Source organism: Gelidibacter pelagius (assembly GCF_017581925.1).
Taxonomy (GTDB): Bacteria; Bacteroidota; Bacteroidia; order Flavobacteriales; family Flavobacteriaceae; genus Gelidibacter; species Gelidibacter pelagius.
Map to the genome: position 1 here is coordinate 57,672 of NZ_JAGEVG010000016.1, position 57,671 is coordinate 115,342.

At 37.2% G+C, this 57,671-nt stretch carries 49 protein-coding genes and 1 other RNA gene (2 of these 50 cut by a window edge); 31 read left to right on the forward strand and 19 right to left on the reverse strand.

Annotation, left to right across the window (positions count from 1 at the left end):
• On the reverse strand, positions 1–274 hold the beginning of the coding sequence (gene pheT / locus J4051_RS13780; protein ID WP_208234460.1) for a phenylalanine--tRNA ligase subunit beta. Its footprint begins 2,153 nt before the window's first position; 274 of the gene's 2,427 nt are visible here — the first part of the coding sequence; the start codon lies at positions 272–274; the stop codon falls past the left edge of the window.
• A 203-nt stretch (positions 275–477) separates the two neighbouring features.
• On the opposite strand from pheT, the gene J4051_RS13785 reads away from it, so the two are divergent.
• A complete protein-coding gene (locus J4051_RS13785) occupies positions 478–1,689 on the forward strand; it encodes a peroxiredoxin family protein (RefSeq protein WP_208234461.1) in 1,212 nt (403 codons plus the stop codon).
• A 75-nt stretch (positions 1,690–1,764) separates the two neighbouring features.
• Here the strand turns inward: J4051_RS13785 and J4051_RS13790 are convergent, their stop codons facing one another.
• The 5 genes from J4051_RS13790 to recG form a co-directional block, all read right to left on the reverse strand.
• Positions 1,765–2,772, reverse strand: coding sequence for a TolB family protein (locus J4051_RS13790; RefSeq protein WP_208234462.1), 1,008 nt, complete (start codon positions 2,770–2,772; stop codon positions 1,765–1,767).
• Positions 2,773–2,963: 191 nt separating this feature from the next.
• A complete protein-coding gene (gene miaE, locus J4051_RS13795) occupies positions 2,964–3,545 on the reverse strand; it encodes a tRNA-(ms[2]io[6]A)-hydroxylase (RefSeq protein WP_208234463.1) in 582 nt (193 codons plus the stop codon).
• Positions 3,546–3,864: 319 nt separating this feature from the next.
• A complete protein-coding gene (locus J4051_RS13800; RefSeq protein ID WP_208234464.1) occupies positions 3,865–4,773 on the reverse strand; it encodes a serine hydrolase in 909 nt (302 codons plus the stop codon).
• Positions 4,774–4,840: 67 nt separating this feature from the next.
• The gene (locus J4051_RS13805) at positions 4,841–5,962 is read right to left on the reverse strand and encodes a serine hydrolase domain-containing protein (protein WP_208234465.1); all 1,122 of its coding nucleotides are present in this window, start codon (positions 5,960–5,962) and stop codon (positions 4,841–4,843) included.
• Positions 5,963–6,388: 426 nt separating this feature from the next.
• Entirely contained in the window at positions 6,389–8,491 is a 2,103-nt protein-coding gene (gene recG, locus J4051_RS13810) for an ATP-dependent DNA helicase RecG (RefSeq protein ID WP_208234466.1), read from the reverse strand.
• Between the two features lie 203 nt (positions 8,492–8,694).
• On the opposite strand from recG, the gene J4051_RS13815 reads away from it, so the two are divergent.
• From J4051_RS13815 to J4051_RS13825, 3 genes are read left to right on the forward strand one after another with little or no spacing between them, the layout of a single operon-like run.
• On the forward strand, positions 8,695–10,695 hold the full coding sequence (locus tag J4051_RS13815) for a M1 family metallopeptidase (protein WP_208234467.1): 2,001 nt from the start codon (positions 8,695–8,697) through the stop codon (positions 10,693–10,695).
• A gap of 10 nt (positions 10,696–10,705) precedes the next feature.
• A complete protein-coding gene (locus J4051_RS13820) occupies positions 10,706–11,620 on the forward strand; it encodes a patatin-like phospholipase family protein (RefSeq protein WP_208234468.1) in 915 nt (304 codons plus the stop codon).
• Positions 11,621–12,532 (forward strand): patatin-like phospholipase family protein, encoded by a 912-nt coding sequence (locus J4051_RS13825; protein ID WP_208234469.1) that lies wholly within the window; start codon positions 11,621–11,623, stop codon positions 12,530–12,532.
• Positions 12,533–12,535: 3 nt separating this feature from the next.
• On the opposite strand, the gene J4051_RS13830 is transcribed toward J4051_RS13825, so the two are convergent.
• A complete protein-coding gene (locus J4051_RS13830; RefSeq protein WP_208234470.1) occupies positions 12,536–13,060 on the reverse strand; it encodes a DUF7935 family protein in 525 nt (174 codons plus the stop codon).
• A 135-nt stretch (positions 13,061–13,195) separates the two neighbouring features.
• Between J4051_RS13830 and J4051_RS13835 the strand changes: the two genes are divergently transcribed.
• From J4051_RS13835 to cmk, 4 genes are all read left to right on the forward strand, one after another.
• Positions 13,196–14,770 (forward strand): AsmA family protein, encoded by a 1,575-nt coding sequence (locus J4051_RS13835; RefSeq protein WP_208234471.1) that lies wholly within the window; start codon positions 13,196–13,198, stop codon positions 14,768–14,770.
• Between the two features lie 349 nt (positions 14,771–15,119).
• Positions 15,120–17,570: an endopeptidase La gene (gene lon, locus J4051_RS13840; RefSeq protein ID WP_208234472.1), complete on the forward strand. Its 2,451-nt coding sequence runs from the start codon at positions 15,120–15,122 to the stop codon at positions 17,568–17,570.
• Between the two features lie 93 nt (positions 17,571–17,663).
• Positions 17,664–18,683: a type IX secretion system protein PorQ gene (gene porQ / locus J4051_RS13845; RefSeq protein WP_208234473.1), complete on the forward strand. Its 1,020-nt coding sequence runs from the start codon at positions 17,664–17,666 to the stop codon at positions 18,681–18,683.
• A gap of 34 nt (positions 18,684–18,717) precedes the next feature.
• Positions 18,718–19,410 carry a (d)CMP kinase gene (gene cmk / locus J4051_RS13850; protein ID WP_208234474.1) on the forward strand — a complete coding sequence of 231 codons (693 nt, stop codon included), beginning with the start codon at positions 18,718–18,720 and terminating at the stop codon, positions 19,408–19,410.
• Between the two features lie 369 nt (positions 19,411–19,779).
• Here cmk and J4051_RS13855 read toward each other — a convergent pair whose 3' ends face one another.
• Complete coding sequence (locus tag J4051_RS13855) at positions 19,780–20,157, reverse strand: LysM peptidoglycan-binding domain-containing protein (protein WP_208234475.1); 378 nt, start codon at positions 20,155–20,157, stop codon at positions 19,780–19,782.
• Between the two features lie 286 nt (positions 20,158–20,443).
• Between J4051_RS13855 and rpsA the strand changes: the two genes are divergently transcribed.
• From rpsA to J4051_RS13890, 7 genes are all read left to right on the forward strand, one after another.
• Positions 20,444–22,306 (forward strand): 30S ribosomal protein S1, encoded by a 1,863-nt coding sequence (gene rpsA, locus J4051_RS13860; RefSeq protein ID WP_208234476.1) that lies wholly within the window; start codon positions 20,444–20,446, stop codon positions 22,304–22,306.
• A 526-nt stretch (positions 22,307–22,832) separates the two neighbouring features.
• Positions 22,833–23,588, forward strand: a complete 756-nt coding sequence (locus J4051_RS13865) for a T9SS type A sorting domain-containing protein (RefSeq protein ID WP_208234477.1) — start codon at positions 22,833–22,835, stop codon at positions 23,586–23,588.
• Between the two features lie 126 nt (positions 23,589–23,714).
• Entirely contained in the window at positions 23,715–24,254 is a 540-nt protein-coding gene (pyrR, locus tag J4051_RS13870) for a bifunctional pyr operon transcriptional regulator/uracil phosphoribosyltransferase PyrR (protein ID WP_208234478.1), read from the forward strand.
• A gap of 23 nt (positions 24,255–24,277) precedes the next feature.
• Entirely contained in the window at positions 24,278–24,607 is a 330-nt protein-coding gene (locus J4051_RS13875) for a hypothetical protein (protein WP_208234479.1), read from the forward strand.
• A 129-nt stretch (positions 24,608–24,736) separates the two neighbouring features.
• Positions 24,737–25,666, forward strand: coding sequence for an aspartate carbamoyltransferase catalytic subunit (locus J4051_RS13880; protein WP_208234480.1), 930 nt, complete (start codon positions 24,737–24,739; stop codon positions 25,664–25,666).
• A gap of 10 nt (positions 25,667–25,676) precedes the next feature.
• Positions 25,677–26,009 carry a ribonuclease Z gene (locus tag J4051_RS13885; RefSeq protein ID WP_208234481.1) on the forward strand — a complete coding sequence of 111 codons (333 nt, stop codon included), beginning with the start codon at positions 25,677–25,679 and terminating at the stop codon, positions 26,007–26,009.
• Between the two features lie 114 nt (positions 26,010–26,123).
• Positions 26,124–27,032, forward strand: coding sequence for a ribonuclease Z (locus tag J4051_RS13890; RefSeq protein WP_208234482.1), 909 nt, complete (start codon positions 26,124–26,126; stop codon positions 27,030–27,032).
• Here J4051_RS13890 and J4051_RS13895 read toward each other — a convergent pair.
• Positions 27,019–27,438 carry a hypothetical protein gene (locus tag J4051_RS13895; protein WP_208234483.1) on the reverse strand — a complete coding sequence of 140 codons (420 nt, stop codon included), beginning with the start codon at positions 27,436–27,438 and terminating at the stop codon, positions 27,019–27,021. The genes J4051_RS13890 and J4051_RS13895 overlap by 14 nt on opposite strands.
• Before the next feature lie 82 nt (positions 27,439–27,520).
• Here J4051_RS13895 and pdxH point away from each other — a divergent pair, with 82 nt between their 5' ends.
• Both pdxH and J4051_RS13905 read left to right on the forward strand, forming a co-directional pair.
• Positions 27,521–28,168: a pyridoxamine 5'-phosphate oxidase gene (pdxH, locus tag J4051_RS13900; protein ID WP_208234484.1), complete on the forward strand. Its 648-nt coding sequence runs from the start codon at positions 27,521–27,523 to the stop codon at positions 28,166–28,168.
• A gap of 515 nt (positions 28,169–28,683) precedes the next feature.
• On the forward strand, positions 28,684–29,178 hold the full coding sequence (locus J4051_RS13905) for a CAP domain-containing protein (protein WP_208234485.1): 495 nt from the start codon (positions 28,684–28,686) through the stop codon (positions 29,176–29,178).
• Between the two features lie 761 nt (positions 29,179–29,939).
• On the opposite strand, the gene J4051_RS13910 is transcribed toward J4051_RS13905, so the two are convergent.
• From J4051_RS13910 to J4051_RS13925, 4 genes are read right to left on the reverse strand one after another with little or no spacing between them, the layout of a single operon-like run.
• On the reverse strand, positions 29,940–31,850 hold the full coding sequence (locus tag J4051_RS13910; RefSeq protein WP_208234486.1) for an OmpA family protein: 1,911 nt from the start codon (positions 31,848–31,850) through the stop codon (positions 29,940–29,942).
• Positions 31,851–31,861: 11 nt separating this feature from the next.
• Positions 31,862–32,779, reverse strand: a complete 918-nt coding sequence (locus J4051_RS13915; protein ID WP_208234487.1) for a PorP/SprF family type IX secretion system membrane protein — start codon at positions 32,777–32,779, stop codon at positions 31,862–31,864.
• Between the two features lie 10 nt (positions 32,780–32,789).
• Positions 32,790–38,543: a T9SS type B sorting domain-containing protein gene (locus J4051_RS13920; protein ID WP_208234488.1), complete on the reverse strand. Its 5,754-nt coding sequence runs from the start codon at positions 38,541–38,543 to the stop codon at positions 32,790–32,792.
• Positions 38,544–38,573: 30 nt separating this feature from the next.
• The gene (locus J4051_RS13925; RefSeq protein WP_208234489.1) at positions 38,574–39,059 is read right to left on the reverse strand and encodes a hypothetical protein; all 486 of its coding nucleotides are present in this window, start codon (positions 39,057–39,059) and stop codon (positions 38,574–38,576) included.
• 370 nt (positions 39,060–39,429) lie between these two features.
• On the opposite strand from J4051_RS13925, the gene J4051_RS13930 reads away from it, so the two are divergent.
• The 4 genes from J4051_RS13930 to J4051_RS13945 all read left to right on the forward strand — a co-directional run bounded on the left by J4051_RS13930 (position 39,430) and on the right by J4051_RS13945 (position 43,674).
• Positions 39,430–39,915: a SixA phosphatase family protein gene (locus tag J4051_RS13930; protein ID WP_208234490.1), complete on the forward strand. Its 486-nt coding sequence runs from the start codon at positions 39,430–39,432 to the stop codon at positions 39,913–39,915.
• A gap of 165 nt (positions 39,916–40,080) precedes the next feature.
• The gene (gene ppk1, locus J4051_RS13935; RefSeq protein ID WP_208234491.1) at positions 40,081–42,141 is read left to right on the forward strand and encodes a polyphosphate kinase 1; all 2,061 of its coding nucleotides are present in this window, start codon (positions 40,081–40,083) and stop codon (positions 42,139–42,141) included.
• A gap of 3 nt (positions 42,142–42,144) precedes the next feature.
• Positions 42,145–43,053, forward strand: coding sequence for a Ppx/GppA phosphatase family protein (locus J4051_RS13940; RefSeq protein WP_208234492.1), 909 nt, complete (start codon positions 42,145–42,147; stop codon positions 43,051–43,053).
• Between the two features lie 93 nt (positions 43,054–43,146).
• Positions 43,147–43,674: a porin family protein gene (locus J4051_RS13945; protein WP_208234493.1), complete on the forward strand. Its 528-nt coding sequence runs from the start codon at positions 43,147–43,149 to the stop codon at positions 43,672–43,674.
• A 218-nt stretch (positions 43,675–43,892) separates the two neighbouring features.
• Here the strand turns inward: J4051_RS13945 and miaE (J4051_RS13950) are convergent, their stop codons facing one another.
• From miaE (J4051_RS13950) to dnaX, 3 genes are all read right to left on the reverse strand, one after another.
• Positions 43,893–44,474, reverse strand: a complete 582-nt coding sequence (miaE, locus tag J4051_RS13950; protein WP_208234494.1) for a tRNA-(ms[2]io[6]A)-hydroxylase — start codon at positions 44,472–44,474, stop codon at positions 43,893–43,895.
• A gap of 70 nt (positions 44,475–44,544) precedes the next feature.
• Entirely contained in the window at positions 44,545–45,105 is a 561-nt protein-coding gene (locus J4051_RS13955) for a hypothetical protein (protein ID WP_208234495.1), read from the reverse strand.
• Between the two features lie 99 nt (positions 45,106–45,204).
• Positions 45,205–46,935 (reverse strand): DNA polymerase III subunit gamma/tau, encoded by a 1,731-nt coding sequence (gene dnaX / locus J4051_RS13960; RefSeq protein ID WP_208234496.1) that lies wholly within the window; start codon positions 46,933–46,935, stop codon positions 45,205–45,207.
• Between the two features lie 325 nt (positions 46,936–47,260).
• Here dnaX and rnpB point away from each other — a divergent pair.
• Positions 47,261–47,622: RNase P RNA component class A (gene rnpB, locus J4051_RS13965), an RNA gene on the forward strand.
• A gap of 325 nt (positions 47,623–47,947) precedes the next feature.
• On the opposite strand, the gene rsmD is transcribed toward rnpB, so the two are convergent.
• Genes rsmD through J4051_RS13980 form a run of 3 tightly spaced genes read right to left on the reverse strand, consistent with a single transcriptional unit; the run spans position 47,948 to position 50,029 of the window.
• Positions 47,948–48,490: a 16S rRNA (guanine(966)-N(2))-methyltransferase RsmD gene (gene rsmD, locus J4051_RS13970; RefSeq protein ID WP_208234497.1), complete on the reverse strand. Its 543-nt coding sequence runs from the start codon at positions 48,488–48,490 to the stop codon at positions 47,948–47,950.
• Complete coding sequence (locus J4051_RS13975; RefSeq protein WP_236027448.1) at positions 48,490–49,353, reverse strand: DUF3822 family protein; 864 nt, start codon at positions 49,351–49,353, stop codon at positions 48,490–48,492. The genes rsmD and J4051_RS13975 overlap by 1 nt, the downstream gene beginning before the upstream one ends.
• A complete protein-coding gene (locus tag J4051_RS13980) occupies positions 49,301–50,029 on the reverse strand; it encodes a hypothetical protein (RefSeq protein WP_208234498.1) in 729 nt (242 codons plus the stop codon). Before J4051_RS13980 ends, J4051_RS13975 begins: the two co-directional genes overlap by 53 nt.
• Positions 50,030–50,233: 204 nt before the next feature.
• On the opposite strand from J4051_RS13980, the gene J4051_RS13985 reads away from it, so the two are divergent.
• The 9 genes from J4051_RS13985 to tnpC form a co-directional block, all read left to right on the forward strand.
• The gene (locus J4051_RS13985; protein WP_208234518.1) at positions 50,234–51,658 is read left to right on the forward strand and encodes an ATP-dependent DNA helicase; all 1,425 of its coding nucleotides are present in this window, start codon (positions 50,234–50,236) and stop codon (positions 51,656–51,658) included.
• A gap of 133 nt (positions 51,659–51,791) precedes the next feature.
• Positions 51,792–52,358, forward strand: coding sequence for a DUF4126 domain-containing protein (locus J4051_RS13990; protein ID WP_208234519.1), 567 nt, complete (start codon positions 51,792–51,794; stop codon positions 52,356–52,358).
• A 45-nt stretch (positions 52,359–52,403) separates the two neighbouring features.
• Positions 52,404–53,132: a 3-deoxy-manno-octulosonate cytidylyltransferase gene (gene kdsB / locus J4051_RS13995; protein ID WP_208234499.1), complete on the forward strand. Its 729-nt coding sequence runs from the start codon at positions 52,404–52,406 to the stop codon at positions 53,130–53,132.
• Positions 53,123–53,869 carry an HAD family hydrolase gene (locus J4051_RS14000; RefSeq protein ID WP_208234500.1) on the forward strand — a complete coding sequence of 249 codons (747 nt, stop codon included), beginning with the start codon at positions 53,123–53,125 and terminating at the stop codon, positions 53,867–53,869. The genes kdsB and J4051_RS14000 overlap by 10 nt, the downstream gene beginning before the upstream one ends.
• Positions 53,859–54,941 carry an iron-containing alcohol dehydrogenase family protein gene (locus tag J4051_RS14005; RefSeq protein ID WP_236027450.1) on the forward strand — a complete coding sequence of 361 codons (1,083 nt, stop codon included), beginning with the start codon at positions 53,859–53,861 and terminating at the stop codon, positions 54,939–54,941. Before J4051_RS14000 ends, J4051_RS14005 begins: the two co-directional genes overlap by 11 nt.
• Before the next feature lies 1 nt (position 54,942).
• Positions 54,943–55,491, forward strand: coding sequence for a 1-acyl-sn-glycerol-3-phosphate acyltransferase (locus J4051_RS14010; RefSeq protein ID WP_208234501.1), 549 nt, complete (start codon positions 54,943–54,945; stop codon positions 55,489–55,491).
• Between the two features lie 966 nt (positions 55,492–56,457).
• A complete protein-coding gene (gene tnpA / locus J4051_RS14015; protein ID WP_236027451.1) occupies positions 56,458–56,655 on the forward strand; it encodes an IS66 family insertion sequence element accessory protein TnpA in 198 nt (65 codons plus the stop codon).
• Between the two features lie 80 nt (positions 56,656–56,735).
• On the forward strand, positions 56,736–57,071 hold the full coding sequence (gene tnpB, locus J4051_RS14020) for an IS66 family insertion sequence element accessory protein TnpB (RefSeq protein WP_262897802.1): 336 nt from the start codon (positions 56,736–56,738) through the stop codon (positions 57,069–57,071).
• Positions 57,072–57,124: 53 nt separating this feature from the next.
• Positions 57,125–57,671, forward strand: partial view of an IS66 family transposase gene (gene tnpC / locus J4051_RS14025; RefSeq protein ID WP_208234503.1) — the 5' portion only. It continues 1,007 nt past the right edge of the window; 547 of the gene's 1,554 nt are visible here — the first part of the coding sequence; the start codon lies at positions 57,125–57,127; the stop codon falls past the right edge of the window.

Consider the following 57,671-nt stretch of genomic DNA (forward strand, 5'->3'; position numbering starts at 1 on the left):
TTTGGCCGGCTGCTACGTTAGGTGCGCCACAGACAATTTGTAGAGGTGTTCCTGAACCAATGTTTACCGTGGTCACTTTAAGACGATCAGCATTCGGATGTTGTACACAGGTGAGTACTTCGCCAACCACGATACCTTCCAATGCACCTTTGATAGATTGAAATGGCTGTATGCCTTCAACTTCAAGACCCAAGTCAGTAAGGAGCTCGCCTGTTTGCTCAGGAGTCCAATCAATATTAACAAATTGCTTTAACCAATTATATGAAATCTTCATTTTATGAGTGTTATGCTACAGGGTGATGTTTCGTATTCCTTTTTCTTGAGATTGAAATAATCTACATGCATCCCAATGTTCCGTCTTATTTTCAAATTCGGGGTAAAGATAATAATAGTATATAGTTATAGAAATTGTAAATAATTTTATTTTGAATGATTTTAGTTTTATTTTAACCCTCAATTAAAAGTCCCAATTATATTATGAAGATTGTTCTCTTTATTTTGTCTGTTTTCACTCTGTTTTCCTGTAATAAGGATTATTCAACAAAAATGCAACGTGGGCACTGGTTGGGTGAGCTACAGGTCAATGACACTGAAAACCTGCCTTTCAATTTTGAGGTTACTGCAGATAACAGTTTGAAGATTCTCAATGGAGAAGAAGTCATCTTAGTGGATGATGTGACCTATAAAAACGATTCTATCTTTATTAAGATGCCAGTTTTTGAAGGGTATTTTGCTGTAAAACTTACAAAAGAAGGCATGGAAGGCAATTTTATCAATGAGGATATGAATATGAATCTGCCTTTTAAAGCCATTTATAATTCTAAAGAGCGATTTGAGGTTAAAGAAGCACCCACAAACGATGTTTCAGGAAATTGGGAAGTGGTTTTTAGTCCTGATTCTGATCAAGAAAATTACTTTGCCAAAGGCATCTTTCATCAAAATGGGCATAGGGTGACTGGGACTTTTAGAACTAAAATAGGCGATTACAGATATTTGGAAGGTGTTTTGGATGGGAATGAGTTGAAGATGTCTGCGTTTGATGGCTCCCATGCATTTTTGTTCGTGGCTACCATAAAGGACAGCGTATTCAACGGTGTGTTTTATTCGGGGAATACTTGGAGTGCAGCTTTTGAGGGAAAACGAAATGAGAATTTTGAATTGCCGGATGCCAATACACTGACCACTATGCGTAATGACGCTGAAAATTTTGACTTCAGTTTTCCAGATGAAAGTGGCCAAAAGGTCTCTTTGACTGATGAGCAGTTTCAAGATAAAGTGGTGGTGGTACAGCTTATGGGAACTTGGTGTCCTAATTGTTTGGACGAAAGCATATTTTTTTCCGAATATGCGAAACTAAATTCTGAAAAAGATATAGAATTCGTAGCACTTGCTTTTGAAAATGCCAAGACAGATTCGCTGGCATTTGAGGGTATAAAACGTTTAAAGGATAGATTGGGTATTGATTACCCGATTTTGTTGGCACAGTATGGATCCACAGATAAGGTTGAGGCTCAGAAGAAATTGCCAATGTTGACGCAGGTGGTCTCTTATCCAACGACTATTTTTATTGGTAAAAAGGGAAAAGTGCGAAAGATTCACACAGGTTTTAATGGTCCGGCAACTGGAGCAAAGTACGTAGAATTTAAAAATGAATTCCGGACTTATGTGGAAGAGCTTTTGGAAGAATAAGGATGAGTCAAGATTAAAGGTTGCTGCTGAACTAATAAATTTTAAAATTCATATTCACTGTTTTAAATAAACCAATCATTTTTCTATTGCCGATGGCGTCGTTCTATAGACGCCATCGGTGCTTAAAATAACTTTTTTATCATTGCCATTAGCGTTGCAACTATACAAGCTAAACGGTGGTGGCCCGTTCTTTCCAAGTACATGGAAAATCAAGCGTTCGCCATTTGGGGTCCATGTGGGCACGCCATTGAGCTTGCCATCTTGTAATACCAACACGTCTTCAGAACCATCAGGCCTGCATTTGTAAATATCGTGGTTCATATGCAAATACAGATTGATAAAAGTGCCTTTGCTGTAAGCAATCCACTTACCGTCCGGCGACCACGCGGGATCGTAACAGTAGACATCGTCAAAAGTTAGTCTAATGGGATTTTCTAAAGCCATTGTGGTATAATTGAGTGTTGCTTGATAGATTTCAGCTTTTTCTGGGTTTGTTGGAAAATTTAAATCCGAAGGTCCCACGTAGGTGACTTGACGTCCGTCAGGCGACCAAGCGGGATCTGCAATGTCGTGCTTGAATTTTGAGATAATATAAGGATTGCTGCCATCTGCATCAAAGACTACCATTCGCCCTCGTGACACCATATCGTTGATGGATGGGTCTGGGCATTTTGCTGTTGCCAATATTTTTGTGCCATCTGGAGACCATTTGGCATGCGCCTGAATTTCCCAGCCGTAAGAATGGAGCGGTACAATCACTCGACCATTACTGCCATCAATATCAAAAACCATTAACTCACAAACGGGATATGAATTATGCCCGGCATTTTTCGGAGAGCGATAGCATAAGAATTTCGTTTTATCAGGACTTACCTTAATCCACCAATAATCATAGGAATTATCATTGACTAAATTGGTTTCTTGAATGCCGTCATAAGAGTAAACTTGAAGATTGCCATTTTCTTTACGATCGTAATAATAGATTAGAGAGTGGTCATCGTCTGGCGGAATAGTCGTGGCATCTTCGGTCGTGCAAGAAATAATACCAAAAAATACAAATAAGAAAAAAAGGAAACTTTTCATAAGACTATTGTTTTTGATAATCCATTGTGAAACAGTCTAATCCAAATAGTAAGCGAACATCTAATTTAGTCATTTTTATTAAAACAGGAAAGTGGTCTATTAGAAAGTTATGTATCCATTTTTTAGATACATTGAGTTATAAACTGGGAGACAGCCCTATTCACTCCGTCCATCCCGCTTGCCACTTCAGTCTACCCATGAATACTCTCGCTCTTTCCGTATTCCTTAATCAATTCACCTTCAAAATCCACGAGTTCTTTCCAACGCTTATCGACATCAATATCTTTACCGTATTTTCGTGCATAAGTGATGAAAAGTGTGTAGTGTCCAGCTTCACTGACCATTAATTCGTAATAAAATTTTGAAAGTTCTGGGTCCTGAACGTGTTTTGATAGCATTTTAAAGCGTTCGCAGCTTCTTGCTTCAATCATGGCTGAAAACAATAATCGGTCCACCATACTCTGCAACTGGCTGCCACCCTTGTTCATGAATTTATAGAGTTTGTTGACGTAGCAGTCTTTACGTTCTCTTCCTAAAGTGTAGCCTCTCTTTTTAATAATTTCGTGCACCATCTGAAAATGTTCCAACTCTTCCCTGGCCAATTCGAGTAAATCTGTCACCAAATCTTCGTATTGTGGATTGAGGGTAATGATGGTGATGGCGTTTGTGGCGGCTTTTTGCTCGCACCAGGCATGGTCCGTTAAGATTTCTTCTATGTTTTCTTCGGCAATGGCAGCCCAACGCGGATCTGTTTCTAATTTTAGGTGTAACATCTGATATCAATGAAAGATTAAACTTCTGAAATAGGCTTCGAAGATAGTCATATTTTCATACCGACTATGATTTTACAAATCGCATAAATGCTCTTAAAATCTATAGCGTTATGGCATCTTAAGGCGATAGACACAACATTAAAAAATTAAATTGGTATCAGAGATGTGGTTAAAGAACAATAAGCCTGGAAATAATCGAGTTTTTAACCCAATATAGGTTGTGCTGGCTCTGAAAACATCATGACATTGGAATAGCCCAAACCAGTCTAGTTGATTTGTAGTTGATTCGAAATAGTCTTTTAGCATAAATAACGTTCGTTTAGTTGCTAAGTACATAATCATAAAGGCTTTTTGATATTTTAGCCAATTGATCGGTTCCTTTGTCAAAATCCTTTAGGTTTTTAGAAAGTAAAACCAAAATATAGGCACGGCCATCAGGGAGGTAGATAATTCCCGCATCGTGGTGTACTCCAGTTATAGAACCCGTTTTGTGAGCCACTTTGACCTCTTTGGGTAAATACAATGGAATTATATCATTGTGTTGTTGATCTTTTAAAATAGCAATCATCGCGTCACAATCTTCCTGCTTACTAGCAGTATTATTGGCAATGGCTTCCATGATTATCATTAAATCTCGGGCGGTTGTGGAATTACTGAGACCTTTATCATACGCCTTTTGATCTTCTACGCCTCTCAAAACTTCGATGTTTTTTGCGCCTAAACGCCGCATTGTTGCAGTTGTTTTTTTAGCGTCAACCAATTCGAGAAGTATATTGGTTGCTAAATTGCTGCTTACGGTAACCATGCTGTGCATCAAGTCACTGAGCGCTACTTTAGTGCCGATATGACTGTAAATAATATCATCGCTATCATCGTTAATATCCATGCTGTACAAACTGCCGTCCACAATGCTTTTAAATTCATTTTTCAATAAGATAGAATCCTTCAAATCTAATTTTCCTTCAGAAGCTTGTTTGAACAGTTCGATCATCACAGGTACTTTCATGGTGCTGGCCGCATGAAATTTTTCGTCGACATTAATTAATAAACTGTCCTTGGGTTTGGATAAGCTATAAAACGCCACAGCGACTGTACCTTCTATGGAGTCAATTTTGGCTTGGATGGTTTTCTCTAAGTTTTCTTTTTTAGAAATTTTATCTTGACAGGAAGAAGCAAAAAGTAATAAAGAACCCAATATAATTGAAAAAGTAGTTTTTAAGGATTTCATAGTTTTTAATCAGTATTTTAATATTATTTGAGGAGTGGATTGCAGTGTTTTAGTTTTTGCGTGCAGTTTACAGCCATTTATTTTTGATCAACCATTTCGTGATATATTCTGTAAATCCATCAACATCTCTTGGTGTGTTGCAGAGAATAATAAATGTAATATTCTTTTCGGGTACAGTGACATAATTACATAAAAAACCACCTTGGCTCCCGGTGTGGCCCACCGTTTTTAAACCGTCTGTTGTTTTTCCAATAAACCAAGACCAACCTATGAATGGTGGTGTGGCGTCTTGCCAATTTGGCCATGGTTTGATCGCTCTTGAGTCTATCAAAATAGAATCAGAAATAAATTTGTGTTCTTGTAATGCCAATTCATATTTAGCCAATTCGTTTACTGAACTCCAAACTCCTCCGTTACCTGCAGCCGCAAATGTGGGTTCCTCGCCATAGTCTTTTTCTATCCATTTTCCGTTGTTTTGTATATAGCCATGAGATACACCTGATTCTGGGTGTGGTCCATCCGTAATGGTGCTTGTTTTCATGCCTGAAGGCTCAAAAATGTTGTCTGCAATATATTTTTGCCATTTCATATCGGTCACTTCTTCAATTATTAAAGCCAATGCATTGTACGCGGGATTTGAATACTCGTAACGGGTGCCAGGTTCAAAGTTTAGATTTTCGGCCTGCGTTGTTGGGTACCAGTTTTCAACATCTTTAGCAGTCAGATAAAATAGAGAATCCGTTTTCGTCTCCCTATTGTCTTGTAAGCCTGAAGTGTGTGTGATTAAATGTTTGATTTTTACCTTTTCGGCTATGGCCTTATTTTTAAAATTAGGAAAGTATTTGGCCATATTGTCTTCAATGGAAAGTTTGCCTTCATCTTGTAACATAAGAATGGCGTTGGAAACGAATGTTTTAGAAATGCTGCCAACGTTGAATAAGGTATGGTCATCTATCTTGGTGTTAAGTTCAAGATCGGCAAGGCCATATCCTTTGCTGAAAATGATGCTGTCGCCTTTCATGATTAAAATGGCACCACCTGGCTCATCAGCTGGCATATTGTTGGAGAAATAGGCGTCTAATTGACTGGTGTATAGTGTGTCTGTCGGCTGTGTTGTTCCTTTATTGTCTTTACAGCTGAGCATTAGCACAACCACGGTAAGTGGTAAAAATAAATTGAATTTTCCCATCTCATTTAGTTTGAATTAAATCTCCACTTGAAAGGTCAGTTAATATGGAATTTGTTGCATTCCACTCAAATTTAGGAAAAATGTGACACGAATTTCTTGTTTTGGACAGAAAACACCTCAGAATTGACGTTTTAATGCCCTGACTACTGAAAGCTTAAAGTTTAAAGCTGCAAACTTCCTTCAGAAAACTCTTCCATAGTCCGTCAGTCGAGCAAATTTTCGCTGATCATTTTAGATGGTGTTCTCAGGCACAAAATTTATTTTATAGATTTTTTGGATGGGGATCGATACTTCTTATTTTGTTAACTGTACACTATAGTCTGAGGACTGCCTACTGAGGACTGCCTACTGAGGACTGCCTACTGAGGACTGCCTACTGAGGACTGCCTACTGATCATTGCATACTGATCATTGCATACTGAGGACTTATGAAATATAATTCCAAATATTCTTATACTTGGTCAACTGTCCGTAAGTGTACCGTAGCACCCTGTGCTCGGGCAACGACAATGAAGGATCGGCTTTTAAAATAGCCTTGGCGTAGTGGCGTGCATGTTGTAAAATATCTTTGTCCTTGATGACATCAGCGATTTTAAGGTTCAGGACACCGCTCTGTTGGGTGCCCATCAAATCTCCTGGCCCCCGAAGTCTCAAATCTACTTCGGCTATTTCAAAGCCATCATTGGTGCTGACCATGGTTTGTAGTCTGGTTTTACTGTCTTCACTGAGTTTGTGGCTGGTCATTAAAATGCAATAGCTTTGTTCTGCGCCACGTCCAACGCGCCCTCTCAACTGATGCAGTTGTGACAATCCGAAACGTTCGGCGCTTTCAATGATCATTACGGATGCATTCGGGACATTGACGCCCACTTCAATAACTGTCGTGGCGACCATGATTTGCGTCTCGCCCTTAACAAAACGTTGCATTTCAAAATCCTTATCGGCTGGTTTCATTTTTCCGTGGACAATAGAAATTTGGTAATCCGGCATAGGGAATTCCCTAATGATACTTTCATAGCCATCCATCAAATCTTTATAGTCCATAGTTTCACTTTCTTGGATCAACGGATAGACGATATAGATTTGTCTGCCTTTTGCGATTTCATCTCGGATAAACTTAAATACTTTCAGCCTGTTTTTATCGTAACGATGTACCGTTTTGATGTTCTTCCTTCCAGGTGGTAATTCGTCAATTACAGACACATCCAAATCGCCATAAACCGACATTGCCAATGTTCTCGGAATTGGCGTTGCAGTCATAATTAAAATGTGTGGAGGTGAGGTGTTTTTGTGCCACAATTTGCTGCGTTGCGCGACTCCAAAACGGTGCTGTTCATCAATCACTGCAAGTCCCAAATTCTTGAATTTCACCTTATCTTCGAGGAGGGCATGAGTGCCAATTAAGATGTCCAACTCACCATTTTCGAGGGCTTCGTGAATTTTTCGTCTATCTGAAGTTTTGGTTGAGCCAGTGAGTAGTTCTATTCTGATGTTCAGTTTATTACATAGCTCTTCTAATCCGTGATAGTGTTGGACTGACAAAATAGCAGTCGGCGCCATTAAGCAAGCTTGAAAACCGTTGTCAAGTGCCATTAACATTGACATGAGCGCTACTATAGTCTTCCCAGAACCAACATCACCTTGCAATAGGCGATTCATTTGGGCGTTGCTTCCTAAATCGGACCTGATTTCTTTCAATACCCGTTTTTGGGCATTGGTTAAATCGAAGGGTAAATGCTCTTGATAAAAACTATTAAAATAGTGTCCTACATGTTCAAAATTATAGCCTTTTATTTTTGATTTATGGATCAGATTTTTGATGATCAATTGCAGCTGAATATAAAATAACTCTTCGAATTTAAGTCGGAATTGGGCTTGTGATAATAGCTCTTGATTTTCGGGAAAATGGATGTTGAAAAGTGCTTTGCTTTTCGAAATTAATTTGAGTTCGGAAAGTAAATTTTCAGAAAGCGTTTCTTCGAATCGTCCCTTGGTTTCCAAAAATAATTGCTGCATTATTTTGTTCAAAACGCGATTCGAAATGCCTTTATTCGCCAGTTTTTCAGTGGACGGATAAATGGGTTGCATTGCAGAGCGCAGATTTCTTTCATGCTCTTCAAGCAGTTCCATCTCAGGATGTGGCATATTAAAAACACCGTTAAACCAATTGGTTTTCCCAAAGATGACATATTTTTTTCCAAATTTGATGCTGTCTCTAATCCATTTATGACCCCTAAACCATACGAGCTCTATGATGCCAGTGTCGTCTTTAAAGGTGGCGACCAGGCGTTTTCCGCGTCCTGTGCCAAGGTCTTTTAGATTTGTGACCTCTCCAATTATTTGAACATCAGCATTGTTTCGTTGCAATTGGTTGATTTTGTAGTATTGTGTTTTGTCAATATAACGGTTGGGAAAGAGGTTAATCAAGTCTTGATAGGTGTGAACACCAAGCTCGCTACGGAGCAAATTTGCGCGATTTGGGCCGACACCTTTGAGATAGTCTATGGGTGTTTGAAGGTTGATGTTCATGTTGTTTTACGAGGCACAGAAGGCAATTTAACGACTTCAAAATTAATCATTTAAATTTTCACTCCTCCTTTATACAGTGCTTGGTGTGTTAGCTATATCGCAAAGTTACACAAAGAAAAAGAAGTTTCACAAAGCGTTATTGGCATTGTGGCATTATCGTTTTTATTTTCTTATTTTGGTCATATCTTAACTAAAACCCGTAAATGAAGAGTTTCTTTTCGCTTTTATCCGTTTTTATTTTTGGAATTGTTTCTGCGCAACAAGTTGATATTGTTGATTTTGAGCGAATTAAGGCTGAGCTGAATATAGAAAACAAGAATATAGTCTCTGGGACTGTCGCTGTTTACTTCAAAACCATGAAAGCTGTAGATTCTGTTTATCTTGACGCCTTGAACATGGAGTTTAGGGGTTTGAAATTGATAGATCTGAGCAAAAATGAGGTCGAAGCTTTTGATTTTCAAATTGATGTAGATAAAGTTGTGATCTTGAATAGATTTAAGGAAAATACAGACTATTTATTGCAATTCTGGTATGCGGCTGAACCTAAAAAAGCATTATATTTTGTAGATGATCAAATTTGGACACAGGGCCAAGGGAAATACACCAGCAATTGGTTGCCAAGTATTGATGATACAAATGATAAGATTGAATTTGATTTGTCTGTTTCCTATGATGATAGCTATGAGGTGTTGGCCAATGGTCAGCTTATTTCAAAAGAAACTATCTCTCAAAATCGAACGACATGGCATTATGATATGACTAAGTCTATGAGCAGCTATCTTGTTGCCTTGGTCATTGGCAAATACAATAAAAATACGGAGACTTCAGAAAGTGGCACGCCCTTGGAATATTACTATTATCCTGAAGATTCTGCCAAAGTAGAATCGACCTATCGCTATAGCAAGCACATGTTTGATTTTTTGGAAGAGGAGATTGGAGTGCCGTACCCTTGGGGCGTCTATAGGCAGGTGCCGGTCAAGGACTTCCTGTATTCTGGGATGGAAAATACAACTTTGACTATTTTTTCAGATGCTTTGGTAGTGGATGCCATCGGATTTAATGACCGCAATTATGTGAACGTCAATGCACACGAGCTTGCACATCAGTGGTTTGGTAATCTCGTGACAGCAACAAGTGGTGAGCATCATTGGCTGCAAGAGGGTTTTGCCACGTATTATGCACTCTTGGCCGAGCGCGATGTGTTTGGAGAAGACTATTACTATTGGCGATTGCATGAGTACGCGCAGCAGCTTTTAGAGCAGGAAAATGCAGGAGAAAATACTGCTTTACTCGATCCTAAATCAAGTAGCGTCACTTTTTATCAAAAAGGTTGTTGGGCTTTGCATGCACTGCGCGAGCAGGTTGGAGAAGATGCTTTTACATCGGCAGTGAGAAATTATCTCCTAAAACATCAATACAAAAATGTTCAAACTTCTGATTTTATTGAGGAAGTTGAGATGACGAGCGGTCAGGATTTGTCGGAATTTGTGAGCCTATGGTTGGAAGATAGTGTGTTGCCACAAGATGCGATGGTGCAAAGTTTGAAGAATTCAGAGTTTATTAAGGAATACATGGATGTCAGTTGTGAAACCTATCCTGCAAAATGTAGAGATTATTTGGTTTCTGATATTTCGGATAAAGCGAAAATCAAGATTCTTTCTCAGCCCAGCTACGAGGTGGAATTGGAGGATTTTAACAATAATCTTGAGGTCCGACAGGCTATCGCCCAAAAGCTGACCACTATTTCTTTGGAATTTAAAAGATCGTATGAAACACTTTTAAACGATGCCTCCTATGTGACTATTGAGAGTGCTTTGTATAATTTATGGGTCAATTTCCCCGCAGATCGTGCCAAATATCTGCATCAAACCAAAGATATTTATGGATTTAACGATTATAATGTAAAATTGCTTTGGTTGGCCTTACATTTAAATACCATCGAATATCAACCGGATAAACAACAAGCCGTGTTCGAAGAGTTAAGAGGTTATACCGATCCAAAGTTTAGTTTTGATTTGCGGATGAATGCGTTTAATTATCTGAAACTGATCAACGGATTCGACAAGGTGTCCCTGGCCAATTTGGTTCAAGCAACCTCCCATCACAATTGGCGTTTTCAACAGTTTGCGAAACGACTTATGGTAGAACTTAAGGGAATTGATGCTTATAGACAAATTTTAAATGGGATAATTAATAAAGAATAAAGAATAACGAATGAGGGCATTGGTCATATCAGGTGGAGGTAGCAAAGGTGCATTTGCAGGCGGCGTGGCGCAATACCTTATTGAAAACAAAAAATTGGATTACGACTTATTCATTGGTACTTCTACGGGTAGCTTGTTGGTGTCTCATTTGGCATTGAAGAAAGTAAACGAAATAAAGGAAATTTATACCAGTGTCACTCAGAGTGATATTTTTAATGTCTGTCCATTTAATATTAAACGGAAAAGTGGTATCGAAACCATTAGCATCAACCATTTTAACGTGCTCCGAAATCTTTTAAGTGGAAGCAAAACCTTCGGCGAAAGCCATAATTTGAAAAAACTCATTAAATCACATGTTACAGAACAGGGGTTTAATGCTTTGAAAGCTCTTAAGACCGATGTGGTTGTTACCGTTTCAAACTTGTCACTTAATCAGGTGGAGTACAAGTCTATCAAGGATTTTGATTATGAAGACTTTATCGATTGGGTTTGGATTTCCTGTAACTACACGCCTTTTATGTCTTTAGCTAAAAAGGACGGCTGCGAGTATGCTGATGGTGGTTTAGGCTCGATGGTTCCTATAGAAGAGGCGATTAGACGAGGTGCGACCGTTGTGGATGCCGTGATTTTGCAGACCGAAGTCACCCAGTATAACAGAATGCCTTCATTAAACGCGTTTTCTTTATTGACCAATATGTTTTCGTTTATGTTGGATAGGATTGAATTTCAGAATATTAGAATTGGGAAATTTGTTGCCAACAACCAGGATGCCATTATTAATTTTTATTATACACCAACGGTTTTGACCACCAATTCGTTGGTTTTCAACAAGGACAAGATGACCTTATGGTGGCAAAGTGGATTTGATTTTGCAAAACACAAAAATCAAGAAACAAGTCCAGTGGAGCCCGAGAAAACAGAATAGATGAAAAGAGCATTAGTGATTTCAGGAGGAGGGAGTAAAGGGGCTTATGCTGGAGGTGTGGCGCAATATTTAATGGAGGATCAGGGTAAGTCATATGACATGTTCCTGGGAACCTCAACTGGGAGTTTACTGATTCCGTATTTGGCAATTAATGATATAGGGAAATTGTATGATATTTTTACTAATGTAAAGCAGAGAGACGTTTTTAGTATTAGTCCGTTTGTGCAACATAAGAAGGACGGAAGGGAATTTGTTTCTATAAATTACTTCAATTCTTTAATACAATTTGTCAAGCGTAAGAGAACTTTTGGTGAGAGCGGAGCATTAAGAAAGAATATCAAACGCAATTTTACCGAATATGAATTCAATATAATTAGAAAATCAGGGATTGATGTTGTTGTAACCGTTGCCAATCTCACTAAAAGTACCGTAGAGTATAAGTCGATCAAAGATTTTAGGTACGAAGAGTTTTGCGATTGGATTTGGATCTCCTGCAACTATATTCCCTTTATGTCATTGGCTGTAAAAAATGATTGCGAATATGCGGATGGCGGCTTGGGCTGTGTAGTGCCTATTAGAGAGGCTATTTTGAGAGGGGCTACTGAAATTGACGCTATTATCTTGGAGTCTGAAAATATGGAAGGCAATAAGGTTTTAGGGAAGAATCCTTTCTCTCTAATGATTAACTTATTCTCTTATTTAATGGATCAGGTTGAAAAAAGCGATGTGACCATTGGTCAATTGGCTGCGATCAATAAAAACGTGACGCTCAATCTGTATTATACACCCACGAAGCTAACTGAAAACTCTTTGATTTTTAGTAAAAAGTTGATGACGAAATGGTGGGAGCAGGGCTATACATATGCTAAAACAAAACATGACAACGCAATGTCTGATGAAGGTGGCATTTAATACTTACCACATTTCGCTTACTTCTTGTTTAATATAAGAAAGTGCCGCGTCACTAGGAGCGCGTTTCTCCATCATTTCAGTTAAAACGACTTCTCTCAATTTGTTTGCTGTATCGGTTTTTTCCAGAAGACTGGCTTTTCTGATAAGTTGAATCGTAGCATTTTTCGCGGCGCAAATAATGTTCCAGCAGTCATCGCTGATGTAGATTTGTTGCGACAAATTATGTTCGAATTCCTGTTCAATACTTGCTATAAGTAAACTTTCATAACTTTCTTTATCAGAAGATGTTGGCTTGACCCTAATGATCAATTTCGAAGGCGTTATCCGTTCTAAGAAAAGTACCATTCGTTCATAAGCTTGTAAGCGTAATGGCATGGCGTTAACCTGCAAGTCTTTGTTAAGGAGGAACCGCCTTCTCCCATCTTCATTTTTGGTGTGTTCTTTAAAAAAATAATAAGCTACAAGTCCAGTGATTATTGCAGGAATTGCGTAAAGTAAAGCGTCAATTAGTTTTAATCCTAAATCCATAATAGGTTGTTAAGTTTTATCAAACATAAGATGTTTTTATTTAAATTTCGCAAAGAAATTAAAAAAACGGAAATTTAAGGATGTTATACAGATGTACCTTGAAACCTTCTATTTTTATTAGTATATCTTTAAATTATGACAAAACCGTTAAAAATCACCCTGATCACATTGTGCGCATTGTTAGTTCTATCTATCGTGGGATATTTTGTAGCTAATGCCATTGTTTCTTCAAAAGTTGAGAATTTCCTTAAAACAGAGCTTCCTGAAAATCTTAGCGTGGACTATGAATCCTTGGATGTCAGTATATGGAGTGGCAATGTACTGATGGTTCAGCCTAAAATATTAAATAAGGGCAGTCATACTTCAAAAACCAATATAGAGGTTGAGCTAGATACCATTTTGGTTGACGGATTTGGGCTGTGGAGCTATCTCATTAATGATAAAATTAATGTGAAAACTGTGCAGTTGAGAAGTCCGAAATTAATATATAACCACAATAGTGCAATTCCGAAAGATGAATATAAGAGTTCATCTAAAGAGGAGTTGAAGCAAGATATCAAGGTGGACAGATTTAATATTCAGGACGCAGAAATTATCATTAAAGATGTTGAAACAGATTCTCTGTTATTTCAGGCAGAAAGACTGACTATAAATGTTATGGCCGTCGCCATAGACAATGCTTCGGTTAAAAAGCGCATTCCGTTTAATTATGATGGCTACAATATCTCATATAGTGACTTGTTCTATAGTATGGGCGAGTATGAAAATTTGAAAATTGCTTCGGCGAATATAACCCAAGATGAAGCCGTTTTTAAGGAGATGAAAATATATACGAAATATTCCAAACAGAAATTTGATAATATGATCGCTATTGAACGCGATCATTTTGATGTCTCAATTACGTCATTGGTTTTGGAAGGTCAAAAATTTGGATATGAAAAGGATTCTATTTTTTATTTTAAAAGTCCAAAAATCACGCTTGAAAATCCTGAAATGCATATTTACAGAAACAAATTAATAGCTGATGATTTAACTCGTAAAAAACTATACAGTAGAATGTTAAGAGAGCTTAAGTTTGATTTGACTTTAAGCGCTATTAATCTTAAGAATGCAACTATTGTGTATTCAGAAAAAGTGAATGCAGATATGGGAGCGGGCCAACTTTCTTTTACAAAAATGAATGCCGACATAAAGAATATTAGCAACACTTATGGCGAATCAGAAAAAACTACTTTAGATATTGATGCCATTTTTATGGTTCAAACGCCTCTAAAAGTAAAATGGGAATTTGTTGTTAACAATGTCAATGATGCCTTTGTATTTAGAGTTGATCTTGGCAAGTTGCCAGCTGCCGATTTGAATGCGTTCTCACAACCCAATTTAAAGGTGAATCTGGAAGGCGAACTCCTACAGACCTACGCCACGGTTTCAGGGGATGCAAACACTTCAAGGGTAGATATGAAGGCAAATTACGAGGATTTCAAAGTGGAAATATTGGATGGAGAAGGAGAAAAGAAAAATACGATCTTATCAGCTATTGCAAACTTGTTCATAGCGAAAAATAGTGACAGAGCTTCGGATGGGTTTAGGGAAGGTAATAAAGAGGGAATTGAGCGTGATCACACCAAGTCAATCTTCAATTTCCTATGGCTTAGCATCAAGTCAGGGTTGGCGAGTGTATTGACTGGCGATGGGAAAATAAACAAATAGCGGTTAGAATTGGATGGTATTCTGAGCATGAATAAATTATATAAAGCTAACCAAAGACATCTATACTCGAGTGTATTGAATGTCATTTATTGAATAGATTGAATTTTTCATTTTCTTTAAAAACAAGAAACAGATCTGCATAACCTACCTCATCGGCAACTCGGCCAATAGAACTCGTAAAGAAACCATCTACCATAAACCGACTATGGCATAACTATTGAAATCATATCAGTTCAATCCCGACACCTTATGTGTTAACCTACTGATAGTCAGTGATTGATTTAAAGTTTTTACTAATAAAATAAATATAGTTATGTCACAATTATGACATAATGACCTTAAGCATAATATGAAAGAATCTAAATTTTTAAGTCTTGACAGTTTGTCATTTCAGGAGTTTGACGAAAATTCAGAGTTAATTCCGTTAATGACGCCAGAAGACGAAGAACAAATAAACAATGAAGAACTACCCGCTACATTGCCGATTTTGCCATTGCGGAATACGGTATTGTTTCCAGGTGTGGTCATCCCAATCACCGCCGGAAGGGATAAATCCATTAGGCTGATCAATGACTCCAATAAGGGAAGTAAGGTTATCGGTGTGGTTTCTCAAAAAGACGGTAGTATTGAAGATCCAGAAGGAAAGGACATTTATAAAACAGGTACCGTAGCGCGTATACTTCGTGTCCTTAAAATGCCTGATGGAAATACCACCATTATTATTCAGGGAAAAAAGCGATTTGAAGTGAATCAGGTCATCACGGAGGAGCCTTATATTACGGCAACAGTTAAAGATGTTGCAGAGGCTAAGCCTGCTGAAGATAATGAGGAGTTCTCTGCTATTATAGAATCTATCAAAGATTTGGCCCTTCAAATAATAAAAGAAAGTCCAAACATTCCTTCAGAGGCGAGTTTTGCTATTAAGAATATTGAAAGCAATTCGTTTTTGGTGAATTTTGTGTCTTCTAACATGAATCTTTCTATTGAGGAGAAGCAAAAGCTGCTTGAAATTAATGATTTGAAAGAGCGTGCATTGGCGACATTAAAGTTCATGAATGTCGAATTCCAGAAACTGGAACTTAAAAACGATATTCAATCGAAGGTTCAGAGTGATATGAACCAGCAGCAACGTGAATATTTCTTGCATCAACAAATGAAAACCATCCAAGAAGAATTAGGTGGTGTATCTTATGATGAAGAGATTGACGAAATGAAGGTGTTGGCAAAATCCAAGAAATGGGATGAGAAAGTTGGTACACATTTTCAAAAGGAATTGATGAAATTGCAACGAATGAACCCGCAGGTTGCAGAATATTCCATTCAAAGAAATTATTTGGAATTGTTTTTGGAATTGCCTTGGAATGAGTTCAGCAAGGATAAATTCGATTTAAAACGTGCCAAACGTATTTTGGATCGTGACCATTATGGAATGGATGATGTTAAGAGACGAATTATCGAGTATTTAGCCGTTTTAAAGTTGCGGAACGATATGAAATCACCAATCCTTTGTTTATATGGGCCTCCTGGAGTAGGGAAGACCTCTTTGGGTAAATCTGTTGCAGAAGCTTTAGGACGCGAATATGTAAGGATGTCTTTGGGCGGATTACGTGATGAAGCCGAAATTCGCGGCCATAGAAAAACATATATTGGTGCCATGCCAGGCCGAATTCTCCAAAGCTTGAAAAAGGCCGGGACTTCTAATCCTGTGTTCGTACTGGATGAAATAGACAAACTTTCCAATAGTCATCAAGGAGATCCGTCTTCTGCCATGTTGGAGGTTTTGGATCCTGAGCAAAATAGTGAGTTCCACGACAACTTTTTGGAGATGGGCTTCGACCTTTCAAAAGTCATGTTTATTGCAACAGCAAATAGTTTGAGCAACATTCAGCCAGCATTGTTGGACCGTATGGAAATCATTGATGTTACTGGGTACACCATTGAAGAAAAGGTGGAAATTGCCAAACGTCATCTTTTGCCAAAGCAAATTAAGGAGCATGGGTTAACTGAGGAGCATTTGAAAATTGCGAAACCACAGTTAGAAAAAATTGTTGAAGGTTATACACGAGAATCTGGAGTAAGGGGACTTGAAAAACAATTGGCAAAAATGGTTCGCTTTGCGGCTAAAAACATTGCCATGGAAGAGACTTACAATATTAAGGTGACCAATGAAGATGTTTTGGAAGTCTTGGGATCTCCAAGAATGCAGCGCGACAAATATGAAAGCAATAATGTGGCAGGTGTGGTGACTGGATTGGCTTGGACAAGGGTAGGAGGTGATATATTATTTATCGAATCCATTCTATCTAAAGGTAAAGGCACGTTGACCATCACTGGTAATTTAGGAACGGTCATGAAAGAGTCCTCCACCATCGCCATGGAGTTCATAAAGTCCAATGCAGAGGAATTCGGCATTGATCCAGAGGTTTTTGAAAAATATAATGTCCACATCCACGTTCCAGAAGGCGCAACACCAAAAGACGGACCAAGTGCTGGGGTGACGATGCTGACATCGTTAGTGTCTTTGTTTACACAGCGTAAAGTCAAGAACAGTCTCGCCATGACTGGAGAAATTACATTAAGAGGAAAAGTATTGCCGGTTGGTGGAATCAAAGAGAAGATTTTAGCAGCCAAACGCGCACGCATCAAAGAGATTTTACTTTGTGAGGACAATAGACGTGATATTGAAGAAATAAAACCTGAGTATTTGAAAGGTCTAACCTTTCATTATGTAACAGATATGAGGGATGTTTTAAAAGTAGCACTTACCGACGAGAAAGTCAAAAACGCAAAAATCTTATAATCTGAACGGCAACAATTTGTTGCCGTTTTTTTGATTTAAAAATAAATCAAACATATCAGCGTTTTAAGTAAGAAATACTACTTTTGTCGTTCTATGATTAAGAGGATTACTGTTTTATTCTTTATTGTTTCGAACATCTCAGTTTTCGCACAACTTGGTGGTGAATCCACTTATCAATTCTTGAACTTGGTATCCTCACCGCGGCAGGCTGCATTAGGCGGAAAAGTCATCACGAATTTTGATTATGACGTGACGAGCGGATTGTACAATCCTGCCACTATAAATCCTGAAATGGACAATCAGTTAGCATTAAATTATTCCAGTTACTTAGGTGGTATCAGCTATGGCACGGGGGCTTATGCCTATACTTGGGATAGACACGTACAGACATTTCATGTTGGTATGACTTATATTAATTACGGCAAATTTGACGGTTACGACCAAAGCGGGGTCTCTACCGGAACTTTTACAGGTAGCGAGGCATCGTTATCATTTGGATATGCGTTCAGAATTCCCTTTTCTGATTTTTATGTGGGTGCCAGTGGAAAATTGATCACGTCACAATTGGAGCAATACAATTCTATTGGGGGCGCCATTGATGCTGGAATTATGTATATCAATGAAGATCTTGATTTTCATGCCGCATTATCTGTAAGAAATTTTGGTACACAGTTTACAACTTATGCTGATCTGCATGAAAAACTACCTTTGGAAGTTAATTTAGGGCTCTCGCAAACTCTCCAGCATGTGCCGTTGAGATGGCATCTTACTTTCGAGAATTTACAGCAATGGCCCATCGGCGTTTCAAATCCTGCAAGGGCAACCACCGATTTAGATGGTAATCAAACCCAAGAAAAGGTAGGTTTTTTAAACGAAGTGATGCGTCACACCATCATTGGTGCTGAGCTTTTTCCTGAGCGAGGTTTCAATCTCCGATTTGGTTATAATTTCAGACGTGCTGAAGAACTCCGTATTGTCGATCAGCGGAATTTCTCAGGACTTTCTTTCGGGATTGGTATCAAGCTCAATAAAATACGATTTAGCTATACACATGCACGTTATACAGGTGCTTCAAATACGAGTTTTTTCGGATTGCAGATAGATTTAAGATAAACTAAAAAAATTTCCGTTTCTGCGGAAAATAGATATGAAGAAGATTACTATTGCCATTGACGGTTTTTCATCAACAGGAAAAAGTACGGTAGCCAAACAATTGGCCAAAGCTTTAGGTTATGTGTATGTAGATTCGGGTGCCATGTACAGAGCGATAACGCTATATGCTATGCAAAATGATATCATTTCTAAAGATCATTTTGATATTGAAAAATTGATTAATGATTTAGACAGTTTGAAAATTAGCTTTAAGTATAATGATGTTTTAGGTTTTGCTGAAATGTATTTGAATGGTGTGAATGTGGAACATGACATCCGGACTTTGGAAGTCTCACAGTGGGTCAGTCAAGTAGCGGAGATTTCAGAAGTCCGCAGAATGTTGGTTTTACAGCAACAAATAATGGGCAAGGAGAAAGGCGTGGTTATGGATGGTCGCGATATTGGAACGGTTGTTTTTCCTGATGCCGAATTAAAATTTTTCATGACTGCTTCCGCAGATACAAGAGCTAAAAGACGTTACAAGGAACTTCTTGAGCGCAACGAAAGTGTGAGTTATGTGGACGTCTTAAAGAATGTAGAGTCCCGAGATTTAATTGATTCTACAAGAGAAGATTCCCCTTTGATGAAAGCGGAAGATGCCATAGAAATCGACAACTCCAACCTATCCTTGGAGGCGCAGTTTGAACAGCTATATGCTTTGGCACGAGAGGCAATTGAGAAGAAATAGGCTGGCGCAAATTCCAAATTCCAAATTCCGAATTCCGAATTCCAAATTCCGAATTCCAAATTCCAGATTTTGAGTTTCAAGTTTCAAGTTTCAAGTTTCTTGTTTCAAAATTCAAATGCTCTCGCAGAACTTCCTATCGGCAGTCAGGGGCGCAGGAGGCGCAAAGTATATCAATACAATTTTTGGTGCCTTAACTTCTCCATTGATCTAAATAAAATTTATTCCCCTGAAATCAGTGCAAATCTACAAAAACCAGCGCTTCCTGCCCGATCGGCGAGGCGGGTCAGCGTACCATTCACAGAGAACCATTGTCCATAAAAAAAACGACCCAGAAGATCGTTTTTTTATCGATTTAAAGTATAACGGAAATTATATATTTGGAATGATAAGTTCCTGATTTGGATGGATTAAATCTGGATTCTTTAAGATATCAGAATTCGCAGCGAAGATTTTTTGGTACTTGGAAGGGTCACCATAATATTGTTTCGCTATTTTACCAAGAGTCTCTCCTGATTTCACAGTATGTCTCGCAAAAACAGAAGTGTCAGCCACTTTAATGTCTGCTTTTATATCAGTAGGATTTTCTCCGCCGATAGCTTTTATTTTATCCCACAAAAGATTCTTTTCGTATTGATTCTTTGCAGTTCCTTTAATTTTTAATACGCCATTTTCTTCTGAAACATCGCCATTTTCTATGTTTAGTTCCTGTCCTAGATCCAAAACACTTTGATACTTAGATTTTACCATGATAATTATTTTTTAAATTAATGTAAACGTAAATATATTGAATTAATACCCAAAACAATAGCGCTATCAGAACTAATCTTTAACCGATTCAATCCTGAATGTAAATTTCTTATTTCAAGTTCCTTAAATAATTTGTAAATGAGAGAATTATATTGTATTTTTGCACTCCTTTTAGCGATACCCGTGGAAGATAAGAGGAATAAAACAAAAAAGCAAATAACACTTCTGTGTGTTGATCGCGTAAAACTTCCAAGAGCACTCAGAATACAAATATAGTATTCAGCAAATGTCTGAAAAAGAAACAAATCAAGCAGAGGTAGAAACTACCGAAGCAACAGAAACAGCAGTAGAAACTCAAACTACTGAAAAAGCAGCTCCTAAAGTATCAGAAGCGCAAGCAAATCCTGAAAAGTTTTTAGAAGAATTCAACTGGCACAACTACGAAGAAGGTATTGAGCAAGTAGACGACAAAAAACTTCAGGAATTTGAAAAATTAGTATCGGAAAATTTCGTGGATACCTTAGATGATGAAGTTGTTGAAGGTTTGGTCATCCATATTACTGATCGTGATGCTATTATTGATATCAACGCAAAATCTGAAGGTGTAATTTCTCTTAATGAGTTCCGTTACAATCCAAATTTAAAAGTTGGTGATAAAGTAGAGGTATTAATTGATGTGCGTGAAGATGCTAACGGACAGTTGGTATTATCACATCGTAAGGCTAGAGTAATCAAAGCGTGGGATCGTGTAAACAATGCGCACGACACTGGCGAAATCGTAAATGGTTTCGTAAAATGTCGTACTAAAGGTGGTATGATCGTTGACGTATTTGGTATTGAAGCTTTCTTGCCAGGTTCTCAAATTGATGTGAAACCTATTAGAGATTACGATCAGTACGTTAATAAAACAATGGAATTTAAAGTTGTGAAAATCAACCACGAATTCAAAAACATTGTTGTTTCTCATAAAGCGCTTATTGAAGCGGATATTGAAGAGCAGAAAAAAGAAATCATTAGCCAGTTAGAAAAAGGACAAGTATTGGAAGGTGTTGTTAAAAACATTACTTCTTATGGTGTCTTTATCGATCTTGGTGGTGTAGATGGATTGGTTCACATTACTGACCTTTCTTGGTCACGTATCAACCATCCAAACGAAATTGTTGAATTGGATCAAAAACTTAACGTTGTTATCCTTGATTTTGACGAAGATAAATCAAGAATCCAGTTAGGTCTGAAACAATTGAGCAAGCATCCTTGGGAAGCTTTGGGCGACACTATTAAAGTTGGCGATAAAGTAAAAGGAAAAGTTGTTGTGATTGCTGACTACGGTGCATTTATCGAAGTAGAAGAAGGTGTGGAAGGCTTGGTTCACGTAAGTGAAATGTCTTGGTCAACACATTTACGTTCTGCTCAAGATTTCGTAAAGGTAGGTGATGAGATTGAAGCGGTTATTTTAACTCTTGATAGAGAAGACCGTAAAATGTCATTAGGTATCAAACAATTGACTCCAGACCCATGGACTGATATTACTACAAAATATCCAGTAGGCTCTAAGCACACAGGTATTGTACGTAACTTCACAAACTTTGGTGTGTTTGTAGAATTGGAAGAAGGTATTGACGGATTGATTTATATCTCTGATCTATCTTGGACTAAGAAAATCAAACATCCAAGTGAGTTCTGTAATGTAGGTGACAATTTAGATGTCTTGGTATTGGAATTGGATGTTGAAGGACGTAAATTGAGTTTAGGTCATAAACAAACAACTGACAACCCTTGGGACAAATACGAAACTGAATTTGCATTAGGTACTACACATAAAGCAGAAATTTCTGAAATGGTAGATAAAGGTGCAACAGTTGAATTTAACGAAGATATCGTTGCTTTCGTACCTTCACGACATTTAGAAATGGAAGATGGTAAGAAATTGAAAAAAGGTGACACAGCTGAATTTAAAATTATTGAGTTCAATAAAGAGTTCAAACGTGTTGTTGCTTCTCATACAGCTATCTTTAAAGAAGAGGAAATGGCTAACGTAAAAGCAGCTGTTGCTAAAGCAGAAGCTTCTGCAGCTGAAGCAAAACCAACTCTTGGTGATGCTAACGATGCCTTACAAGCTCTTAAAGATAAAATGGACGGAAAAAAATAAGAACTAATTCCTGCCAAGGTAGGAATCTTATAGGTTTTTCAGTTCTATTAGTAAAAAGGCCTTCAATGTAAATTGGAGGCTTTTTCTATTCCAAACATTTCGCCACTGGAGATGGCGCTCATCTATTAGATTATCTCTGCCTTATTAGAAATCCACTTTATTTCCATTAGTGGGTTTTAATGCTCCGAAGTTCTTGATTGAAAACACACATCCAGAAAATATATAATTTGATTTGATACTATGTGCTTAAGCATATAGCTACCAGCCTAATGGCTTGTGTTTTTATAGACGAGCTTTTGGATGAAATGCCAATCCAATATCGATATGTTAAAATTTTTAGTAGTTGAAAGAGTAACCTGTAATAAATTTTTTTATGTAGGAATATTTTGATAAGTTTTGACCAAAACTCGAATTCTTGCTTATGATATATACCAACATTTCAGACTATGATTTTTAATATTAACGAGAACTAAAAACCAATTTTTCCAAAAAACGATTCATTTGCTAACCTTTAAACTACTATTCTATGAGAAAAATTACTTTTATTTTTACAATGGCTGCTATGTTTGCCATATTTTCATCTTATTCACAGGATGGAAACACAATTAATGATCCCATCGATTTAGATGGTTCAACCACCACTCCGGATTTATTGAATTTGGGACCGGCAACCAACTCTGGTCTTGAACCAATGTGTAGCACGGCACCGGATATTTTCTTTAAACATATTATTTCAGCAGGAGATAATAAGTTCATTTTTGAAATTAGGACCATAGCGGTTGCAGTAAGCTCCACTTCCTCCTTTCAATTGTTAAAAGCAACGAATGGCGATCTAAATACTTTACAAGAATCATATTGCGCTAATTATAACGTAGAGAGCGGCGTCGGTGGAGTTTCTCAAGGTATTATAGAAAACGTAATCCAAGGAGATGTTTATTACTTGAGAGTATTTAAGCCTACAGGTTTAACAGATGCTCAATTAAGAGCATTAGCTGATGCCTCAACTATTTCCATGGTGTCTTCTTATGACAGCACACTCTCATTTGAAAGTCCTGAGCAAAATGCGTTTAAGCTTATTGTTAAACGTAATTCTATAGAATTTCACAATAATGTAGATTACAAGAACTTCAGTGTTTATGCAATTGATGGAAAACAGGTCATGTCTCAAAAAACTAATGAAAGTCTAAAATCTATTGATATATCAATGTTAGATAGAGGCATATTTATATTGAGGGTTGAAAATGACGGCGCATCCCAAGCACATAAGTTCGTTAAGAATTAGTGTGGTATTTACCAATAAAGAAAGGAGCTTTTTTTGGTAAAAGCTCCTTTCTGTTTTTTATACACTACAGGGGCATCAATTCAAATTTTGCATTATCTTTGTTAACCAAACCTGTTTGGATAGTTTATGAGTCAAAAATTGTTACTTAATGCCAAAGAAATCAACATCATTCTTCATCGATTGGCTTGTCAACTCATTGAAAAACACGACGATTTTTCCAATACAGTACTTATAGGAATCCAACCGAGAGGTAAATTTTTGGCCAATCGATTAGCTCAAATTTTGAAGAGCGAATACCATATAAAACATATACAATTAGGACTTTTAGACATCACTTTTTTTAGAGATGATTTCCGACGTGGTGAAAAACCATTAGAAGCGAACACCACAGAGATCAATTTCCTTGTGGAAGATAAAAATATTGTCTTTATCGATGATGTGCTCTATACCGGAAGAAGTATTCGTGCGGCTTTAACCGCAATCCAATCTTTTGGCAGGCCTAATGAAATTGAGTTACTCACTTTAATTGACCGACGATTTAGCCGTCATTTACCCATTCAGCCAGATTATAGAGGTAGACAAGTGGATGCCATCAATAAAGAAAAGGTAAAAGTGAATTGGTTAGAACATGGCGGAGAAGATGCCGTATATCTAGTTAATAGTTAAATATGAATAGTGAAGAATTATTTATGCTCGATAAAAAAATCTCAGAAAATGGAGATGAAGTTATCGTTTCTTTTGGTCCCTTTGATGGCTTGGATGAAATTCATCGTATGGACGCCATGATGTTCGAAAATATTCCTGAAGACATTGGCAGATATGATGGTCATGAAGTGAATATGGATGATACTGATGGTCGACTATTTGCTTATGGAAGAAATGCCGAAGAATTATTTAAGTTGATGCAGCCGATGTTGTTACAGTTCGATTTTTTAAATAAAGCAATGGTATATCTTAGATTCAATAAAGAAGATGGTACTTATAGTGAACTTGAGTTTAACCTAAGCCAAGTTAAGTGATATAAGTTGAGATTTCAAAATTGGGACTTGGAACCTTGAACTTTAAACTTTGAATTTGGACACCTTGGATCAAAAGAATGAGTACGAATAGACAATAGGAATTAATAATAGGAATAAATAATACAGACAATGAGCGAATTAAGTGTCAATCACTTATTGGGAATTAAAGATCTGAATTCACAGGACATTCAACTTATTTTCGAAACAGCCGATCATTTTAAGGAGGTCATCAATAGACCCATCAAGAAAGTGCCTTCACTTAGGGATATAACCATTGCCAACTTATTCTTTGAGAATTCCACCCGTACCAAACTATCTTTTGAATTGGCTGAAAAACGGCTCTCTGCCGATGTCATCAACTTTTCAGCATCACAATCATCCGTTAAAAAAGGGGAAACCTTAATTGACACCGTCAACAATATTCTGTCGATGAAAGTGGATATGGTGGTCATGCGCCATCCAAACCCAGGAGCCAGTGTGTTCTTGTCACAACATGTTAGCGCCAGTATAATTAACGCAGGAGATGGTGCACATGAGCACCCTACACAAGCATTGCTGGACAGTTACTCTATTAGGGAGCGGTTAGGCAAAGTTCAAGGAAAAAACGTGGTTATTGTGGGCGATATTTTGCACAGTCGCGTTGCGCTTTCAAATATTTTCGCCCTTCAATTGCAAGGCGCAAACGTGATGGTTTGCGGACCAAAAACCTTATTGCCAAAGTATATCGATAAACTGGGTGTGAAAGTGGAGACTAATTTAAAGAAAGCGCTCCAATGGTGTGACGTTGCGAATATGCTTCGTGTACAGAATGAGCGTATGGATATGACGTATTTTCCGTCAACAAGAGAATATACGCAACAATACGGGGTTAATAAAGCATTGCTTAATTCTCTGGACAAGGAGATTACCATTATGCACCCAGGTCCTATAAATCGCGGGGTGGAAATCACAAGTGATGTGGCAGATTCCAAACAGGCCATTATTTTAGATCAAGTTCAAAATGGCGTGGCAATTAGGATGGCAGTTATTTATTTATTAGCTTCAAAAATTAAACATTAAATCGACTTTTATGATTTTTGACAAAGAAAACAATACAACTCTGATAACCCAAGAGAAAAGTACCATTATAGAACTAGTAAAAAAACTTCAGGTGACCTATCCCAAATTTGAGAATGATAACGTCATCATAAATTTATCGGTCTTAAATAAAGTCAGTTTACAAGACATTATTGAGTTTTTAGAGATATCCAATAGGCATCGTCGGGCCAAACATTCTTTCGTTATTGTAACGGATCAAACTAATTTAGATGAAATGCCCGATGAAATTATGGTCGTACCTACACTTAAGGAAGCTTATGACGTGATTGAAATGGAGGAGATGGAACGTGATTTGGGAATTTAAGAATAAGTTTATAAGTTGAGGAGATTGAAGTTTAGATGTATTCAGTTTAAAAGTCCTCAAAAGCTCTGTTGGACATTTACAACTCCTAAACTCATAACTTTCCAAACCCTTACTATGAAACTAACCATTCTTGGTTGCTTCAGTGCAACCCCACGTAGAGATACCAATCCGACGGCCCAGGTTTTAGAGATTAACAACCATCTTTTTTTAATTGATTGCGGCGAGGGAACTCAGGTGGAATTGCGTCGGAATAAAATCAAGTTCGCCCGGATCAAGCATATCTTTATTTCACATCTACACGGCGACCACTTTTTTGGGTTGGTGGGATTGATTTCCACATTCCGATTGTTGACCAGGGAAACTGAACTGCATATCTATTGTCCAAAGGGATTAAAGGAGGTGATTACTCTACAGATGAAATTAGCCGACTCATGGACCAATTATCCACTTTTTTTCCATGAATTGACTTCCGATACCTCAGATCTTATTTTTGAAGATGATAAAGTAGAGGTGTGGACCATTCCTTTAGACCATCGTATTTATACCAACGGATTTTTATTTAAGGAAAAGGAAGGTGAGCGCCATTTGCACATGCCGTCGGTTATTGAAGCCAATATTGATATGGCCTATTACAATAAGCTGAAACAAGGCTACGATGTAGTTAATAATGATGGCGTACTCATAGATCATAAAAAAGTAACATTGCCACCAAAACCACCCAAAAGCTATGCCTTTTGTAGTGATACGGCTTATAGGGAAGATATTGTGCCAATAATTAAAGATGTCGATGTGTTATATCACGAGTCTACGTTTTTAGAAAAACATGCGCATTTAGCACCAAAAACAAAGCACTCTACGGCAAAGGAAGCGGCGCTTATTGCAAAGAAGGCAAATGCGAAAACACTTATTTTAGGTCATTATTCCACACGTTATGATGACTTGAATGAATTCAAATTGGAAGCCCAGACCATTTTCAGATCGGTTAAATTAGCAAAAGATGGCAAGCGGTTTATTTTTGACTGAATTCCTTAAGATGTCTTATCCAACTAAATGCTGCATCTAAATCATCACACCTTTTAAGGCTGATATTTGCGAATTGCTTTTCAATGGAAGCATTGATATACGCAAAATCATTGTAAGCGACTGTGGCAATGGCAACAATAAAATCGAATTCTTTATGAAATCTATACCATAACTGTGGCTCAATAGAATAGGGTTCGACCCTATTGGAGATATAGGCAATTTCTATTCCTTCACCGTAATAATCGAGCATTGCGCCAATTACTTCTAGGATTTTGTCCCAGTCGAAGTGGATGCCTTCATGGAGTTCAGAGAGGACAAAATTCTCACAAAAATAAAAATTTCCAAATGTAAATTCTATTTTTGAATGTGGTAGTAGACTAAAATATTTACTTTCTTCAAATCGCATTTTAGGGAAATAATAGTTAAATTTATAAGAATTTGATGAGTAAAAAAATAAATACAATATTTTAACTTTTAAGTAATTTATAATGAATGCAGACTTAGGGAGTTACAGAAAATCCTACGAAAAACAAGCTTTATTGGAGGCTAACATAAGTGATAATCCTATGGAAGTTTTTCAGAAATGGTTCTATGAAGTGGACACTAATTTTGATGAGTCTGAGACCAATGCCATGACCATATCGACTATTGGATTGGATGGATTTCCTAAGAGTAGGGTAGTGCTTCTTAAGAAATATACTCATGAAGGTTTTATTTTCTATACCAATTATAAAAGTGACAAAGCAAAGGCCATTATGTCCAACCCAAATGTTTGTCTGTCATTTTTTTGGCCAAAGGCAGAACGTCAAGTGATTATTAAGGGAAGTGCAGAAAAAGTATCGCCGAATATGAGTGACGGTTATTTTGAATCGCGACCTCGCGGAAGTCAATTGGGGGCATTGGTATCCCACCAAAGTGAAGTGGTAAAGAATAGGGAAGTACTTGAAGAGGAACTGCATCAGCTTGAAGCAAAATTTGAAGGTAAGGAAATTCCCAGGCCAGAACATTGGGGAGGTTTTATTGTCAAGCCCATCTCAATTGAATTTTGGCAAGGACGGCCTAATAGATTGCACGATAGGATCAGGTTTACATTGAAAGAGGAATTTGATTGGGTTATGGAGCGTCTTTCACCATAATAGAGCTGCGATATGGATAAATTTCCAAAACCAATTGAGAGATGATTAACATTCTGAAAATATGGATGATCACACGGATATAACTTAAACATTCTTTGGTGTTGTACACCTATATCAGCTATTTTGATGGTTTTCTCAATGCTGGTAGTGTGACACGCTACGCTGCAGACGCTATACTCTTTTCCCAGCAGTTTTAATACACAGAGGCTTGTCTCGATCGTAAATATAATTCCGTATTCATACCTTGTGGACTTGTCGGCCAGTGCCGGTCGGACAGCCCCGAGGTTCTTGATTAATTAATAAAACAACTTAAAAACTGGACATCTAACTTTTATCGATAAAACGCAAGATTTCATCGCCGTAAGTCCAGTGTTTGTTTCAAAAAGATGTATTTCATCGATGATTTACAAATAAAACCGACTAAGTGTGTGCTTTTCATCGATTTTAACATTTCATTAACAGTTAGTTCATTTTAGTCTTCTAATTTAGCTGAACCAAATCGAATTAACCTACTTATGAAAATTTCTACCTACCTGCCAATGATGGCTTTACTGGCCATGTTTACCTTCTCTTGTTCTACGGATGAATTTCAAGAAGACAAGATCGATCATGTTCAATTGAAAAATGCTCCAGCACCTAAAGCCATTGAATTAGAAATTTTGGAGTTGATCAATAACTACCGAATCGAAATGGATTTAGCTCCATTAAACAACCTGAGCATCATTAAGTCGGTTGCATTTACACATACCGATTATATGGTATCTGTAAATCAGATTAACCATGACAATTTTTTCCAACGTAAATCCAGTTTGGTACAAAATGCTGCCGCAATGAAAGTTTCAGAAAATTTAGCTTATGCCTATAATTCTGCTGAATCTGTCGTAAATGGATGGTTGAAAAGTCCGGGGCATAAAGCAACTATAGAAGGAGATTTTACTGATTTTGATATTTCTGCAGAGAAGAATTCAGAAGGTAAATGGTATTTTACAAATATATTTATTAAGCGTTAGTCTATTAATTGAGTTTTAAGAAAGTTAGTTATTGTGAAAAGGACCGCTCCATATGAGCGGTTTTTTTATTGATAATTGGAGCATAATGCTCATTTAGTAATGATTGCCAATCATTATAAAGTTAGCTATTATTCTGGTTTTTAAAATGCCTTATACGCATTCCAAAGAAGTTTATTTTCAGGTTGAAAGGTCAAATCCTTGCTTCCAATTGCTATCGGGAGTCATTGCAGACAGTTTAGTTTCTATAAATTTTTTGGTCGGGTCGCCACTATCGGGAATACGAATAACTCTGTTTTTTTTATATTGTTTATTCGCTATTTCACGAAGCAGACTCTCAGTCTACCAATATAAAACTATGAACTTAAAATCCATAGCGGTTTATTTTACAGATAGTGTTCAACATTATACTAAGTAGTTAGTTGTGATCATTTCATGATAAAAGGTTCCTATCGACGAGACAAGATATAGCTGTTATAACTTTTCAACTTAATATATTAAACCTGTCTTTCTTAACAGTGCTGTCTTATTAGTTTCCTTCAACATACATCAACATGCATCAATATACTATAGAGATACAAAAACTAACCTTGTATAAATAGGAGTTTTATTTCCATCTGTCGGTCGAACGCGTCTATTTTCGATTCAGCCAACCGTCAATATGATCACCATGATTTAAAATCCACATACCTCGCCGTTTAGTAGAAAAACGGCATAAAAAAAGCAGACTCATGGTCTGCTTTTTTATAAAAACTTAGAAGAAATTAATCCTTCAATATATAGAAATACGATCTTCTGTTTAACTGGTGCTCTTCTGAGGTACATTTAACCCCGTTAGAACATCTGTTGAGCAATTGGGTTTCGCCATATCCGATAGCGCTCTCAATACGATCTGGAGCAATACCTCGGGATAGAATATAATCCCTTGTGGATTTGGCTCTTCTGTCGGATAATTTCATGTTATAATTGTCACTTCCTCTACTGTCTGTATGAGATTCAATTTTGATGACCATGTTTGGATGTTCTCTCATTACATCAACAATGTGCTCCAGCTCATATTCAGCATCTGTTCTGATATTCCATTTATCAAAATCGAAGAAGATAGGGTTGATCACAATTTGGTTGTCATCAATTAATGGTGTCAAATAGAGGTCGGCATTATTGACTTTACCATCCTCTAAACTTGTAGTCACTTCTTTTCTTCCATCTTTATAATCTTTCTTACTTCCAAGAACAGTATAGGTTTTGTCGCAATCTGCATCTAAAGTAAAGGCTCCAGTTTCCGATGTCATGACCGTTGCAATGATTTTACCAGTATTATTGATTAATTTTACTTCAACATTTGCAAGAACTTCACTGGTCTTTATGTTTCTGGCAATACCCTCAATAATCTGTTTGCAAGCTTCAGCACTAAATCCGTAAATATCATCACCACCTTTTCCACCAGGTCGGTTGGAAGAGAAATAGCCAGTCTTGTTATCATCATTCATAAAGAACGCGAAATCATCATAACCACTATTATAAGGAGCACCAATATTTTCAGGTTCTGCATTTTCCTTCTTTAGAATTTCAGACTTATAGATATCCAATAATCCCAAGTTCAAATAGCCATCAGAAGAAAAGTAAAGTGTATTATTCTTGGCAACAAAAGGGAACATCTCACGGCCTTCCGTATTCACTTTTGGCCCTAAATTTCTTGGTTCACCATAATTTCCATCCTCTAAAATATTGACGACGTAAATATCTGTTTGTCCAAAACCACCTTCACGATCTGATACGAAATACAATTTCGTATTATCCGGACTTAAAGCTGGATGTCCATTGGAGTAATAATCATCATTAAATGGCAGTTCAACAATATTGTTCCAAGCACCATTATCTAAAGTTGCCTTGTACAACTTTAAGTGTGAAGTTCCTTTGCGGTCATAGCCCAACTTATTTCTACGGTTGACGTTGTCTCTTGTGAAATACATGGTTTGACCGTCATTGGTAATGGCTATAGAGGCCTGATGATATGGGCTGTTTATTTTTGACGAATTAATGAAATCGGCACTTGAATATTCTTTATTGCCATCTTCATCCTTTGATACAGTCACATAATAGATGTCTAAAAATGGTTCAGCATTCCAGCCGTATCTTTTCCTCACGTCAGTATTTCTTGCGGAGGCAAAATAGAGCATATCATTCGCTATATAGGCACCAAAATCAGAGAACTCAGTATTGAAAGGCATGTTTTCGATTTTTACGATAACATCTTCAGTAGAAGCTAAATCTTCATAGAGATCAAGGTTGTTGGCATCAAAGTCCTTTACACGACTGTCGTTGCCTTGAATGTCCTTAAATTTCACCAGCCATTTGTCAGCTTCTTCATAATTTTTGATACTTCTTAAACTCTGAATGTATTTAAAAATGTACTCAGGATTGACCTTGTTATATTTGTTGACCGCTTTCCCATACCATAAGGCTGCTTCTTTTGATCTGGAATTGTTGTAGTAACAATCTCCCAAACGGGTTAGTACATGTTCACTGCTATCACCTTTTTTTACCGCTTCCTCATAAAGTTCGGTTGCTTTTACGTAGGCAAAGTTTTCAAAAAACTTATCTGCCAATTTTCTTTGAGCAACCATGAACGTGCTGCTAAGCGCAAAAAAGAATATAAATAATTTTGTTTTCATAGTCATAGGTTTTAGAAGTATCGAGGCGATTTAATACGTTTGCTTTTAAAGATCTCAAACATTAGCAAGACTTCATGGGTGCCACTTGTGTAAGGTCTTAGGTCAGAAAATGGATATTCATAGGCATAACCAATTCGCAGTTGTTTGGACACTTGGAAGTCGGCAATTCCCCCCAATGCAGATGTTCTTTCATTCATTCTATACGATCCACCAATCCAAAACACATCATTGAATAGAAAATTAGCGGTTAAATCTAAAGATAGAGGTGCACCATTGGTAGCTTTCACTAAAAATGCTGGTTTGAATTTGGTTGTTGCGCCCAAATCAAATACATAACCTCCAGTAAAATAGTAGCTAAGACGCTCTAAGGCTTCAAATTCTTGCTCCCCAGTATAGTCCGTATTCAATAATCTTGGCGCAGAAAGCCCTAAATACCATCTTTCAGAATGCCAGTATGCTCCGGCACCGACATTGGGTTTCCATCGGTTTTCATAACCATAGATCACGGGATCATCAAACTCTGCAGCTCTGAAATCAGGATCTAAACTAAATCCGGTAAAACCAGCTTTTAATCCAAACGCCAACTTGGTGTTCTGACCAGTTTGAATGGTGTATGAAAAATCGGCATATAGATATTGGAAGTTTTGGTATCCCAATTCATCATTTATAAACGACATTCCCAATCCGATCTTTTCATTTCGGAGCGGTGTGTGAATGGATAGCGTTTGAGTAGTTGGCGCTCCTTCGAGTCCAACCCATTGGCTTCTGTGCAATCCCACAATACTTAATGTTTCTCTACTGCCCGCATAGGCCGGGTTGATAGAAATGGTATTGTACATATACTGTGTAAACTGTGGTAGTTGTTGTGCAACTCCCACCCAGCTTGTGAACAGTATGAAAACGATAATATTAAGCTTTACAAATTTCATAGGTTAAAATTTATTTGGTTGCAACGTAGATTGGGCCTGCAAAAGGTTTTAATCCACTATTTTTTAGATTAACTACATAATAATATGTTCCTGTTGGTACAAAGTTAGAACTTCCAACAGAAGCTTTAGATGATGTACCATTCCAATCATTTTGGTAGTCATTGGACTTATAGATCATGGCACCCCAACGGTTGAATATTTGAACTTCTACTGTAAAGTTACAGCCTTCAACACCTGTGATGGTAAAGAAATCATTTTTACCGTCAGCATATGTGGTTACCGCTTTAGAAATAATAACATCTTCAGCACCACATGGCAGTACTACACAATCATCATTCAATGTAATATCTACAAGAGTTTCGGTAGGGCAGTACTCATCAGCCACGGCATACATGAAGGTGTAAGTGCCCAACTCTAATCCATAAGGATTGAATATGCTACCATCTAAGGTTGCAGTACCGGTAACTACACTCCAAGTGCCGGTGGTGTCATAAGATCCACTCAACAAATCAAAAAGATTAAAATTCAAGTCGTCACCGTTACATAGTTCAGTGCCTGTGGCGACTATGATGTTAACTGTGCTGTCAACATTAATAGTTTGGGTGTACACAGCTTCATTTCCGCAAGTGTCAGAGACTGTCCAAGTTCTTGTTACAACATATTGTAGACTATCTTCAGTTGCGGTTGATGTTTCATTAAATTCAACCTGGATATCCTCAGAACATGCATCTTCAAAAACCAATTCTGGAACTGAAGGAATATTATCACACGTAATGTTGATTTCCTTTTCGTATTCAGTTACCAAGTTTGGCGCTGTTTGATCCATAACGTTTATGGTTTGTGTCGCCGTTGAAACATTACCACATGCATCCGTTGCCGTCCAAGTTCTTGTTACTGAATAATCACTTCCACAAGTACCAAGAGTTGTAACATCATCAAAAGTTAATGTGATGTCGTCACCACTGCATGCGTCTGCTGCAGTCGCTTGGGCGAATTCAGGTGTTTCATTACAGTCGATTGTTGATTCAGCTGGTAATGACGAAATTATTGGTCCTACAGTATCGACAATAGTGAATACAGCAGTCGTGCTCGAGGTGTTTCCACAGCCATCAGTAGCCGTAAAGGTTACGGTAGCAGATCCGGTAGCACCACAGTCATCAGAAAGACCATTGAAATCATTTGACCAAGTTACTGATGAACATTCGTCAACAGCTGAGGCGCCAGCGTTTCCGTCTAACCAATTTTGCAATTCATTTACATTTCCTGAACCATCACATTCTACAGTTAAATCAGTAGCCTGTGTTATGATTTCTGGAGCAGTCACATCTTGTATCGTATAAGTTGCTGAAGTTGATGTAGTATTGCCACATCCATCATCAACTGTAAAGATGACTTCTATAGAGGAAGAACAATCTGTAGTTGAACCACTATAGTTATTTGTCCAGATTAAATTAGTTGAACAATTATCTGTTGCGGTTGCACCTCCATTTGAGTTCAACCAATCTTCCAATGCACTATTATTAATATCACAATCAATTGTAATGTCAGATGCTGGTGTGTCAATTACAGGAGCAGTCGTATCGACCACAGAAATGGTTTGAATTTCCGTAGCAGTATTACCACATTCGTCGATTGCCGTCCATGTTCTTGTAATAGTTTTCATATTATCACAACTTCCATCTACAACTACATCGCTAAACGTAAGATCAACACCTCCACACTCATCAGAAGCCGAAGCATCGCCAGTAATTGAAGGGTCTGTAGACTCTGAACACTCAATAGTGATATCTTCCGGTACAGTAATAGATGGTGGTGTAGTGTCAACAATTGAAATGGTCTGAACACCGGATACTGAATTTCCACATTCGTCTGTAGCAGTCCATGTTCTTGAAATCACTTGTGTATTTCCACAACCTTCTACGGCTGAGTCTTCAAAAGATATACTCACATTGCCGCAAGTATCAGTAGCGGTAGCTTCACCAAATGGATCCCCAGTGCCTCTTGCAAGACCTGTACATTCCATGGTCACGTCGGCAGGTAATGTCAATACCGGTGGCGTCGTATCCACTACAGTAATGATTTGATCACCAGAAGCCGTGTTTCCAGCTTCATCAGTGGCAGTCCAAGTTCTTGTAATAACTTCTGTGTTTCCACAACCTTCTACGCTATTATCAGTAAACGTTAGTGTTGCCGTACTACAAGCATCTGTTGCACTTGCATTTCCTGTCGCTGAAGGTTCAGTTGATGTCGAGCATTCAACAGAAACATCTGCAGGAACTGTTAAAATAGGAGCGACCGTATCAATCACAGTAATGGTTTGCGTATCTTCTGTAGTGTTACCACAATCATCAGTGGCAATCCAAGTTCTGGTTATCACTTGTGCACCTTCTATACCTACGCTTGCATCTGTATATGTTACCGTCACATCGCCACAGGTGTCTATTGCTGTTGCATTCCCTGTCGCTGAAGGATCAGTTGACTCATTACATTCAACAGTAATATCATCTGGTACTGTTAACGATGGAGGTGTGGTATCTACAATGGTAATCGTCTGGACATCAGAAACCGTATTACCACATTCATCCATAGCAGTCCAAGTTCTTGTAATTACTTGTGTATTTCCACAACCTTGAACGGCTGTATCTTCAAAATTAAGACTAACCCTTCCACATCCATCGGTAGCCGTAGCTTCGCCGATTAAGTCTCCAGGACCTCTTGCATAACCAGTACACTCCAGTGTGACGTCGTCTGGCATTGTTAAAACAGGTGGTGTTGTGTCAACTACAGTAATTGTTTGAATTCCCGTGGCTACATTTCCACATGTATCGGTTGCAGTCCAAGTTCTTGATATAGTTTCGGTACTGCCACACTCAGCAACAGATACATCTTCATAGGTGATGTCAACATTTCCACAAGCTTCAGTAACTAAAGCAGTTCCAGTAGCAGTAGGGTCAGTTGAGTTTCCACACTCTACAGTTTCACTTTGAGGTATAACAAAGTTGGCTTGCAAATCAATATCAATAGTAATGATTTGAGTGCTTGTATCGGTTTGGTCACAACCATCTGTAACTGTAAATGTTCTTGTAACAACTAATGGGCATGTACCTGTAGAAGCATCGCTATAGGTAACACTTAAAATATTATCACCAATAAAAGTTCCGCCTTCAGCTAAAAATTCAGCATTACTTATCGTTACTAAGGCTTCACTATATGGCAATGAAGTTAATCCACCATTAGAAATGTCACCTGTTGTGCAACCACTAACAGAAATATCAGCTGGTGCATTAATCTCAACAGCTCCAGTGTTTTCAGTAGTAATTATAAAAGTTGCCGTAGCCGTACAGGTATTAGTGTCTGCTTCTGAAACGGTAACCGTATAAGTGCCATCAGGTAAATTTGTTAAATCTTCAGTAGTAGGACCAGGTACGCCATCAACATCCCATTGAAAGATGTAGCTACCTGAGCCACCATCAACCGAAATATCGATACTTCCATTAGTGGTGTTTGCACAAGAATTGTTTACCTGTTCTACTAAAGAAATTGTTAAAGCATCATAAACTGACACGGTTATTGGCGTTCTTGGACCGACGCAGTTAGTAGCAGGCCCTTCGGATACGTAATAAGTAAATTCTCCTACCACACTGGTGTCTGGAATTAATGAAGTTTGCCCAATTGTACTTGGATCATTATCCGTATAGTACAGCAGTAAATAATCTGGACTGGTTGCTTGGGCAGATAATTCACCAGCAGTTTCGTTTAAGCAATACGTAGCATCAGTAACTGTAGGTGAGGTTGTAATCTCTGTAACTTCAATAGTGAATATATAATTACATGCCGAGTTTCCAGGAGGAATAGCATAATAAGTGCTTATTCCTTCAGCAGCTGGAAAAGGGTTGGAGGCATTGTACTCAATAGTGCTACCGGTAATAGGGTATGAGTCATAAAACAATGATCCTTGTGGGAATTGAGCCTGAACTTCAGAAACAGGAATCGTGCTGCTCTCTAAATTACAGTAGTAGAATGCTCTTTCAGCGGTTACATCACTACAATTGTCAAGAATATATTGCTCTGAATTGATGCTTACGGTAAGAGGATCGGTATTTGGTTCACCTTCACAAACACCATCTTGCTGATAACCTTGTATTAACGGTAAGGAGTAATCGATTTTAGAAGTTGCTCCTGTTCCTGCAATATAGCCACCTAAGATGACCACCTCGGAAGAACAATTGTTGTTGACTAAAATAGTACAATCTTCAGTAGTTTTTAATTTGAAGCGAATGTCGGCAAGTAACTTCGTTAAATCCGTATCCAAAGGCAAATAAGCAATATCCCAAACAATGGAACCAGTTGCACCTTCGCTTGGATCGAAATATGGTGCAGTCGCATTAAATAAACTGTCATATTCATTAAAACTGATACTTCCAGGAACAAATTCAGAAGTAAACGGAATCGGAATGACTAATTTTGCGTTTTCAATAGGCTCTGTACCTTTATTTCTGATTTCCAAACCATATTCTATTTCATCACCTGGAAGGGCAACGTAAGGTGCATTGACCGAGTTGCCGGCAATGCTTTCTATGGATAGCAATCCTTCAGATTCAGGAATATAGGCATCTACAGCAAACGTAATATTGAAAATAATATAGGAATCCTGTGTCGATCCATATTGGAAACGTGTAGAGGTTTGATTGTTGCCTATAATGGAATTATTAAAATTATCAAGGTCGAACATGGCGATGTCCAATCCCGTATTATTCAATAAATTAGGGTTTCTTGCACCTTCAGTTCGAATGGTAGAATTAAAGAAGTTGGTCATACTATTCCCGTCGTGCTTCAAGGGTTGGTATGAATTATCACTTTGTTTTTGAATTTTAAAATAATCGCCACCAATGGATCTGTCTCCTTCACCGGCCATAAGACCTAACCTTAAATTCACAGGACCACTTTGTGTGGAATTGAATCCTACAACATCTAAAGTATGGTTTAATGTTGCGTGACCTTTAATATAAGCATGACCGTCAAAAACGGTAATGTCTCTCCATTTCATTTTTGAGTTTTCATAAACGACAACCATTCCCCAGCCACCATAATAACCGATATCATCGCCATCGCCTTCAACGAGTGCCATGTCAGCAACATGATAGACGCCGTCTTGACCATTATTTTTGACGTAATCTGTAACGTCCACATATGCAGAATACATATTATCATCAGTTCCTGATGGATAATAAATGTCATTGGCATTTGCAGTTAATTGGGTATAGCTTGTTGCATTAGGTCCCTTAATGGATACCTTTCTTTTATCGAAGGTTTTAGTAACCTGAACAATTTGGTTGTTTACCTCAACATCTTTAGTTACGGTAAATGTATCGTCAGCTCCGGCTCTTCCTGACCAGTATAATCCTGCGTAAACAATATTGGAACAGTCTGGAATAGCGCCAAACTCATCCGAAAACGTAAGGGTTGCTGAAGACGAATTTAAAGTGTTGGGATCATTGTCCACATCCACATATTTCATGTCGTCAGCGTTGTTGCCATCGTCAGAATAATTTACCAAGGTGAGGTTGGTATTACCAATCATGGTAAAATCACCTTTAACATTGTAAATCGTTTTTCCTGGCGTAAATACTGAGGAACGAGGTGTAAAAGGAACTTTCACCTGACCATAAGTAAAGTAAGCTGGGGACAATGCTAAAACCATAACCAACACGAATTGAAGTATTGGTTTTAAGTTATTTGATTTTGCGTAGTATAATTTTTTCATAGTGATAACTTTTAAAGAAGTCAGTAGGTATTATGAACGTTTATATGAACTGTAAAAGAAAATGATCTTAGGATCTGCATTCTGAAGGAATGACCTAATCTGATTTTCGGAAATAGGAAACTCACATTTTAAAAATATGTATTTTAAATTGCCAAATCCTCTAATACCATCCACATTAAACGAATTTCTCAAATCATTTACTGAACTTAAATTGATGGTAATGAGTTCAACTTGATTATAGAGAGAGTTTCCTGTAGAAACAAAATTAAACGATTGTGTATCCAGAAATTTTAAGACTGCTGGAGAGCCAACACCTTCAACATTTAAAACACCATTATTTTTAATATAAACGGTAGCATTTAAATCATATAATAGGTCATAAGGAAATGGTGAGGTTTCCGCAGAACTTCTTAGTCCATTCATTTGTGTAACTGTCTGTTCGCGATCGGACAAGTTATGGATTACATTTTCTTGAGAAAAAGAGGTGCTCGAGAAAAGTCCAATAAGTATTATCATACTTAAAAACTTTGTGTTAAATTTGGAGTTCATAGTCCTAAAAGTTTATTTAATCTAATTATTTTTTGGCTTAGGAAGCTTTTTTTGGCTACCTAAGTAATATGTTCTTATTTTAAGCTATACGTACAAAAATGGATATGCCTAAAATGAAAGTGCTTAAATATGTTGAGGGAAGAAGCATTGCATAACAATGCAGGAATGGATTCATTAACATGTTTGTGATTTGGGGTCATTTACATTAATATATTAGAACAAAGCAACAGATAAGATTCAGTTATACCAAAATTAAATGTTGAAGAGACGAAAATAATCGATAAGACGGACATATGCAACACTTTATCGATAAAAAACGCACTTAATCGAATAGAATATGAAGACAATTGTTTTGATAAGACATGCCAAATCCTCTTGGGACCACGATGTCAGTGATTTAAACCGACCTTTAAGTAAGCGAGGTTTTACTGATGCGAATTTAGTTTCCAAAGCATTTAAATCTTATAATTTTAATCCTGATGCCATTTACTCCAGTCCGGCAAATAGGGCTTTGACAACTTGTAGTATATTCATGGAAAATTTGAATATCTCTAAAGAATTGTTAGGTATCGATCATAAACTCTATGATTTTGGAGGTAATCAGGTCCGTCGTTTTATAAAATCTTTGAATGATGATTTGGAAAAAGTTATCATATTTGGTCATAATCATGCGTTTACATCTTTAGCCAATAGTTTTGGAGATGCTGACATTGATAATCTACCAACTTCAGGTTTAGTCATGATTGAATTTAACGTTGATCAATGGCAACAGGTAAGTCAAGGAGAAACCAAACTGTTTCTAAAACCAAAGGATTTTAAATAGATTAGTCTACTTTCTTGAGACATCATCATGCTCGTATAAAAAAGAAAGGACCTCTGATGCACAAAACACTAATAACTATATCTTGTAACTATATCTTGCGTAGTGACTTTATTTTGAGTTATAAATAGAATATATTTGTTGAAGATTAAATCCAGTTCACACTTAATGGTTAAAGATATAAATTCCAATACATACATCAATAGAGAATTGAGCTGGTTGCAGTTTAACGAACGTGTTCTGCAGGAGGCTGAAGATGAAACTGTTCCGCTTATTGAACGTCTTCGATTTTTAGGCATTTTTTCAAACAACTTAGACGAGTTTTTTAAGGTAAGATATGCTACTGTAAAGCGTATTGATGAAGCAGGAAAAACCGGAAAGAGTGAGTTGGGAGGTATTTCAGCAGGCGAATTATTGGAAATTATCACACAAATCGTGATCAAACAACAAAGTGATAGTCTCGACATTCTAGCAACCATACACAAACGGTTAGAAGATAAAAACATCCATATTGTCAATGAAACACAAATTGACGACTCACAGCACCGCTTTATAAAAAAATACTTTATTCAGCATGTAAGCCCAGCTTTGGTAATTATTATCTTAAGCGAATTGGTGAAACTGCCAACATTAAAAGATAGTGCGGCATATCTTGCAGTAAAAATGGTGTTTAGCAACCAAAAAAAGCAATTTGCTCTTATCGAGATTCCTAAAACATTAGATCGGTTTGTGGTGTTGCCAAAAAAAGGCCACGACAATTATATCATCATGATAGATGATTTATTACGATACTGTCTGAATGATATTTTTAATATTTTTAAGTATGAATCTGTATCAGCCCACATGATTAAAATTACTCGTGATGGCGAATTGGATTTTGAAAGTGATCTGAGCAAGAGTTTTATCGAAAAGATATCGGACAGCGTTAAACATCGACAATTAGGAGAACCTGTTAGATTTGTATATGATAAAACCATTGATGACGAAACTTTGCAGTTGCTCATGAGTATGATGGGCATAGATTCTAAAGATAGTATTATTCCTGGTGGGCGATACCATAACAGACGGGACTACATGGATTTCCCGAGTTTGGGAAGAACCGATTTGTTGTATGAGAAAATAACCCCATTACCAATCAAAGGGTTGAGCTTGGAGACAAGTATCTTTAATAATATCGCCAAAAAGGACTATTTGCTGCATACACCTTATCAGACCTTTTCCTATGTGGTCAAATTCCTAAGGGAAGCTGCCTTAGATCCAAAAGTTAAAAATATTAAAATTACGATTTACCGATTGGCACAGATTTCGCATGTGGCCAGCTCGTTGATCAATGCTGCAAAAAATGGTAAAAAAGTAACTGTAGCAATCGAGCTACAAGCGCGTTTTGATGAACAGGCCAATATTGATTATGCCGAGCAAATGCAAACCGACGGAATCAACCTTCTTTTTGGCGTTAAAGGCCTCAAAGTGCATAGCAAAATGTGCGTCATTGAACGAGAGGAAAACAACAAAATAAAACGTTACGGATTTTTGAGCACTGGTAATTTCAATGAATCCACGGCTACGCTATATACAGACTATACCTTATTCACTTCGGACCAAAGAATCTTGAAAGATGTGGTAAAAGTATTTGATTTTTTCGAAACCAATTATAGAATTTTCAGATATAAACATATTATAGTTTCGCCACATTACACTAAAACAAAATTGTTTAAACTAATTGATACTGAAATAGAAAACGTCAAAAGCGGAAAACCCGCGTTCATTAAATTGAAACTTAATAGTCTTTCAAGTTATATGATGGTGGATAAGCTTTATGAGGCCAGTAGGGCAGGTGTGAAAATCCAAATGATTGTAAGAGGTATCTGTTGCTTGGTTCCTGGTATTAAGGGTATGAGTGAAAACATAGAGGTCATCAGTATAATTGACAAGTTTTTGGAACATACAAGGTTATTGGTGTTTTGTAATAACAATGATCCAAAAATTTATATTTCTTCGGCAGATTGGATGTCACGAAATATTGAAAATAGGGTGGAAGTCACCTGTCCTATTTATGACCAGGACATTAAAAATGAACTTTTGGATGTTTTTGATATTGCCTGGAATGACAATGTAAAGGCGCGTTTATTATGTGGCACGCATGAAAACAAATACAGACATAACAATTTGCCAAAGGTAAGATCACAATTTGAGATCTATAATTATTATGCCAATAAACTACAAGATTAAACTATGTTGAACATTAAAAAATATGCTGCTATTGATATTGGATCCAATGCGGTACGCCTGCTTATTTCAAACATAATTGAACAAAAAGGAAAGCCAACCCTTTTCAGAAAAAGCTCGTTGGTACGTGTACCGATACGTTTGGGGGCTGATGTTTTTTTAAATCAAAAAATTTCTAAAGAAAATGAGCTGCGCATGGTAGACACTATGAATGCATTCAAATTGCTTATGAGATCACATAAGGTTGTTGCCTATAAGGCATGTGCTACCTCTGCAATGCGTGAAGCCGAAAATGGAAATGACATTGTAAAACTGATTAAAAAACAAACCAAAATTAAGATTGATGTTATTGATGGAGAAGAAGAAGCAGCCATAATTGCCGCTACAGATTTGAATAGTTATATAGATCATACCAAAACCTATTTGTATGTGGATGTGGGTGGTGGAAGTTCTGAGTTTTCTGTGATCCACCAAGGCAAAACAGCGGCTTCAAAATCCTTTAAAATAGGAACGGTAAGGTTGTTAAATGACATAGTTCAAAAAGATGTTTGGTTGGAATTGGAAGCGTGGATCAAACTAAACACAAAAGATTATGAGAAAATTGACCTCTTGGGATCTGGTGGAAACATCAATAAGATCTTCAAGATTTCAGGTAGGGCTGTCGGCAAGCCGCTAACGTATTTCTATTTAACATCTTACTACAACATGCTCCAAACCTATAGTTATGAAGAGCGGATTACAGAGTTGGACCTTAACCAGGATAGGGCTGACGTGATCATTCCTGCTACCAGAATTTATCTTTCTGCGATGAAGTGGAGCAGTGCCAAGTATATTTATGTACCAAAAATCGGACTTTCTGATGGTATTGTCAAAAGTGTCTATTTTGGTACGGTTTCAAGTGTAAACTTGGTATAAATTAGCCGTTTATCTTCTTTTTATTGTTACATATCTAATATTTCATTAGAATAATAATTTTCAATATATATTCACAGCCTCAAATCATGAATTATGAAAAAACTATTTACACTCTTACTTATCGGAGGTATGACAACCTTGTCATTCTCTCAAGACATTAATTATGGGGTCCACTTTGCTACCAATGTCTCTAATATGGATTATGAAGTGGATGGGATCCGTCCCAATCCGCATAGAAACGGTTTTGTTTTTGGTGCCTTTGTCGATTTTAGATTGACAGAAAATCTTGCAGTTATGACAGAGCTTCAATATTCTCCGGAAGGTGCCAATTTACAGTATTATAAAACGGATTATCTCAACCTTCCAGTGATATTGAACTACAATATTTTTGGTGGATTTAAGATTGGTGTTGGACCACAAGTGGGTCTGAAAATTCATAAGCATCAGGACGGTTTTAAGAACCTTGTATTCTCAGGTGTAGGACTTGCCGAGTATATGATTACCGATGAGATTGGCATCGATTTTCGTTATATATACGGGATTTCGAACGTATTTGATGACGAATTGAACCTTAAAGCCACACAAGGTGTCATGCAATTTGGATTTACGTATAGACTTTAAAATCACTTCTTATAGATTAAATGAACGAAGCTCCAATAATTATGGAGCTTTTTTTTTCTCTATTGGGTTTTAATACCCCGAGGATTGCTTGGATTTAAAAGACCATTTTTTATGCATAATTAGAGAGCTTGACCGCCGTGACAGTCGGACGCGGACTGAGATTTTTGAGTTTTTTTATTCTTACTTGCTGTACAAAAGGCGTTATATTTTAAAAACGCCTAACCATGTATTGTTTCACCTTTACTCAAGTTTTTCATAATTTCTGCTTCATAATCCAAAAGTTCATTCCATTTTTGATCGACTTCTTTTCTGTCGCCATACTGTCTGGCAAAACCTAAAAACATCGTGTAATGATTGGCTTCACTGACCATCAGTTTTCTGTAAAATTCGGCCAATTCCCTATCTTCCAATTCCTCTGAAAGCAGTCGAAAGCGTTCACAGCTTCTCGCTTCAATTAATGCGGCATAAAGCAGTCTATGAACCAGTTGTGTGGTTCTACTACCACCTTTTGGAAAAAATTTCAGCAATTGCACAACGTAGTCATCTTTTCGATCTCTACCCAAGGTCCAGCCGTTTTCAATGATTCTGTCATGCACCATTTTAAAATGGCTGATTTCTTCTTTTACCAAAGCCACCATTTCCTGAACCAGTTCCGTATATTCTGGGAAACTAACAATCAGCGAAATGGCGGTACTTGTCGCTTTTTGTTCGCAATAAGCGTGATCTGTTAAGATGTCTTCTATATTTTTTTCAACAATATTGACCCAACGTGGGTCTGTAGGCAATTTTAATCCAAGCATAATTTTATTTATAAGTTTAAAACCTGAGGTTTCATTTAATATTTAATAATGATTTTTTGTTTTTAATAATCTAACCGCGTTCTTCAATTAGGTTAAGTGATTGTAGACCATATAGATCGACGGACATTCTGTACAGCTTATACGCATTGTTTTTAGGATTGATAAAAGCAATGTCCAATTTAATGTCGTCAACAGTTGACAGCTCCTGGTTTACCCAGGCATGTTGCAAAGTAGCGCTGTCCCAAAACCGATCTGTATCAATTGCTTTAAATTGTTTTGCCGAAATATGGGTTCTGAAAACATCTTTAGATGCCTTGGAAATAATGATCTCTGATTCAAAAACACGTTGATAGTTCAACGCTTTCAATTTGGGGTCTGTAGTGCTGGAGACTAAAATTTGTTCATCTAATAATGAATAATTTTTGATGCGAACATTGGTACTGTTTGAAATAATAGTGTCCGTCACTATTTCAACATAAGCTTCAGGATGATAGTTGACATTCTCCAAAACTGTGTTCTTCAGATTGAATTTAGAAATGGCACGCTCTAAGGCTTCTTTTTTGGTTTGTCTGCCATCGCAACTCAAAAAGACCATTGAAATTAAGGCAAGTAATAACAGTGAGTTTTTCATATGTCGTTATATTTTAAAACCTTCAGAGCTTTAAAAATCTCGCAGGTTTTGACGTCAGATTTTTGGAATTTGTACATGTTGAGTAGAGAAATCTTAAAGTTAAAGATCCAATCCAAAGGTTCTTTTCAAAAGCTCAATATTTGGATTTTTTTCTTTTAATTTCTCGTATTTTTCTAAGGGCGTAAAAGCATATTGTTTTGCGATTTCCTCATTGACATCAACGTGTAAAGTTAGATCAAAATTCTTAACTGTCTTTCTGAGATGTTCCATCAACGGAAACTGGGCACGTTCAAGCTCAATTTTCAAAGATTCGTTTGGGAATTCGACATGTATTTCGGTGCCTTTCAATTTGGGTTTGCTCATTTCCAAAATAGATACCATGATCTTTTCTCCCTTTTGATCTAAGGATTTGATATAGTCCTCCCAGGCCTTATGAAAAGCTTCAGTGGTGAATTTTTCTTTTGGTAAATCGTTAGGGTCAATGACCACCTCCATTTGTTTGATGAGATGCTCTTTTTTAGCCCTAATACTTTTTAAGGAAAGACCAGAAGTGCGTTTCGGATCGGGTTTCAAATCGATTTTAGGAATCACCTGTTGAGCCAATGGATTTGAATTTTCCTTTGTGATGGTTTTCGAATCTGCCTGAATGGGTTCAGCCACCTTGTCGCTGATTGGGGCTTCTTTTTTGGGAAGCGTTACAGCAATAGGGGTGATGCCTTTTGTTTTAAAATATGAGGCAGGAATTATGTAGTGACTGCTATTTTTTTTTTCTCCATCAAAAGTGATAGAGGCAAGCTGCATTAGAGTGAGTTCAACGAGTAGACGTTGGTTTTTACTGCTTTTGAATTTGAGATCGCAGTCATTGGCAAGTTCGATGCCTTTCATCAGAAACTCATAGGAGGCTTTTCTGCACTGCTCCATGTATTTCACTTTGGTGTCTTCGCCAACTTCAAGAAGTTCTACAGTCTGTTCATTTTTACAAACCATTAGGTCTCTAAAATGCGAAGCCAAACCTGCAATATAATGATGTCCATCAAAACCTTTTGATAACGTGTCATTGAACAAAATGAGTAATTCAGGAATTTTATTCTCTAAAATTAAGTCGGTGCTTGTAAAGTAGGTTTCGTAATCGAGGACATTCAGATTCTCAGTTACAGCCTGTCGCGTTAAGTTTTTACCTGAAAAACTGACTACTCTATCAAAAATAGATAGTGCATCACGCATGGCACCGTCAGCTTTTTGAGCAATGATGTGGAGGGCATCATCTTCGGCATCAATCCCTTGTTCTTCGGCAATGTATTTTAAATAGTTTTTAGCGTCTTTAACAGTGATACGCTTAAAATCAAAGATTTGACAACGCGACAAAATCGTCGGGATGATTTTATGCTTTTCGGTAGTTGCCAGAATGAATATACAGTGTTTAGGTGGCTCCTCCAACGTTTTTAAAAATGCATTAAAGGCTGCTTGGGACAGCATGTGCACCTCATCAATAATATAAACTTTATATTTTCCAACTTGTGGTGGAATCCTAACTTGGTCGGTCAAACTCCTGATATCGTCTACCGAGTTATTGGAAGCAGCATCCAGTTCAAAAATGTTGAAGGCAAAATCTTCGTCTTCTTTTTCTGTACCATCACTATTGATCATTTTAGCCAAAATACGCGCGCAGGTCGTTTTACCAACGCCACGGGGACCGGTAAACAATAAGGCTTGTGCTAAATGATGATTCTCAATGGCATTCATCAAAGTATTGGTAATAGCCTGCTGGCCCACAACATCCTTAAAGGTCTGTGGTCTGTACTTGCGTGCCGATACTACGAAATGTTCCATTGTTTATGCTGAATTCAGTCGTGCATTTCAGAATGCAAAACTTGAAGTAACAAAGTTAAAAATTCGGTTCTAATAAAGGAACTACATCCTATGATATTAGGATTAGTTATTAACAAAAGAGTTATGAGTTATGAGTTCGGAGTGCCAAAAGTACTTAAAGTTGATAGCAAAGACGAATTTTGATGAATTAGAGAACTTTCAACCACTTAAAATTTTAAGTCTCACAACTTTATAGACTTAAAACTTTACCCTAACTTTGCACTTAAGTAAATCGCCTTATCGCTGAATGTTCAACTTGATTGAACATCTTATATTTTGAATTGAAAGATTCTATTATGAGATCCCCGCTTTCGCGAGGATTTGGAGGAAAGTCCGAACACCGTAGTGCAACATAATGGCTAATGGCCATCGGTCGTGAGATCAGGAAAAGTGCAACAGAAAGTATGTACAGGTCAAGCTGTAGTGAAACCAGGTAAACTCTATGTGGTGCAATGTCATGTATACCAACGTTCCATCCCGATAGTTATCGGGATCGGGAGAGGGCGGCACGCTCGATTGTTGGAGGGTAGACAGCTAAAGTGTACTGGCAACAGTGCATTCAGATAAATGATAAGGCCACTTTTTATTTAGGAATTTATTTTCCAAAATAGAAATGGACAGAATTCGGCTTATAGATTTGCTTACTTAAACAGGCTCTTTGTTAATTCAAAGAGCTTTGTTTATTTAGTGAAACCCATATTCCAAAAGCCGAAGGCGCGTTGGAATATGTTGGTTGAACTAATCCCGCATTTTTTGCGGGATCGAGACCCATATTACAAAAGTCGAAGGTGCATTAGAATATGTTAGTTGTCCTGATAGCTATCTCTTTTCAGCGGGATCTTCAGGTTTAATTCCCCGAGGCTCTGCCTCGTTTTGTATTTTTTTTTTGAATTTGAATACCTTGTGGGTCGCCCGTGCCAGTCAGACGGGCTCCGAGGTCGTTTAATATAGTTTTGATTTATCGGAGTGTTTTCTATTCAACTTTCTCAAAGAAACTAAACGAACTACTCCCATAATTTTTGGAGTAACTAAAATGTGGCAATTGTGAAAGGTCCATCTGTTCGGCGTGCTCCACAACCAAAAGGCCATCATTTTCTAAGAGCTCATTTTGGAATACCAGTTCAGGAATTTTAGAAAATTCATCCAAACTAAAGGCATACGGTGGGTCAACGAAAATAACATCGAATTTAAGCTTAGTAGTTTCCAAAAATTTGAAAACATCACTCTTGACCGTTTTGATAGGCATTTTAAATTGATCTGCAGTAGCATTGATGAATTTTATACACCCAAAATCTTCATCTACACAGGTAATGTTTTCTGTGCCTCTGGAGGCAAATTCATAACTGATGCTTCCTGTGCCGGCAAATAAATCGAGCACTGAAATTTCATCAAAATAGAATAAATTGTTCAGAATGTTGAAAATGGCTTCCTTGGCCATATCCGTAGTAGGACGTACCGGTAGCTTTTTTGGTGGTGTGATACGTCTTCCTTTAAATTGACCTGAGATAATTCGCATTAGTTGAAACTGTTTAAAATAAGGGTGTGCTGATGTCTTAAACTTGTCTCATCAGTATTGTTATAGGTATAATTTTTTGAAGGCCCATCAAATTCCACATATCTGATATAGGTGTAAAGCATTTGATATAACTCATCATCTTTCACAATGTTACCGGTCAATTTGATAATAACGGTTTCAGTATTCAGTTTTAATTGCTCAATGGAGAAGAGAATAAAATAGATAAAATCCTCTTTTGTGAAATATTCAAAGGTATTGTAAAGTTGAAATTGTCCTTTTTTCATCACTACCATTTCAAAATGCAAAGGTTCTACGTTGATATAAATTTTATCGTCGTGAGAATCTTCTTCATTCTTTAAAATTTGTTCCAAAAAAATAGTGGACGCATGTTTGTATTCAAATTCACCATAAAGATCAAATAAATAATTATTGATATTGATATAGGGCACAAATACATTAATGCTATCAATGGCTTCAATTTTATCGTGTGAAATAAAATCGGTTGTTAATATTTTTGAACTGAACTTTAGATAATCGGCGGCATTTTGTTCTTCAAAAAACTCTTCGGGAACGAAATTGGAAAGTTCATTTTGAAAAAGCACTAAAATACTATCAAAATGCTGAGAGAGCAGTGGCTCATTCGAGACGATGCCCTGCAATTTCTCCAAGACAGCTTCTGGCGTTAATTTACTATTAAAGTCAGTACGTTTTAAATACTCAACTTCGGAGTCAGAACTATTAAGTATACAAAAAGAAAGTCCACTCAAACTAATTTGAATGGACAGTTTTTTAAGATTTTTTACTTCCAATTTATTGATCGGTTGAATAGTTCTTTGGCCAGTTTCCAATCGTTTTAACTTCATCCATAGAACCTACCATAAGTTTTGGTCCGTTAACCCCATCAACAGAAACCACTTGTTTTTCCTTTGCGATGAGATTCTTGTCTTCGCCATCAAGTAGGATAGCTTTATCGACGCTAGCTTCAAATACAGGTATGTTGTCTAAAAACCCAGCTTTCAAATCAAATTTTGCACCTGGCTTTCCTACCGGTACATTCATCATTGTCTTATATCTTGTATCGGCACCAAATAAAGAATCTTTTATAGAGACGAAGTTTAAGGTATCAATAATGACAATGTCTTTTGTCATTGTGACACCACCAAATCGCCTTGTCATTTCCTCGTCCACAATGGTTGAGTCTCTACGTTGTGTGATTGTAAATTTAGCAGTATCAATAAATTTTACTAAATCGTCAAAATTATCTGTAAACTTCCCGTTAACTTGCTTGTAAGCTAATTCAGCATCTCTAATGTCTTTTAATTTTTCAATAACAATGTGGTAGCGCTTTTCCTTAAGTTCATTGAATTGGATCTCTCCATAAACGGACATGAAGGTACTGTAGCCAAGAAATGCAATAATTCCCCAAAGTAAAATGTGTAGAATTGGCTTAAAGTTTTTAGGTACAAATTTGTCTATCAACCAAACGATTCCAATCGTGAGAAGGATAACAATTACAATAGCAAGAATTACTGTTAGCATAGTTTGTGTGTTTATTTTTTATAATTGGTCTAACGCAAATCTACAATTTTTTTTAATTCACGAAAACCAAACCTAATAAAAATGATGTAATAAAAAAATGAATTTAAAATAAATTAGTTCTACTTGTCAAAAAGTTTGTCATAAAGTTACAACAATTCTTTATATACCTTACCTTTCCGTTTTATAAAAATGACTCATCTCAACATGAACGCCTCCGAATTTTATAAACATTTAAAGCAAAAATTTCCTTTTGAACCTACATTAAAACAAAATATCGTCCTTGATCAGCTGTCAAATTTTGTTTTTAGCACCGATTCCAATCAATTATATCTTTTAAAAGGATTTGCCGGTACCGGAAAAACAAGCATTATTGGTACCTTGGTTTCCAATTTATGGCATATTAAAAAAAGTGCAGTTTTGATGGCACCAACTGGAAGAGCGGCCAAGGTTATTTCCAACTATTCAGGAAAGGAAGCCTTTACCATCCATAAAAAAATATATTTCCCAAAAAAAGATAAGGGCGGCGGTGTCAAATTTGTAATGCAGCCCAATAAACATCGCAATACCATATTTATAGTTGATGAAGCCTCCATGATACCTGATGCGCCGTCGGATTCAAAGTTATTCGAAAACGGAGCGTTGTTGGATGATTTGATGCAGTACGTTTATTCTGGTCACAACTGCAAATTACTCTTGATTGGGGACAAAGCGCAATTGCCACCCGTAAAATCTGAATTAAGTCCGGCGTTGGATAGTGTGCAACTCAATCTTAACTACAACAAAAACGTCATTTCCATCGAATTGGACGAAGTTGTGAGGCAAGAGCAGGATTCTGGAATATTGATGAATGCCACAAACCTACGTGAAGTATTGGAAGGCGAATTTTACGAATCATTCAAATTTGAGCTCAAAGGCTATTCGGATATTGTGAGATTAATTGATGGCTATGAAATTATGGATGCCATTAACGATGGGTATTCAGACCAAGGTCATGAAGAAACCGCCATTATTGTAAGAAGTAATAAGCGCGCAAATTTGTACAACAAGCAAATTAGGGAGCGCATTTTAAACAATGAAAATGAACTCACTGTTGGCGATTTTCTAATGGTGGTAAAAAATAACTATTTTTGGGTCAAACCTACTTCAGAGGCTGGGTTTATCGCAAATGGCGATATCATCCAAGTTCTGGAAATTTTCAGTTTGCAAGATCTGTATGGTTTTAGATTCGCTGAAGTGAAAGTGCAAATGGTTGACTATCCGAAAATGTCGCCATTTGAAACGGTCCTGCTATTAGATACTATTGAATCGGAATCACCATCATTGCCATACGAAGAATCCAACAGATTGTATCAAGAGGTTCAAAAGGATTATGAAGATGAAACTTCCAATTATAAAAAATTTTTAAAAATCAAGAATAACAAACATTTCAATGCCTTACAAGTCAAGTTTTCTTACGCGATAACCTGTCATAAATCTCAAGGGGGGCAATGGCATACCGTTTTTGTGGAACAGCCCTATTTGCCAAATGGTATTGATAAAGATTACCTGAGATGGCTCTATACCGCGATTACAAGAGCGAAAGAGAAATTATACTTGATTGGGTTCCCAGAAGAATTTTTTGTGTCTTAAACTGGTTGTAAGAGCCATAGACGAGTTATTTATTATGAGGTTCTTGATTTACGTGATTAAAAACTTCAACTATCTCATAAAATTGATAACTTTATAAATTATTAATTAATCAAAAAACTTTTGGGGTGTAGGGATCATGACAGAAACCATTATTAGTATTTGTCTCGGAATAGGATTGGCTGCCTCAGTTGGGTTTAGAGTTTTTTTACCATTATTTGCCCTCAGCTTGGCATCTTATTTTGATGTGTGGGAACTTAACTCATCGTGGCTTTGGATTGGCAGTCTGACTGCAGTTGTTACTTTTGGCGTTGCCACATTAATTGAGATTTTGGCTTATTATATTCCATTGGTTGACAATTTACTCGACACTATAGCTATTCCATTGGCCACCATTGCGGGTACCGCTGTTATGGTTTCTACTGTGGCCGATTTAAATCCTGTCGTTACTTGGGCATTAGCCATTATTGCGGGAGGTGGAACAGCAGCTGCCATCAAAAGTACAGCAGGAGCATCAAGAGTGACTTCAACGGTCTCAACGGCAGGATTCGGAAACCCGTTAATCTCAACTGTTGAAACAGGAGCCTCGTTAATCATTTCCATCTTTTCCATATTTCTACCTCTAATTGCTTTTGTCTTAGTTATTTTTGTTTTGTTTGTCATTTTCAAACTTTATAAAAAGATTAAACATTCCAATCTATAAATACTTTAAAAAGCTTTATTTTTGGAAGGAAATCCTTGACCAAACATGAAGATAATTTCAATGATTCCGGCACGTTACAGTGCCACACGTTTCCCAGCCAAATTGATGAAGGACTTAGCGGGCAAAACCGTTATTCTTAGAACTTACGAAGCAACCGTTGCCACCAATCTTTTTGATGATGTGTTCGTTGTGACCGATAGCACTATTATTTATGACGAAATTGTAAATAATGGAGGAAAAGCCATCATGAGTAAAAAAGAGCATCAGTCCGGTAGCGATCGTATTGCAGAAGCTGTGGAAGACCTTGATATAGACATTGTTGTCAATGTACAGGGTGATGAACCTTTCACCGAGCGGGAAAGTTTAGAGAAGGTCCTGGGCGCTTTTAAAGATGACTATCAGAAAGAAATTGACTTGGCATCTTTAATGGTTGAAATTCACGATTGGGATGAAATCAGCAATCCAAATACGGTAAAGGTTATTGTCGATCAAAATAATTTCGCACTTTATTTTTCGAGAAGTCCAATTCCATATCCAAGAGATAAAGAAGCCGGCGCACGCTATTTTAAGCATAAAGGTATTTATGCCTTTAGAAAGCAGGCGCTTCTTGATTTTTACAAATTGCCGATGCAATTCATTGAAGCGACTGAGAAGATAGAATGTATCCGTTATTTGGAATATGGCAAACGAATTAAAATGGTTGAAACACATGTGGAAGGTGTTGAAATAGATACACCCGAAGATTTGGAGCGCGCAAAACGTTTATGGAAATAGATTATAGCAACATAAAAGTAATTGGCTTTGATGCTGATGATACCCTCTGGGTCAATGAAACCTATTTCAGGGATGCTGAACTTGCATTTGCAAAACTAATGGCACCTTATGAAACAGCGAATAAGATTGATCAAGAGCTTTTTAAAAGACAAATAGAGAATCTGCCCTTGTATGGTTACGGAATCAAAGGATTTATTCTGTCCATGGTCGAAATTGCCTTGGAGCTGTCCAACAATTCTGTAAGCAATAGTACTGTTGAAGCCATCCTAAATATAGGCAAGGACATGCTCAACAAACCAGTTCATCTTTTAGATGGCGTAGAGGAGGTTTTGCATACATTATCCTTAGACTACCGATTGATAGTTGTGACCAAAGGTGATCTGTTGGATCAGGAAAGAAAATTGGAGAAATCTGGGCTAATGGATTACTTCCATCATATTGAAGTGGTCAGTGACAAACAGGAAGCTAATTACTCTAAGTTATTGAACCATTTGGATGTAAAACCTTCTGAGTTTTTAATGATAGGCAATTCTCTGAAATCAGATATATTACCTCTCATAAATATCAAAGCACGAGCTATTCACATTCCTTTTCATACGACTTGGATACATGAACAGGTTAAAACCAACAAGCTGGATAATAAAAAATTTCAAACGGTATCGGGAGTATTGGATGTTCTTTCAATATTGAACAAAACCCGAAAAACAAAAGTTAAGAATAAAAAAAATGATTTATAAGAATTATCCAATGGTGTCCAGGGTTGTTTTTGGACGTGGCAGTTTCAATCAATTAAGTGATATTTTGTCACCGAAAAGATTAAACGTTAAGGCACCTTTTATTTATATAGTAGATGATGTTTTTAAAGGAAATGCTTGGTTGACTTCGAGAATTTCCTTGGCTTATGCCGATCAGTTGATTTTTATTTCTGCGGACGAAGAGCCAAAAACATCTCAAGTGGACGAATTGGTGGAGCAAATTATTTTATCCCATAAAGATAGGCCTTCTGGAATTATTGGAATAGGAGGAGGAACGATATTGGATTTAGCGAAGGCAGTGGCCATTATGCTCACTAATCCTGGTGAATCTAAGGATTACCAGGGGTGGGACTTGGTAAAAACGCCTGCCATCTATCATGTTGGTGTGCCTACCATATCAGGAACAGGAGCAGAGGTGTCAAGAACTACAGTGTTGACAGGGCCAGAAAAGAAATTAGGCATCAATTCTGATTACACGCCATTTGACCAAGTAATTTTAGATCCAGAATTGACTAAAGGTGTGCCTAAAGATCAATGGTTTTATACAGGTATGGACTGCTATATCCATTGTGTTGAATCGCTAAACGGCACCTATTTAAATGCATTTAGCCAGAGTTATGGAGAAAAGGCACACGATTTATGTAAAGAAATATTTGTTGATGGTGACGGAACAGAAGAAGAACTACAAGATAAATTAATGATGGCTTCGTGGCATGGTGGAATGAGTATTGCCTATTCTCAAGTTGGCGTAGCGCATGCCATGAGTTATGGGCTTGGTTACCTTTTAGGAACGAAACATGGTATAGGCAATTGTATTGTTTTTGATCATTTAGAAGAGTTTTATCCAGAGGGTGTTGCTTTGTTTAAAGAGATGAAAAAAATACATAACATTGAGATTCCGCAGGGAATTTGTTCACAATTGGACGACTACGAGTTTGATATTATGATTGATGTCGCTATGGGATTGGAGCCACTTTGGGAAAATGCTATTGGTAAAAACTGGAAGAAATCTATCACGAGAGAAAAATTGAAAGCCTTATACCAAAAAATGTAGCATGAAATGGTTATCCAAGTTTATATATCTGAAGATTTTAGGTTGGCGCGTTGTTGGTAATGTCACAATGTCAAAAGACACCATTAAAAAAGCTGTCATTATTGGGGCACCCCACACCAGTTGGCATGATTTTTATATTGCACTTTTAATGCGGCAGGTGATTGGGATAAAATCGAATTTTGTAGCAAAAAAGGAACTTTTTAAATGGCCCTTTAAGTATTATTTTAAAGCTATCGGCGGTGCAGCGTTAGACAGACGTCCAGGACAAAACAAGGTAGAAGCCATTGCCAAGTTGTTTGAAAATAGAGAGGAATTCAGGTTGGCACTGTCACCAGAAGGCACTCGAATGAAAGTTGAACAGTGGAAAACCGGCTTTTATTATATCGCTAAAAAAGCAAATGTGCCCATTATCATGTTTACCTTTGATTTTGAACACAAGCAAAACATGATTTCAGAACCATTTTATCCTACAGATGACATGGAAGCTGATTTCAACTATATGCGCAGTTTTTTTGAAGGGGTCAAAGGCAAAGTTTCATCGTATTCATAAAATTCTCATTTTTCAAAGTCAAAGCGTCCAAACACTTCAGCTTGGCATGCAATTTGAATAGGGATTAATGCATCGGACTAATGAAACATACAGTAAACATTTTTTGTCCCTAAAAAGAAACATTAGTTAATTGTGCGTCCCAAAAGCTATCTTTTTTAAAAGGTAGCTTTTTATTTTAATCAAGATAAAACCGTCTTTATAAAATTTACGTATAGATTAATGAAGTAAAAGCTATTAATAAGTGTTAACTTTCTTTTGATTGGAAAATCATTGCTATGAGAAAGTGGAAGGCCAACAAGAAATTGTTGGTCTTTTGTTTTATATGATCAGAAATCATGAAAGACAGTGCTGTAACTATTCTTCAGAGGACTCCTCCATAGTATGGTATACGTTCTGAATACCTTACTAGTGTCGATATCCACTGTGTATATACGGGATTAAAGATTTTATAATTTGTATTAGTTCGTTATTAGTTCGATTTCAGTCGAAAATTATAAAATAAAAAATTTATGTTATTGTGTGAAAAGACCAAATTTTAGTAAGTGATAGTTGGTAATTCAACTTTTAAAGCATAATACAAATTACCAATACAGTATCAGATTGCTCAGCTTGCGCCATTTTTCGATCTGCATTCTTAGTTATTAAAAGATATTTTTTCTTTGTGCTCATCCTATATAAACCCTTTGAAAGATTTGTATTTGTTCGAACCTGTAATTAAATTCACTTTGCTATGCTCATTTTTCCTGCAAATGGTTTATTCCAAACCTACAATCTATTAACTTCCTTTTGACTTCATTTCATTTTTTGAATTTAATAAAGCATAAATATTCGATGCTTAGATGGGTATTTTTAATCATGCTTCCACAAGTTTTTATTATTTCTGAATAAACGTAACCGCCCGACCAAACCCATATTTCCCAAGATAAAGTAAGATAGTAGCTTTGTCCAAAATAACAAAGGTATTATATGGACAAAAAGGAATATATGCTTTCTCAAGTAGAAGCTTGGCAGCACAGCGGACTTACACAGCGATCTTACTGCGATCAGGTTGGGATTAAGTTGGCTACTTTTAACTATTGGGTTCAAAGGAGCAAAAGGCAAGAAGATCTGAGTGGTTTTATAGAAATAAAAAAATCACCGGACATCTTGGAAAACAACTATTAAGTGATCTACCCCAATGGAGTTATTGTTCGATTGAAGACCAATAATCTAAAGGAACTCTCGGCGCTGGTAAACCTGTACTGATGTTCAGCCTTAGTAGTTCCCACACATTTTTGCTCTACCCCAAAGTTTGTGATATGCGCAAAGGTTTTAATGGCCTGTGCGGCATTGTGACCAATGAATTGGGCCGGACGGCACACAGCGGCGAAGTGTTTGTTTTTATCAACCGTAAAAATAACCAGATGAAACTTTTGCATTGGGAATCTGGCGGTTTTGTGCTCTATTATAAACGCTTGGAGCAGGGCACCTTTGCTAAGATAAAGGAAGGTAAAGTACAGATCAGTTGGAGCGACCTGGTCTTAATGGTCGAAGGGATCCAGGTGATAAAAAGCAATCAAAAAAGACGTTTTTTACGGTAGATATATCGTTCAAAACCCTTGTGTTAATGGGGGTTTTGACGTATATTTACGTCATGGAAATAGATCTAAAAAACGTATCGAAACATGAGCTTTTAAAGCTTTTGACCAAAGCCCAAAAGACTATTTCCGTTCAAGATAAAACTATTTCTAAACAAGACGATGATCTTTGTAGGGAAAGAGAAAAATCCGCAGAACTTCAGCGCCAGCTGGAATTATTGCGCCGCATGCAGTTTGGTCAAAAGCGTGAGCGTTTTGAAGACCCGAACCAGATGGCATTGCCCTTGGATATAGCGCAAGAGGTACTGCAGGAACAGGAAGAAGTGGTCAAGCAGGAGATCACCTATTCCCGTGCGAAGAAAAAACATCCGGGAAGGGCCAAACTGCCAAGCCATTTGCCGGTCGAAGAAATAGAGATCTATCCAAAGGGCGATCTGTCGGACAAGGTGTGCATCGGCAAGGAAGTCACAGATGTATTGGACTATGTGCCCGGTTTTTTCAAGATCAAAAGATATATCCGCTACAAATACGCTGCCAAGGACAGGGACACTGCCCAAATAACAATTGGCGAGCTTCCCGAAAGGATCATCGACAAGGGAATAC

What these genes read in the sequence shown, in the direction of transcription:
- J4051_RS13785 (WP_208234461.1), top strand. Translation starts at nt 478, where the DNA reads ATGAAGATTGTTCTCTTTATTTTGTCTGTTTTCACTCTGTTTTCCTGT.
- J4051_RS13790 (WP_208234462.1), bottom strand. Translation starts at nt 2,772, where the DNA reads ATGAAAAGTTTCCTTTTTTTCTTATTTGTATTTTTTGGTATTATTTCT.
- miaE (WP_208234463.1), bottom strand. Translation starts at nt 3,545, where the DNA reads ATGTTACACCTAAAATTAGAAACAGATCCGCGTTGGGCTGCCATTGCC.
- J4051_RS13800 (WP_208234464.1), bottom strand. Translation starts at nt 4,773, where the DNA reads ATGAAATCCTTAAAAACTACTTTTTCAATTATATTGGGTTCTTTATTA.
- J4051_RS13805 (WP_208234465.1), bottom strand. Translation starts at nt 5,962, where the DNA reads ATGGGAAAATTCAATTTATTTTTACCACTTACCGTGGTTGTGCTAATG.
- recG (WP_208234466.1), bottom strand. Translation starts at nt 8,491, where the DNA reads ATGAACATCAACCTTCAAACACCCATAGACTATCTCAAAGGTGTCGGC.
- J4051_RS13815 (WP_208234467.1), top strand. Translation starts at nt 8,695, where the DNA reads ATGAAGAGTTTCTTTTCGCTTTTATCCGTTTTTATTTTTGGAATTGTT.
- J4051_RS13820 (WP_208234468.1), top strand. Translation starts at nt 10,706, where the DNA reads ATGAGGGCATTGGTCATATCAGGTGGAGGTAGCAAAGGTGCATTTGCA.
- J4051_RS13825 (WP_208234469.1), top strand. Translation starts at nt 11,621, where the DNA reads ATGAAAAGAGCATTAGTGATTTCAGGAGGAGGGAGTAAAGGGGCTTAT.
- J4051_RS13830 (WP_208234470.1), bottom strand. Translation starts at nt 13,060, where the DNA reads ATGGATTTAGGATTAAAACTAATTGACGCTTTACTTTACGCAATTCCT.
- J4051_RS13835 (WP_208234471.1), top strand. Translation starts at nt 13,196, where the DNA reads ATGACAAAACCGTTAAAAATCACCCTGATCACATTGTGCGCATTGTTA.
- lon (WP_208234472.1), top strand. Translation starts at nt 15,120, where the DNA reads ATGAAAGAATCTAAATTTTTAAGTCTTGACAGTTTGTCATTTCAGGAG.
- porQ (WP_208234473.1), top strand. Translation starts at nt 17,664, where the DNA reads ATGATTAAGAGGATTACTGTTTTATTCTTTATTGTTTCGAACATCTCA.
- cmk (WP_208234474.1), top strand. Translation starts at nt 18,718, where the DNA reads ATGAAGAAGATTACTATTGCCATTGACGGTTTTTCATCAACAGGAAAA.
- J4051_RS13855 (WP_208234475.1), bottom strand. Translation starts at nt 20,157, where the DNA reads ATGGTAAAATCTAAGTATCAAAGTGTTTTGGATCTAGGACAGGAACTA.
- rpsA (WP_208234476.1), top strand. Translation starts at nt 20,444, where the DNA reads ATGTCTGAAAAAGAAACAAATCAAGCAGAGGTAGAAACTACCGAAGCA.
- J4051_RS13865 (WP_208234477.1), top strand. Translation starts at nt 22,833, where the DNA reads ATGAGAAAAATTACTTTTATTTTTACAATGGCTGCTATGTTTGCCATA.
- pyrR (WP_208234478.1), top strand. Translation starts at nt 23,715, where the DNA reads ATGAGTCAAAAATTGTTACTTAATGCCAAAGAAATCAACATCATTCTT.
- J4051_RS13875 (WP_208234479.1), top strand. Translation starts at nt 24,278, where the DNA reads ATGCTCGATAAAAAAATCTCAGAAAATGGAGATGAAGTTATCGTTTCT.
- J4051_RS13880 (WP_208234480.1), top strand. Translation starts at nt 24,737, where the DNA reads ATGAGCGAATTAAGTGTCAATCACTTATTGGGAATTAAAGATCTGAAT.
- J4051_RS13885 (WP_208234481.1), top strand. Translation starts at nt 25,677, where the DNA reads ATGATTTTTGACAAAGAAAACAATACAACTCTGATAACCCAAGAGAAA.
- J4051_RS13890 (WP_208234482.1), top strand. Translation starts at nt 26,124, where the DNA reads ATGAAACTAACCATTCTTGGTTGCTTCAGTGCAACCCCACGTAGAGAT.
- J4051_RS13895 (WP_208234483.1), bottom strand. Translation starts at nt 27,438, where the DNA reads ATGCGATTTGAAGAAAGTAAATATTTTAGTCTACTACCACATTCAAAA.
- pdxH (WP_208234484.1), top strand. Translation starts at nt 27,521, where the DNA reads ATGAATGCAGACTTAGGGAGTTACAGAAAATCCTACGAAAAACAAGCT.
- J4051_RS13905 (WP_208234485.1), top strand. Translation starts at nt 28,684, where the DNA reads ATGAAAATTTCTACCTACCTGCCAATGATGGCTTTACTGGCCATGTTT.
- J4051_RS13910 (WP_208234486.1), bottom strand. Translation starts at nt 31,850, where the DNA reads ATGAAAACAAAATTATTTATATTCTTTTTTGCGCTTAGCAGCACGTTC.
- J4051_RS13915 (WP_208234487.1), bottom strand. Translation starts at nt 32,779, where the DNA reads ATGAAATTTGTAAAGCTTAATATTATCGTTTTCATACTGTTCACAAGC.
- J4051_RS13920 (WP_208234488.1), bottom strand. Translation starts at nt 38,543, where the DNA reads ATGAAAAAATTATACTACGCAAAATCAAATAACTTAAAACCAATACTT.
- J4051_RS13925 (WP_208234489.1), bottom strand. Translation starts at nt 39,059, where the DNA reads ATGATAATACTTATTGGACTTTTCTCGAGCACCTCTTTTTCTCAAGAA.
- J4051_RS13930 (WP_208234490.1), top strand. Translation starts at nt 39,430, where the DNA reads ATGAAGACAATTGTTTTGATAAGACATGCCAAATCCTCTTGGGACCAC.
- ppk1 (WP_208234491.1), top strand. Translation starts at nt 40,081, where the DNA reads ATGGTTAAAGATATAAATTCCAATACATACATCAATAGAGAATTGAGC.
- J4051_RS13940 (WP_208234492.1), top strand. Translation starts at nt 42,145, where the DNA reads ATGTTGAACATTAAAAAATATGCTGCTATTGATATTGGATCCAATGCG.
- J4051_RS13945 (WP_208234493.1), top strand. Translation starts at nt 43,147, where the DNA reads ATGAAAAAACTATTTACACTCTTACTTATCGGAGGTATGACAACCTTG.
- miaE (WP_208234494.1), bottom strand. Translation starts at nt 44,474, where the DNA reads ATGCTTGGATTAAAATTGCCTACAGACCCACGTTGGGTCAATATTGTT.
- J4051_RS13955 (WP_208234495.1), bottom strand. Translation starts at nt 45,105, where the DNA reads ATGAAAAACTCACTGTTATTACTTGCCTTAATTTCAATGGTCTTTTTG.
- dnaX (WP_208234496.1), bottom strand. Translation starts at nt 46,935, where the DNA reads ATGGAACATTTCGTAGTATCGGCACGCAAGTACAGACCACAGACCTTT.
- rsmD (WP_208234497.1), bottom strand. Translation starts at nt 48,490, where the DNA reads ATGCGAATTATCTCAGGTCAATTTAAAGGAAGACGTATCACACCACCA.
- J4051_RS13975 (WP_236027448.1), bottom strand. Translation starts at nt 49,353, where the DNA reads ATGAAGTTAAAACGATTGGAAACTGGCCAAAGAACTATTCAACCGATC.
- J4051_RS13980 (WP_208234498.1), bottom strand. Translation starts at nt 50,029, where the DNA reads ATGCTAACAGTAATTCTTGCTATTGTAATTGTTATCCTTCTCACGATT.
- J4051_RS13985 (WP_208234518.1), top strand. Translation starts at nt 50,234, where the DNA reads ATGAACGCCTCCGAATTTTATAAACATTTAAAGCAAAAATTTCCTTTT.
- kdsB (WP_208234499.1), top strand. Translation starts at nt 52,404, where the DNA reads ATGAAGATAATTTCAATGATTCCGGCACGTTACAGTGCCACACGTTTC.
- J4051_RS14000 (WP_208234500.1), top strand. Translation starts at nt 53,123, where the DNA reads ATGGAAATAGATTATAGCAACATAAAAGTAATTGGCTTTGATGCTGAT.
- J4051_RS14005 (WP_236027450.1), top strand. Translation starts at nt 53,859, where the DNA reads ATGATTTATAAGAATTATCCAATGGTGTCCAGGGTTGTTTTTGGACGT.
- J4051_RS14010 (WP_208234501.1), top strand. Translation starts at nt 54,943, where the DNA reads ATGAAATGGTTATCCAAGTTTATATATCTGAAGATTTTAGGTTGGCGC.
- tnpA (WP_236027451.1), top strand. Translation starts at nt 56,458, where the DNA reads ATGGACAAAAAGGAATATATGCTTTCTCAAGTAGAAGCTTGGCAGCAC.
- tnpB (WP_262897802.1), top strand. Translation starts at nt 56,736, where the DNA reads ATGTTCAGCCTTAGTAGTTCCCACACATTTTTGCTCTACCCCAAAGTT.